We start from the raw sequence: 55,688 nt of genomic DNA, 5'->3' as shown, positions 1-55,688 counted from the left end.
GGCTCGCGCACCTCGAAGGCCATCCCCAGTGACACCAGCCAGAACGCCAGCTCGTCCAGCGAGTTGGAGCCGCTGGTCAGCAGGCAACCGCCCCCGTCGAGCGGCTCCACGGCGGCCACCGACGGCGGCATGCGCGCCACGACCGCCTCCGCCGGCGCGTGCACGATGACCTGGCACCGGTAACGGTACGGCGCGCTGGAGATCCTGTGTGAGGTGTAGGCCGCCAGGTCGTCGGCAGGCGGCTCCCGAGGCGTGAACCGCGGCCCGTTCGGCGTGCGCAGCCGCAGCCGGTCGACCCGGAACACCCGCCAGTCGTCCCGCCCGGGGTCGAACGCCACCAGATACCAGCGCCGTCCTGACACCACCAGCCGGTGCGGCTCCACCAGCCGCTCCGTGACCGTCCCGTCCCCGGCCCGGTAGTCGAAGCGCAGGCCCTCGTGGTCGCGGCAGGCGGCCGCGATGGCCGACAGCGTGCCCGCCTCGACCGCGGGCGCGCCGCCGGTCAGCGGCACGGTCATCGACTGCAGCGCGTTCACCCGGTGGCGCAGCCGCGACGGCAGCACCCGCTCCAGCTTGGCCAGCGCCCGCACCGAGGTCTCCTCGATGCCCGCCACGCCGCCCTGCGCGGCCGTGCGCAGCCCGACGGCCACCGCCACCGCCTCCTCGTCGTCGAGCAGCAGCGGCGGCAGGTCGCTGCCCGCGCCGAGCCGGTAACCGGGCACCCCGGCCGACGCGTGCACCTGGTAGCCCAGCTCCCGCAGCCGCTCCACGTCGCGGCGCACCGTACGGGCCGAGACGCCGAGCCGCCCGGCCAGCTCCGCGCCGGGCCAGTCGCGCCGCGTCTGCAGCAGGGACAGCAGTTTCAGCAGTCGAGCCGAGGTCTCCAGCACACCTAGGACCGTACCTGTCCTAACCGGCTTCTAGCGTGGGCGTCATGGACAACGACATCAGGCCCTTCCGCATCGACGTCCCGCAGGCCGACCTGGACGACCTGCGCGAGCGCCTCGCCCGTACCCGCTGGCCCGACGAGCTGGACGGCGCCGGCTGGTCGTACGGGGTGCCTGTCCCGTACGCGCGAGCACTCGCCGAGTACTGGCGCACCGGCTACGACTGGCGCGCGCACGAGGCGGCGCTCAACGCGTTCCCGCAGTTCACCACCGAGATCAACGGGCAGAACGTGCACTTCCTGCACGTGCGCTCACCCGAGCGGGACGCGCTGCCCCTGCTGGTCACGCACGGCTGGCCGGGGTCGGTGGCCGAGTTCATGAAGGTCGTCGGCCCGCTCACCGACCCCCGCGCGCACGGCGGCGACCCGGCCGACGCGTTCCACGTCGTCGCCCCGTCCCTCCCCGGCTTCGGCTTCTCCGGGCCCACCCGCGAGCGCGGCTGGGACATGGCCAGGGTCGCGGCGGCGTGGAAGGAACTGATGCGCCGGCTCGGCTACGGGCGGTACGGCGCGCACGGCGGCGACACCGGCGCCGTCATCTCCCCGATGGTCGGCAGGCTCGACCCGGAACGGGTCGTCGGGGTGCACGTCAACGGCGGGCTCGGGTTCCCGAGCGGGGATCCGGCCGAGCTGGAGGGCCTGACCGAGGCCGAGCGGGCCCGTCTGGCCGTCTACGGCGACCAGGACGGCTCCGGCTACGCGATGATCCAGTCCACCCGGCCGCAGACGCTCGCGTACGGCCTGCACGACTCCCCGGCAGGGCAGCTCGCCTGGATCGCCGAGAAGTTCAAGGAGTGGACCGACCCGGCCCGCGAGCTGCCCGAGGACGCGGTGGACCGCGACCAGCTCCTCACCAACATCAGCATTTACTGGCTCACCGGGACCGCGGGCTCCTCGGCCCGGCTGTACAAGGAGAGCGCCGCGTCCTGGGGCCGCGGGCAGGAGCCGTCGGCGCTCCCGCACGGGGTGGCCGTCTTCCCCGGCGACCCCGGGGTCCGCCGCGTCGCCGAACGCGAGCACAAGATCGTGCACTGGTCGGAGTTCGACCGCGGCGGGCACTTCGCCGCGATGGAGGCGCCCGGCCTGCTGGTGGGGGACGTCCGGGCGTTCTTCGGGCTGGTCCGCTGAGTCAGCGGCCGCGCCACTCGTCCTCGATCGCGGCGTGGATCACCGAGTCGCGCCAGCCGTCGGGGGCGGCCACGTGGTGACGCAGGCGACCCTCCTCGACCATGCCCGCCGTCAGCATGGCCAGCTGGGCGGGCAGGTTGGCGGGGGCCCGCGCGCCCCAGATGCGGTGCAGGCCGAGCTGCTTGAAGCCGAAGGTCAGCAGCAGCCGCACCAGGTCGGTGCCCATGCCCCGGCCCCAGTGGTCGGGGCGCAGGCCGAGGCCGATCTCGGCGCAGTGCGGGCGTTCGGCGTCGATGTGCAGCCGGGCCACGCCGATCACGCTCCGGTCGTGGGCGTCGAGCACGGCCAGCGCGTACAGGCGACGCGGCTTCTCGGCGGCGGCCGCCACCGCCTCCCGCACGACCTCGGCCACCTGCCCGACCGTGCGGGGCGGGAACGGCATGTGCTGGGTGGCCGCCGGATCTCCGTAGATCGCGTGCAGTGGCGCGGCATCCGACTCGGTGACCTCACGAAGCCACAAACGCTCACCTTTGCACACGACCTCGCACATGGGCCGACGGTAACGCTACTTGAGTGATCTCTACAAGCCCTTGTCAAGTGGCCAGTTGACTGCCGTAAGCGCGGGCGACAAGTTCGGCGATCATGCTGTGCGCGCCGATCGGCTCCGCGTGGCCGGCGCCGATCGCCTCCGCCGCGCGTCGCCCCAGGTCAGCCGGGGCCTCGTGGCCGATCACACACGGCGAGAGCGCCAGCCGCTGGGCGCCGGCCGCGCGCAGCCGGTCCGCGGCCACGGCGACTCCGGGCTCGCTGTCAAGCGAGGCGGCCACCACCGGGAGCGTCAGGCGGGAGGCCAGCAGCACCGCGGTCGCCTGTGCCGCGTGCACGGCCTGCTCGCCGCCGGTCGTGCCGAGGATGACCGCGTCGACGGGGCTGTGGACGTTGAGCAGGCGCACCCGGTCGGCCCTGGCCAGGCCGCGTTCGGCCAGCTTGATGTGGAGCGCCTCGGCCAGCAGCGGGTGCGGGCCGAGCGCGCCCGTCACGACGGCGCCCGAGCCGCTGTCGGCGACGGCCCGGCCGATCTGGCCGAGGACGGCCGGATCGTCCCAGGTGAGCAGGGGCACCACGATCGCGTCCCGGCCCTCCGGCAGCGCCGGGGCCAGCTCGTCCACGGTGGTGAGCCGTACCTCGATCTGGGGGTTGTCGACGCGCACCACGGCGGCGATGTCCGCCGCCACGCCGGTGGCGCTGCCGGGCGCGGCGAGCACGAGTACGGGCGCGTCCGGCGGGAGGGACGTGGGGACCGGCCGCCGGTGCCGGCCGCCGCCCGGGCGGGGGGAACGTTCACGTACAGGGAGGCTCACAGGCGCGCAGTTTATGCGTAAACGGTCGATCAGGTTCTGGGAATCGGCGGCGATTGCGTTACAACGTGCGAAATGGTGACCGAGATCACATCGTGACGCTCGTGAGCGTTGACTTGCGCGCGTTCACCAGCAAACTGTGGATCTACTAGAAACGCGTTCTAGAGCGACCCTTTGTCCCGCTCGTGCCCCGGAGGTTGGGGATGAAGCCGTTCTACGTCCGCGAGCTCAGCGTCTATCCCGTCGGCGCCCGCCGCGTCCGCCTGCTCGCCATCGCGGTGCTCGCCAGCCTGGTGGCCAACTTCGAGACCACGATCGCCACCATCCTGCCGCTGCTGATGACCGACCTCGGCATGTCACTGGAGGAGTACGGGCTCATCGCGGCGCTCTCGGTGCTGGTGGGGGGGTGTCCGCCGGGTTCGGCGGCATCCTGTCGGACCGGTGGGGACGGGTCGCCATCCTGGTGCCCACGCTCACCGTCACCGCCGCCTGCAACTTCCTGCTCGCCACCGTCGGCTCGGTGAGCGGGCTGCTCGCGGTCCGCTGCCTGATGCTGTTCATCGAGGGCGCGGGCATCACCATCACCGCCTCGCTGGTGCGCGACTTCTCGCCCCGGATGGGACGGGCGCAGGCGTTCGCGTTCTGGACCTGGGGCCCGGTCGGCGCCTCGTTCCTGGCCTCCGCGCTGGCGAGCCTGACGCTGCCGCTGTTCGGCAACGCCTGGCAGTCGCAGGCCATCCTCATGGGCGTCGTCTCGCTCACCCTCTGCGCGATCATCATCTGGCAGATCGCCGAGCCGTCCGCCGCGCTGCGGGCCCAGGTCATGGACGCCGAGGCGGAGGTGAGCGCCGCGGAGAAGATCGACCCGGGCAAGCTGAGAGAGCTGTTCCGGCACCCGCACCTGTGGGCGCACGTGCTCGGCAACACCGGCTGGCAGGTGCTCTACTGGACCTTCGCCATCTTCGGCCAGACGATCCTGGTCACCGCGTTCGGCATGGCCGCGGCGGCCGCCAACGGCGTGGTCGCGCTCGGCATCGTGCTCAACGCGCTGGCCGTCATCGCGGTCGGCCGGATCTCCGACCGGCTGCGGCTGCGCAAGCCGTTCACCGCCGCCGGGACCGTGCTGACCATCGCCGCGCTGGCCTACTTCATCGGCCTGGTCGGCGCCGGCGCCTCGGCCACCCACGTGGTGGTCGTGTACGCGCTGCTGTTCCTGGCCCTGGGCATCGCGTACGTGCCGTGGATGGCCAACTTCTCCGAGAACGCCGAGGACGTGGACGCCCGCCTGCAGGGCTCCGCGCTCGGGCTGTGGGGGATGGTCGTCCGCGTCATGATCGTGGCGATGCTGGTGGTCTCGCCGCAGGTCGTCGCCGCGGCCGGCTGGGAGACGTGGCTGATGGTCGGGCTGGGCGGCCAGGTGCTGTTCCTGCTGACCCTGGCCGCCTTCAAGGGCCCGTGGCTCACCCGTGCCCCTGTTCCGGGCGAGCCCCGGGCCTAGCGGGTGGGCACGACGACCGCGTCCTGGTTCCCCGGGGCGTAGACGGTGATGCCCTGGGGGAGTGACTTCAGCTTGTCGATCTCGGCGCAGGCGGGGCACTTGTCGTAGCCGTCCTGCCTGGCCTGGTTGGCCCTGGCCTCCGCCTCGGCCTGCGCGACTCTCGCCTGCGCCTCGGAGACGGCGGCGCCGGCCGCCAGCGAGCGGTCCACCGACTTCTGCACCTCGGCCGGGAGCGTGATCCGCGACAGTGAGAAGGTCATGCCGGTGAAGAACGCGCCGCCGAGCGTGCGCGGCAGGTCGCGGGCGAGCGCGGCGTTCACCCCGTCCTGCACCGCCCTGATGTTCGTGTTGCTGTCGCGCGGCTTCAGCGCCGAGCTCTCCAGCAGCGCGCACGACGGCACCAGCTCGGCGCAGCGCCGGGCGCCCACCTCGGTGCGCAGCGCGTTGTCGATCACCGGCCGGACCGCCTGGCCGAAGAACGCGGTCCACCCCTCGTCGCCCTCCCACGCGTACAGGAAGGAGTCGTCCTGGCCGCGGAAGGTACGGGTGCCGTACTTGTCGTCGAAGGTCTTCAGCGTCGCCGGGTCCAGGTTGAGCGTGAAGTACAGGGTGCCCTCGACGCCCAGGTTCACGCCGTCGCCGCTGGGCACCGTCACCACGTCGACGCCCAGCGTGGTGGCGCGCCTGGCGTCCGCGGTGATCGTGTAGAAGCGCTGCTGTGCCGGGTACGGGTGCACCGACGACCACAGGCCGGCCCAGGTCAGGCCGGAGCCGGGCGGGATGACCGCGCGCACCTGGTTGTCGTCGAACCAGCCGCCGTCGCGGACCACGGCCACCTCGCCGGCGTCGGTCCTCTCCAGGCCCCCGACGAGTCCGACGAGCGTCGGCACGCAGATCAGCGCGGCGATCACGAGCAGGGCGGTTCGCATGGTCGTCCTTCCCTCCGCGGGCGGCGGTGGCAGCCGCCGCCCGCGGCTCTCGCGGCAACTCCAGGAGGGGCGGTCTCAGGTGCGCTGCGGCATCGGCTCGGCGGCCAGGTCCAGGTCCCGCGTCTCCGGCGCGATGGCCAGGCCCAGGGCGGTGATCGCCAGCGCGATCACCACGTACACCGACACCGCGAGCGTGGTGCCGAACGTGTCGACGAGCTTGATCGCGATGACCGGGGCGAGCGCGCCGCCCGCGATGCCGGCCACCTGGTAGCCCATCGAGGCCCCGCTGTAGCGCAGCCGGGTGCTGAACAGCTCGGCGATGAACGCCGCCTGCGGCCCGTACATCGCCGCGTGGGTGACGAGCGCGACCACGGCGGCCACGATGATCAGGAACGTGGACCGGGTCTCCAGCAGCGGGAAGAACGCGAACACCCAGACCGCGGCGCCCACGACGCCGGCGAAGTACACGGGGCGCCTCCCGTACCGGTCCGAGAGCGAGCCGAACAGCGGGATCAGCCCGAGCTGCAGCGCCGAGGCGATCAGCACCGCGTTCAGCCCCACCTGCCGGTCCAGCCCCAGCGGGCCGGTCAGGTAGACCAGGATGTACGCGGTGAAGGTGTAGAAGGCGACGTCCACGCCGATCCGGGCGGTGAAGGCCGACAGCAGCGCGCGCGGGTGCGTGCGCAGCACCTCCAGCAGTGGCATCCGCGCCTTGGCGCCCTTCTGCTCGACCTCGGCGAACAGCGGCGACTCGGTGATCTTCAGGCGCACCCACAGGCCGACGAGGACCAGCAGCCCCGACAGCAGGAACGGCACCCGCCAGCCCCATGACATGAACGCGGCGTCGGGGAGCGTGAACGACAGGATCGCGAGCAGGCCGGTGGCCAGCACGTATCCCGCCGGGACGCCGACCTGGGGCCAGCTCGCGTTGAATCCGCGGCGGCGCGGGTCGCCGTGCTCCAGCGACATGATCACGGCGCCGCCCCACTCGCCGCCGAGCCCGAGCCCCTGCACGAACCGGAGCGTGGCGAGCAAGACAGGAGCCAGCACGCCCAGCGTGTCGTATCCGGGCAGCACGCCGATGAGGAACGTCGAGACGCCCATCACGAGCAGCGTCACGACCAGGACCGTCTTGCGCCCGGTGCGGTCGCCGAAGTGGCCGAACACGATCCCGCCCAGCGGCCGGGCGACGAACGCCACCGCGTTCGTGGTCAGGGCCAGCAGGGTCGCGTTCAGCGGGTCGAAGGTAGGGAAGAACAGCTTGCCGAAGACCAGCGTGGCGGCGGTCGTGTACAGGAAGAAGTCGTACCACTCCAGCGATGTGCCGATCAGGCTGGCGAGGATCACCCGCCGGGATTGGGGGGTGGAGCCGGACATCGATCGCTCCTTCGTTCAGAGGGTCACCGTTTCAACGTAAGGATCGTTGAACGATTCGACAAGAGGTTTGTTCGATGATTTCCTGTTGCCTGTGGACGACGCAGTAGCCGGCCTCGCACAAGACCGATCCCGCCTCGGGCGCAGCAGCACCGCCGAGCGGGTCGCCGACATCCTGCGCGACCGGATCATCGAAGGCCTCTTCATGCCCGGCCAGCGCCTGTCGGAGGAGTCGATCTGCGAGGCCCTCGGCGTCTCGCGCAACACGCTGCGCGAGGCGTTCCGGCTGCTCAGCCACGAACGGCTGCTCGACCACCGGCTCAACAGGGGCGTGTTCGTCCGCGTGCTGTCGGCCGAGGACGTCTCCGACCTCTACCGCGTGCGCCGGGTGCTCGAAGGCGCGGCCGTCCGCCGCCCCCCGACGCCGCAGGCGCTGGCGCAGATCAGCGAGGCGATGACCGACGCCGAGCGGGCCGCCGAGGCCGGCGACTGGCGGGCCGTCGGCACCGCCAACATCCGTTACCACCAGGCCCTCGTCACCCTCAACCAGAGCCCCAGGCTCGACGAGGCGATGCGCCAGCTCCTGGCCGAGCTGCGCCTGGTCTTCCACGTGATGGAGAACCCGCGCGACTTCCACGAGCCGTTCCTCGACCGCAACCGCGAGCTGCTCAAGCTCATCGAGGCCGGCGAGCCCGACCGCGCCGCCGCCTATCTCGACGGCTATCTCGACCACGCCGAGCAGCTCCTGCTCCGCGCCTACGAGCCGAACCGCTAACGTTCCCGGCTATGGACAGGCTCTTCTCCGTCGCCGAGGCGCGCTCGCTGATGCCGCGGATCCTCGCCGAGGCCCGCGAGCTCATCGCCGCCCGCGCCGACCTCGCCGAGATCACCTACGACCGCGACACCGGCGGCGTCTCCCCGCTCGGCGGGCTGCCCGAGATCAAGGGCATCGAGGCGGGCATGCAGGAGATCCTGTCCCGCTGGGCCGGCCTGGGCCTGGAGGTGAAGGGCATCGCGCCCGTGCTGCTCGACTTCCCCGCCGTGCTCGACGGCGCGTCCGTACGGCTGTGCTGGATCGAGGGCGAGCCGGAGCTGGGCTGGTACCACCGCTCGGAGCTCGGTTTCCCCGGCCGCCGGCCGTTGCCCCGAACGTGACGCATCCGTGATCCGCGGGTACGGCCCGCCGGTTGTCCAAGTGAGCATGAGAATCTGCTCGGCGACCGCCGCCCTCCTGGCGTCCGCGGTCCTCGGCGGGGTCGCCTGGGCGCCCGCCGCGCACGCCAGGCCCGCTCAGGTGGGCCTGGCGTGGATCCCCACCTGTACGGAGAGATCCGGCATCACGGTCCCGTGTCCCACCTGGCGGCTGCTCGCCCCCGGCGGCGGCGTGACCACCAGCTCCGCCGTCGCCGGGGTCAGCGTCGACCGGCGCGGCAGGAGCACCGGCGAGGCCGCCCCGCTCGCCGTCAGCGCCGACGGCCGGTCCGTCGCCCACCAGCGGTCCGGCGACCACCGCCTGGTCGTGTGGCACCTGCCCAGCGGCCGCCGCACCGCGCTGCCCAGGTCGCTGCTGCCCAAGGGCGCCGGCACCGACCTGGTCTCGCTCACCCTGTCGCCCGCCGGCGACCGGGTGCTGGTCGACTACCTCGACCAGGCCGAGCGGGTGCCCACCAAGCTCTACACCCTCGCCACCCGCCGGACCGCCGAGCTGCGCGGGGGAGACACCCCGATCGGCTTCAGCCCCGGCGGCGACCGGGTGCTCACCGAGCGCGTCACCGCCGACAACACCACCGCGCTCGTCGTGCACGAGCCCGACGGCACCTCCGTCAGGCGCACGCCGCCGCAGGTCGTGGCCAACGCGCCGGTCAAGGCGCTGGCCCGCGACGGGCGGACCGTCGCGGTCGTCGTCTCCGGCCACCCCGAACGCGGCAAACCGCCCAGGCTGCGCCTGTACGACCTGGCGACCGGCAAGCTGACCGAGGGCGTGGACCTCGCGCTCGCCCCCGGCGACACCCCGTTCACCGCCCGGTGGGGCGAGGGCGGCAAGCTCACGGTCGCCGTGCCCGGGAGAGGGAAGGGCGGCACGGCGGTGGTCCGGGTGCTCACCGCCGACCCCGCGACCGGCGCCGTCAAGCAGACCGAGCGCTACACGACCGGCAAGGACCCCTACTTCTACACCGTCGCGGGAGAGTGACATGAAGGTCATCCTGCTGGCCGCCGCCTTGCTGGCCGTGTCCCTGACCGCGCCCGCCCAGGCCGGGCCGCACCACGACGCCGTCCGCTACGCCTCCATCAAGGGCTGCGACAGGGGCGACGACGGCCGGCTGCCCTGCGGCCCGTGGCGGCTGGTCATGCACAGCGGCGAGCAGCGCGTCCTGGCCGACGCGCAGACCGTCGCGCTCAAGGCCGACGGCAAGCCCTACAAGTACCTCCCCGCGCCCGTCGCGGTCAGCGGCGACGGCACGAAGGTCGCGTACTTCGCGAAGAACTCCCGCCGCCTCGCCGTCCGCACCCTCGGCGGCGGCGTCACCCTGCTGCCGGCCGGCGCGGTGCCCCGGGTGCCGCAGTACGAGGTCGGGCTCGTCCTGTCCGACGACGGCGGCCGGCTCGCCGTCACGATCGGCACCGGCCAGGTGCGGATCTTCGACACCTCCGACGGCGCCCGCCTCGGCACGCTCCCGCGCGGCGAGACCCTGGTGGACTTCAGCGGCGACGGCGGCGAGGTCCTCACCACCGTCGACGCCGACGAGTCCGTGACAGACGTCGTGGTCCGCGCCGACACCGGCGAGCTCGTCTCCCGCGCCACCCCGCCGCAGCTCGTCTCCGCCAACATGCCGCTCGCCCTGGCCGCCGACGGGCGCACCGCCGCCGCGTTCGTCGCCGGCAAGTCCCAGCTCGTGCTGTACGACGTCGAGACCGACCAGGTGCTCGGCCGGGTCCCGGTCAAGCTGCCCAAGGGCGACCTCAACGCCATCGACTGGACCGGCGACCGGCAGGTCACGCTCCACCTCACCACCCAGGCCGGCCGGATGAACGTCGTCCAGATCGACACCGAGACCGGCGCGGTCAGGCTCAGGGACCGCTACACGGTGCTGAAGGACTCGCTCGTGGTCGCCGCCTGCGGCGGCTGACCCTCTACGCTCGGGAACGTGGAGGATCACTCGACCAAGGCGATCGCGGCCAGGGCCGTCGACCTGTGCACGGTCCTGCTGTACGAGGACGCGACGGCGGAGTCGGTGGCCCGGGTGCTGCGCGCCCACGGGGAGCGGGGGCCGCTCGACCTCACCGGGGCCGACGTGCGGGCGATGCGGGAGGCGGCCGGGCGGCTCGTCGAGGTCCTAGCCGCGCCCGGCCCCGGCGCGGCGGCGGCCCTGCTCAACGGCCTCCTGGCGACCGCCGCCGGGCCGCCCCGCCTGACCAGCCACGACGGCACGACCGGCTGGCACGTGCACGTCGACAGCCACGACGACGCGCCCTGGGGCGAATGGTTCCAGGCGTCCTCGGCGATGGCCTTCGCCGTCCTCCTGGCCGACCACCAGCGCGTCCCCGGCGGCCTGTGCGCGTCGGCGACCTGCCGCCGCCCCTTCCTGCACGCGGGCGGCGGCAGCCCCCGCCGCTACTGCACACCACGCTGCGCCACCCGCGAACGCGTAGCCGCCTACCGCTCCACCCGCCCAGCCTGATCACCTTGCCTGCACCCAGCCCGATCGCCCGGCCTTATCGCCCCTTGCCTGCATCCGCTCATGTCGCCCGGCCTGATCACCCCGCCTGTGCCTCTTCGCCCGCGGCTTCGTCAGGACCGTACGGCGTAGGTCCTTCCAGGGCCGACCGGGGGAGCGAGAGCAGACCGTACGCCGCCACGGCCAGAAGCTGGACGCCCGCCCCCGCGAGCAGCGCGGCTCCCGGGGACAAGGCCACCAGCGGCCCCGCCAGCGCCGAACCCGCCGCGAACGAGGTGATCTTCAAGCTGGCCCCGGTCGTGAACACCTGGCCGCGCACCCGTTCAGGCGCCTCCCGATGCCGCACCGCGAACAGCGCCGTAAGCTGCGGCCCCTCACCCACGCCCACCACCACAGCGGCCAAGACCGCCACCGCGAACGACCCCGCCACCGCCGCCACCAGCGTCCCCACCCCGATCAACAGGGTGGACACGACCATCACCGTGTCCCACCCCATCCCCGCCCGCGCGACCCCGGCACTGCCTTGCCGTCCCGCCCGGAGAGGCCGCCACCGTAACCTCGCCCGCGCGTCCACGGCACCGGCTTGTCGTCCCGCCCGGAGAGGCCGCCACCGCACCCCCGCCCTCGCGACGCCAGCTTGCCGTCCCGTGCGGAGAGATTGCCATCGCACCCCGACCCGTGCGATCACGGCGTTGGCCGCGAGGGCCGCTCCCGCCGTCACCGCCAGCAGGAGCGCCCCGTACCCGGCGTCGCCCGCGAGCCGCAGCCCCAGCAGCGGCGCGGCCACGATCAGCATGGCCAGACCCGCCATCGACACCATGGACGTCACGGTCGCCCGCCGCAGCGCCCGGTTCCCCGCGATGGCGCGGAACCCGGCCGCGAGCTCCTCCCGGACCGCCCCTGGCTTCCCGAGCCTCTCCTCCCGCGCCGGCAGCACCCGGGCCGCGGGCATGGCCGCCACCAGCAGCACCACGCCGGCCACGACGGCCGCCTCTCCTCCGGTGGCGGTCGCGATCACCCCCACCAGCGCAGGCCCGGCCAGCGCGGCCACGTTGTAGCTCATCGCGTCCAGCGCGTTCGCCCGCGGCAGCCGCCCGGCCCCGACGACCGACGGCAGCTGCGCCGTCCACCCGCCGTTCAGCGAAGGCCCCAGCAACCCCGTCAGCACCGCCACCCCGATCAGCGCCGCGTCCGGCAGCCGCCCCAGCCCGGCCAGCACCACGAGCAGCCCCGCGCCGTAACCCACCAGGCACCACCCGAGCACCCGCCCCGGCCTGCGGGTACGGTCGAGCATCACGCCCAGCAGCGGCCCCCCGGCCGCCGCCGACACGGTCAGCCCCGCCAGCAGCGACGACGCCAGCACCGGCGACCCCGTGACAGCCAGCCCGGCGACCAGCAGCGCGGGCCCGGACATCTCGTCGCCGGTACGGGAGGCGAGGGCGCCGAGCATGTAACGTGTCAACACCCCGAAGACGTTACACCGGCGCGCTCAGGCCGTGCTGGTGATCACCGCGAACCGCGCCCCGTGCGGATCGGACAGGTACGCGATCCGCCCCACCCCCGGCACGTCGTCCACCGGCGTGCGCACCGTGCCGCCGAGCTCCTGGCACCTGGCCACCACCCCGTCGCAGTCGGGCACCTCGAAGAACGGCACCCAGTGGGCCCGGTCACCCGGCGGCAGCCCCACCAGCCCCGCCATCGACGAGTCGGCGCCGCCCTCGGCCGGCGAGACCACCGGGTAGGTCAGATCTCCCATGTCGACGTCGTCGAACCGCCAGCCGAACACCGACCGGTAGAAGCCGCGGATGCCGTCGGTGTCGGGCACGAACAGCTCGGCCCAGGCGAACGACCCCGGATCGGTCACCACGTCGAGGCCGCGCGTGCCACCCGGCTGCCAGGCCGCGAACTCCGCCCCCGCGGGGTCGGTGAACTGCGCCATCCGCCCCTGCCCCTCGATGTCGAACGGCTGGGCGCGGACCAGCCCGCCGGCCAGCTCGACCGCCTTGGCGGTGGCGTCGCAGTCGGGCGTCTGGAAGTAGACCATCCAGGACGCGGCGGCCCCTTCCTCCATCACCGACCCGGCCGCGGCGACCGTCTTGCCGTCGGCCTGCCAGAAGCCGTATCCCTCCATCGCCGGCTGGAACCGCCAGCCGAACAGGTCGCTGTAGAAGCCGGCGGTCGCCTCGATGTCGGGGCTGCCGACATCGACCCAGCACGGGCTGCCCGGCAGGAACTCAGTGGTGAGCATGACGTGCTCCTCGATCGGATGTGGCGGCCCCGCTGCGGCCCGGGACGACGCCACGCGATTCTTCTCGTCCTTCATGCCCCGCCCGCGGGATCCGGCACAGTCGAAGACATGTTTGAACGATCACCTACACTCGGTGGTATGGCGGCTGTTTACCAAGCATCTCTGCTGAGCCTGAACGAGGAACTCGCCGTGGGGCCGCTCGGCTCGACGGTCCGCCGCGTCCCTCTCGACCGGGGCGCCTGGGTCGACGTGCGGCCGGGCTGGCTGTCGGGAGCCGACGAGCTGTTCGAGCGGCTGGCGGAGTCGGTGCCGTGGCGGGCCGAGCGGCGCAAGATGTACGACCGCGTCGTCGACGTGCCGCGGCTGCTGAAGTTCTACGACGAGGGCGAGACGCTGCCGCACCCGGTGCTCGCCGACGCCAGGCGCGTCCTCGACGAGCACTACCGCGAGGAGCTGGGCGAGCCGTTCGCCACGGCCGGCCTGTGCTACTACCGCGACGGCCGCGACAGCGTGGCCTGGCACGGCGACACCATCGGCCGCGGCGCCGCCCACGACACCATGGTGGCGATCCTGTCCGTGGGCTACGCGCGCCCCCTGCTGCTCCGCCCGCGCGGCGGCGGCTCGTCACTCCGCTACGACCTGGGTCACGGCGACCTCATCGTGATGGGCGGCAGCTGCCAGCGCACGTGGGAACACGCCGTCCCCAAGACCACCCGCCCGGCGGGGCCGCGCATCAGCATCCAGTTCCGCCCCCGCGGCGTCCGCTGACGGCCCGGGTCACCGGCCCGCCTTAGCCGCGCGGCCGCGGCCCACTCGCCCGCCATGAGGGCATGCCCGGCCGAACCCGTCGTCACGCGACGGCCGCCGCGTAGATGAGTGCGCCGTCGCGGGTGAAGGGCACCTGCGTGCCGTTGAGGACCACTTCGGTGGCGTGCGATGCGTCGATCGCGATGGCTCGCGCCCGGTCGGTGCTCGCGGTCAGGCCCGTGCCGTCGATGCGGACGGTTCCGTCCGCGCCGATGCGCACGGCGAGGTCGGCCACTTCGGCCGGGGACTCGACCAGGGTCTGGCCGTCACGTTCGACGGAGGTGCCGCGGACCATGACGATGGTCCGGCCGGTGGAGCCGTTCTCCGCGTAGAACATCTTCCCGTCGTAGGTGTAGGGCCCGAACGAGCGCGAGGGCTGGCTGGACCACGACTTGTAGTAGACCGCGTCGCCCCGCGCGCCGAGGTCCAGGCTCAGCGCGGTCGCCCGGTACGGCGAGGTGCCGCTGACCGGGAGCCGCTCCACCGCCGCCGCCGGGTCCGCCGCTCCTCTGGAGGGCAGCAGGAGGGTGTCGAAGGTCGTCCCGCCCTTGGCCGTCTTGACGTACGACGCGTACGTGGCGTTCTCCACCCGGTACATGTACGGCGCGTGGTGGCCGTCCCGCAGCGAGGCGCTGATCTGGCCCGGGTCGGCGGGTACGACGCTGATGTTCGGACCCGTGCCGTCGAAGGCCGTGGTCGCGGCCTTCGATCCGGATCGGAGAGCGGGGCCGGCCTCCGCGCCGAAGTGCCAGTTCTGCTCGTAGCGGTGTGCCGCGCCGTCGGTGGGCTTCAGCCGGTCGGAGACGAGCCAGAGGCCCGAGTGCAGGGCCAGGACGGATCGCTCGTGGCGCGCGCCGCCTGAGGCTTCGGTGTGGGCGCCGATCCGGTCGAAGACCGGGTTGGTGACCAGGTGAGTGATCGCTCCCGGAGCCTTCGAATCCTGTGCCTGGTTGTCGATCTCGATGGTGTTGTGCGCCTCTGTGCTGAACCGCAGCCATTGCGCGCGCAGGTCAGAACTGTAGGTGTATGTCCCCATGTCGGGCAGCAGAGCCCTGCCGTACGCGTAGGCGGTGACCGCCAGTTCGTCCGTGTGGCTGTGGTTGCCCCGGTCGATGTTGAGCCGCAGGTGGGAGTCGTCGCGGCTCCAGCCGGACCTGGACACCGCCACCCGGGTGTCGGGATACAGCGACGAGGTGTGCGCGGGCTTCCGCCCCGAGGCGCCGGAGGTGCCGACGTAGATCAGCTCCTGGTCGCCGAGCAGTTCGCCCAGCCGTCTCAGCGTCGAGCGGATGTCCCTGCTCTCGCCGTCGCCGTACCCGGGCCCGTAGCCGTTCGGGTAGGTCTGATCCATCAGGAAACGGCCCAGCTTGCGCAGCTTGGCCTTGGTGGCGTCGCTGAACTCGATCCCGTGCGGCCGCATGAACAGGGCGATGTCCACGTACTGCGAGGCGTAGGAGCGGGCGTAGCCGTCTGTCGCCTCCCAGTAGCCGCCGTCGGGGTAGGTCGAGTCGTCGAGTTGCGACCCCAGGAAGTCGACCGCGTTGCCGCGCCACCCCGTGGCCGCGCGGAACTCCGGGAAGTACACCGCGGCGTGCAGCAACGTGACCTTCTGCGTCTGCTTCCAGTTCGGCGCGCCCTGGACGCTCTCTTGCAGGTGCATGCCCGCCCGGTTGAACGCCTTGAGGATTTCGGCGTTGGCCTCGGCCGTCAGCGACGGGCTCTTGCGCAGGATCTCGTACGCCGGAATCCAGTTCTGGACGCGGCGGGCCACGGAGAGGCTGTTCGGGTACGAGCCCGCGCCCTCGTCGGAGTCGTAGGTGTCGGCGTCCTCGATGAAGTCGGTCATCAGGCCGATGAGGGCGCGGGCGTGCTTCTCGTCACCGGTCCGCTGATAGGCGGTGGCGAGCGGCCCGGCGAAGAAGAAGCGGGGGAGCTGGACGTGGTACTCCTCGTCGGCGCCGGCCGGCTTTTTCCAGTCGAAGCCGCCCGGGTCACCCTCCCAGGAGTACGTGTACTGCACGGTGTTGGACCAGGTGCGGGTGTCCTCGTCGAAGGATTCGCCGTTGCCGAACAGCATGACCTGCTTACTGGCGTCCGCCCTGGCGGTCAGCGTCAGCTCGGCCTTCTTCACCTCGGGCAGGCCGTCGAGGTCGAACTGCAGGTAGGCCTTGCGGGTGGCGGCCGTGAACGGGCCCGCGCCCTGGTCGCTGACCTGCAGCAGGTACTTGTCGCCGTACACGTTGCCGGGATGGCCCGCCCAGATGTGGGTGTCGTCCGTCGGGTGGAGGCTCTTGGTCGAGCCGTCGGCGAAGGTCAGGCGCAGGGTGGGTTTGCCGGAGCCTTTGCTCCTGCTGTGGACGTGCGCGACGACCGGGTCCTTGTACCGGCTCATCAGGAAGAATCCGCTCCGGCCACCGGTGACGCTGCTCGTCACGTCGGTCGTCACCGTCGTCTCCGCCGTGCCGATCGTCAGGGTCCTGATGTAGACCTCGCCGCCGTCAAGCGTCCAGATGTGGTCCGGAGTAAGCTCCACGGCTCCCGGCCAGTCCGGGTGGGAGAAGCTGCCCGCCGATATCGCTGGACGTGTCCGGAAATAGTCGAGCAACCGCTGTTTTGCCAGGCCGTAGTCACCCGCCTTGACCGCGTTCTGCATGTCCGTCAGGCCCGGATGGCTGTAGGACAACCGCGATCCGATGTCCCAGGCGCCATCCCGCCATCGTCCGAAGAAGCCTACGTCCGACAGGGCCTTCGCCCCGGCCTGCGGACCTGTCACGAGCATGGGAGCAGCCAGGATCAGGAGGGCGAGACCTCTGATCCAGCGATCGTTGCGAGACACCCGCGCAAGCTTAGGAACGCCCGGTATGTCTACGGTATGCCGAGGCGATCACCTGGAACGGCGAAGCGCTGGACGCATGCCGAACCCGCGACTTCGTGGAGATGGTGGACGATACTGGGATTGAACCAGTGACCTCTTCCGTGTCAGGGAAGCGCTCTCCCGCTGAGCTAATCGTCCGTCGAGGTGGAGACGGGATTTGAACCCGCGTGCACGGCTTTGCAGGCCGCTGCCTCGCCTCTCGGCCACTCCACCGGGCAACCTGTCCGAGCGGAAGACGGGATTCGAACCCGCGACCCTCACCTTGGCAAGGTGATGCTCTACCACTGAGCCACTTCCGCGTTGCCCGACTACTCTAGCGAATTTCCCGCCGCCCCGCCTCACCCGTGCGAATACCGCTTCCCGCCGGACCTGCGCTACAACTTCAAGGATGAAGATTGGGCCGATCGAGGTGTGGCCGCCGGTGGTGCTGGCGCCGATGGCGGGCATCACGAACGCGCCGTTCCGGGTGCTCTGCCGCGAGCAGGGCGGCGGGCTGTTCGTGTGCGAGATGATCACCTCCCGCGCCCTGGTGGAGCGGAACGCCAAGACCATGAAGATGATCCGCTTCGCCGAGCCGGAGCGGCCCAGGAGCCTCCAGCTGTACGGGGTCGACCCGGTGACGGTGGGCCGGGCGGTCAAGATGGTCGCCGAGGAAGACCTGGCCGACCACGTCGACCTCAACTTCGGCTGCCCCGTACCCAAGGTCACCAGGCGTGGCGGCGGCTCCGCGCTCCCGTACAAGCGCAACCTGCTGCGGCGGATCCTGCGTGCGGCGGTGGCCAACGCGGGCCCGCTGCCCGTCACCATGAAGATGCGGACCGGCATCGACGACGACCACCTCACCTACCTCGACGCCGGCCGCATCGCGGCCGAGGAGGGCGTCGCGGCGGTGGCGCTGCACGCGCGCACCGCGCTCCAGCACTACGGCGGCACGGCCGACTGGGACGCCATCGCCCGGCTCAAGGAGGCGGTGCCCGACATCCCGGTGCTGGGCAACGGCGACATCTGGTCCGCCGACGACGCGCTGCGGATGGTCGCCCGTACGGGATGCGACGGCGTGGTCGTGGGCCGCGGCTGCCTCGGCAGGCCGTGGCTGTTCAGGGATCTGCGGAGTGCGTTCGACGGCAGCGCCGAGCGGGCCAGGCCGTCGCTCGGCGAGGTCGCGCGGACGATGGCTAGGCACGCCACGATGATGGTCGAGGCGTTCGACACCGAGCGCTACGCCATCGCCGACTTCCGCAAGCACATCGGCTGGTATCTCAAGGGCTTCACCGTGGGCGCCGAGGCGCGGCGGCGGGTGACGACGGCGGACTCGCTCGACGAGCTGCGCGCAGGGCTGGCCGAGCTGGACCCTGACCAGCCGTGGCCGCCGCACACCGACACGCCGCGCGGCAAGTCCGGCGAGCGGACCAAGGTCCACCTGCCTGAAGGCTGGCTCGACGACGCCTGGGACACCGTCGTCCCCGAGGACGCCGAGTCCGACATCTCCGGCGGCTGAGCAAGCGGGCTGCAAGAATCCCTGCATCGGCGGCTCGTACCATCGGGGACCATGATCTCCATACTCCTGTTAGCCGCAGCGGTCGCCATTCCCGACGGTTTCATGCTGTACGAGAAGGCCGCCGCCAAGAAGGATGACAACCCCGAGCACAGCTGGGCGGTGAGCGGTCGGACCGCCGCGCGGCTCGTCGTCAACCCGTGTGACAGGGCGACGCTCGCCCGGTCCGGCCGGAAGGCCGCCAAGACCCTCATCTACACGGCCGTGCCCGACTACTCGAAGTCCGAGCAGGTGATCCTCTACACCTCGAAGGCCGGGGCCAAGAAGGCGATGCGGGACATCCGTTCCGCGGTCTCCGCCTGCGGCACCAAGAGCTACCGGTTCACGGGCAAGCGGGTGAAGCTCGGCGACGAGTCGATCGCCGTCACCGGCCAGGCCTACAGCGGCAGGCGGGTGGCCATCGGCGGCGAGCGCGGCATCGTGACGCGGCGGGCGAACGCGCTGGTGATCTACACAGTCGCGGGGGAGTGGAGCAAGCCCGCCACCTCGGACTTCAAGATGCAGATCAAGGACAGCAAGAAGATGCTGGGCAAGATCTGCAGGATTGCCGCCTGCTGAGAGGCCCGGAAGGCCGAAATGTCACGATCTTGGGACATTGTCATGACGAGACGCCGAACATCGTGAAGCGATTATGAATTAACAGGCGTGTGCCGGAATGCCCTTGCCAGTCCATTCCGGCACACGGCTTTTTCTTTCCCCGCCGGGAGCCGGGGCTGCTCTTCGCGGGGGCCAGCCCAGGACCCCGGGGAGAGAGTCTCCCTCCGTGAAAACGCCGAAACATCCCCTTAACGCGGGAGATGTACCGTCAATCGGCGAGCGGAGGGGGCGGCAAAAATGGAGATCGTGGTCGACGACCTCACCGGCGACGAGATCGCCAAATTCCTGGACGAGCACGTCAGAGAGATGTTGTCCACCACGCCGCCCGAGAGCAAACACGCCCTCGACCTCGACGGCCTGCGCCGCCCCGAGATCACGTTCTGGTCCGTGTGGGACGACGGCACGCTGGTCGGCTGCGGCGCGATCAAGCGGCTCGACCCCGGACACGCCGAGCTCAAGTCCATGCGCACGGCCACCGCCCGCAAGCGCGGTGGCGTGGCGTCCTTCCTGCTCGCCCACATCATCGCCGAGGCGGAGCGGATGGGGATCCGGCGGCTGAGCCTCGAGACCGGCTCCGCCGAGTTCTACCTGCCGGCGCGGCGGCTGTACGAGAAATTCGGCTTCACCTTCTGCGAGCCGTTCGCGGACTACCGCCCCGACCCCAACAGCGTGTTCATGACGAGGGCGCTGACTTCCTAGAGCCGGTTGAGCCCCTGCACGTGGATGACGGCGTGGCCCTCCTCGTCGGACGCCGTCAGGTCGACCTGGGCGTCGATGCCCCAGTCGCCGTCGCCCGCGGGGTCCTTCACAGTCTGGCGGACCTTCCAGACGCCGGGCTCCTCCTCGATGCGCAGCAGCGCCGGCCCGCGGGCGTCGGCGTCGGTGAGGATCTCCTCGTGCTCGTCGTAGTAGGCGTCGAGCGCGGCGCCCCAGTCGACGTCGGGAGCGAGCTCCTCCAGCTCCGCCTCCTTCTCCAGCGCGCACAGCTCGGCGAGCCTGAACATGGCGTTGCGCACCAGCACCCGGAACGCCCGCGGGTTGCCGGTGACCGGGCGCACCTTGGTCTCCAGCTGGTCGCGCCGCTCCAGCGCCTCGCCGGGGTTGGCGAGCTTCTCCCACTCGTCGATCAGGCTGGAGTCGACCTGGCGCACCAGCTCGCCGAGCCACTCGATCAGGTCGACGAACTCCTCGGTCTTCAGGTGCTCGGGGACGGTACGCGAGAGCGTGCGGTAGGCGTCGGCCAGGTAGCGCAGCACGGTGCCCTCGGAGCGGGCCAGCTCGTAGAACTGGATGTACTCGCTGAACGTCATCGCCCGCTCGTACAGGTCGCGGACCACGGACTTGGGGCTGACGGTGTAGTCGCCGACCCACGGGTGGCCGCGCCGGTAGGTCTCGTACGCGCCGAGCAGCAGGTCCTCCAGCGGCATCGGGTACATGATCTCGGCGAGCGCCTCCATGCGCTCCTCGTACTCGACGCCGTCGGCCTTCATCTCGGCGACGGCCTCGCCGCGCGCCTTCTTCAGCTGGGCCGACAGGATCTGGCGCGGGTCGTCCAGGATGGACTCGACGATCGACACCATGTCGAGGGCGTAGCCGGGCGACTCGCGGTCGAGCAGCTCGAAGGCGGCCAGCGCGAACGTCGACAGCGCCTGGTTGAGCGCGAAGTCCTCCTGCAGCTCGATGGTCAGCCGGGCGCGGCGGCCCTGCTCGTCGGGCTCGCGGAGCTGCTCGACGACGCCGCCGGCCAGCAGCGACCGGTAGATCGCGATGGCCTGGCTGATGTGCCGCCGCTGCCACTTGCGGTCTTCGTGGTTGTCGGTGAGCAGGTGCTTCATCGCCTGGAAGCAGTCGCCGGGCCGGTTGATGACGGCCAGCAGCATCGCGTTGCTCACCTTGAACCGGGACTGGAGCGGCTCGGGCTCGGCCTGCTGGAGCTTCTGGAACGTCTCCTCGCTCCAGCCGACGAACCCCTCCGGCGGCTTCTTGCGGGCGTAGCCGCGCCGCCGCTTCGGGTCGTCGCCGATCTTGGCCAGCGCGCGGGCGTTCTCGATGTCGTGCTCGGGGGCCTGGCAGGCGACGTAACCGATGGTGTCGAACCCGGCGCGGCCCGCCCGGCCGGCGATCTGGTGGAACTCGCGGGCGCGCAGCCGCCGCACCTTGTTGCCGTCGTACTTGGACAGCGCGGTGAACAGCACCGTGCGGATCGGCACGTTGACGCCCACGCCGAGCGTGTCGGTGCCGCAGATGACCTTGAGCAGCCCGGCCTGGGCCAGCCGCTCGACCAGCCGCCGGTACTTGGGCAGCATGCCCGCGTGGTGGACGCCGATGCCGTGGCGGACCAGCCTCGACAGGGCGCGGCCGAAGCGCGTGGTGAACCGGAAGCCGCCGATCATGGTGGCGATCGCTTCCTTCTCGGCCTTGGTGCACATGTTGATGCTCATCAGCGACTGGGCGCGCTCCATGGCGGCCGCCTGCGTGAAGTGGACCACGTAGACGGGGGCCTGGGAGGTGGACAGCATCTCCTCGAGCGTCTCGTGCAGCGGCGTCATCCGGTAGGAGTAGACCAGCGGGACGGGCCGCTCGGCGTTCTTGACCACGGCCGTCGGGCGGCCGGTGCGCCGGGTTAGGTCGCGCTCGAACATGGACACGTCGCCGAGCGTCGCCGACATCAGGACGAACTGCACGTGCGGCAGCTCCAGCAGCGGCACCTGCCAGGCCCAGCCGCGGTCGGGCTCGGCGTAGAAGTGGAACTCGTCCATCACCACCTGGCCGATGTCGGCCCTGGCGCCGTCGCGCAGCGCCACGTTGGCCAGGATCTCGGCGGTGCAGCAGATGATCGGCGCGCCCGGGTTGACGCTGGCGTCGCCGGTCATCATGCCGACGTTCTCGGTGCCGAAGACGGCGCACAGGTCGAAGAACTTCTCCGACACCAGCGCCTTGATCGGCGCGGTGTAGAAGGTCCGCTGGTCGCGGGTCAGGGCGGTGAAGTGGGCGCCGGCGGCGACCAGGCTCTTGCCGGAGCCGGTGGGGGTGGCCAGGATCAGGTTGCTGCCCGAGACCACCTCGATCAGCGCCTCCTCCTGGGCGGGATAGAGCGTGAGCCCCCTCTCGGCGTTCCAGGAGGCGAACGCTTCGTAGATGGTGTCGGGATCGGCGTCGATCTCGTCGGGCAGGCGGTCGATGAGAAGGCTCACACCTCTATCCTGCCGAAGTCTGCGGGATGCTAGGACCCCAGGCCGAGTTGGAGCAGCGTGGTGTCGATCCAGCGGCCGTGTTTGAACCCCACCCGGCGCAGCCGTCCCGCCTCCACGAACCCGAAGGCGGCGTGCAGGTTGAGCGACGCCGTCTCCTCGCCGCTGCCCGCGACGACCGCGACGAGCTGGTGGGCGCCGGCCTGCCGGGCGGCGGCGATCAGCTCGGCCAGCAGCATCCCGCCGAGCCCGCGCCCGGTCGCCCCGGGCGCGAGGTAGACGGTGTCCTCCAGCGTGTGCCGGTAGGCGGGCTTGGGCCGGTAGCGGGCGGCGTAGGCGAACCCGAGCACCTCGCCGTCCTCCTCGGCCACCAGGAACGGCAGCCCCGCCCCGGTGATCGCCGCCGCCTTCGCCCGCCACTCGTCCACGGTCGGCGGCGTCTCGTCGAAGGTGGCGACGGTCTCGGTGACGTAGTGGGCGTAGACCGCGGCGACGGCGGGCAGATCGGACTCGACCGGCGGGCGGATGGTCGTCATGGCGTGTCATTCTGCCCCGGCGAGATGACGGGCGCGTTTCGGCGCGCTCACCCTCGTCAGCCACAGCCCGCCCGCGATCGCCGCGACCGCCGCCACCGGCGCCGCCCCAGGCGCGAACCCCGCGACGGTCAGCGTCAGCAGCCCGCCGCCTATCAGCGCGGCCGCCGCCAGCGCGATGCCCCAGCCGGCGATCCCGTACGCGAACGCGGGCGGCTCCTCGTACCGGGCGAACCACCGCATCAGCGGCCACAGCACCAGGCACAGCAGCCCGAACCAGAGCGGCCACCCCGCGAACCAGTCCCCGCCGCCGGGTTCGGGCGTGGGCACGCCCAGCCCCACCACGACCACGCCCGTCACCGCGAACAGCGCCGGCATGTGCCACAGGTACGCGGTCATCATCCGCGGCCCCGCCCAGGCGAGCAGGCGGCGCAGAGGCAGCCGCAGGATCCGCTCCCGCAGCAGGACGGCCAGCCCCACCTGCCCGAACCCGACGGCCATGATCGCCAGCGTGGGCGGCGCCATGTTCGAGGTCTCGGCGCCGGGCAGCCCGATCATGCTGCCCGGGTACGGGCCGAACGCGACCAGCAGCGCCGCCGCCCCGTACCCGCAGGCCGCCATCAGGCCCGGCCGCGCCAGCCGCCCGTCCGCGTACAGGAATCCGAGCTGGTGCACCGCCAGCCACACGAAGACCACGTTCAGGTAGCCGGCCGCGTCGATCCCGGACGCGAACCGGGCCACGTCCGTCAGCACCGCCCCGGCGGCCAGCGCCATCGGCACGCGCGCACCGTACCGCTCGTGCAGGCCCAGCAGGTACGGGGTCGCGACCACGGCGATCAGGTAGACGGCGAGGAACCACAGCAACTGGCCCGTCAGCCGCGCCCCCACCTCCAGCGGCTGCTCGGGCACGCCCAGCGCGAGCAGCAGGTGCGGCAGCGGGATCCAGACCGCGGCGAGCGGCAGCAGCGGCCAGGCCAGCCGCCGCAGCCGGCCCGTCAGCCAGCGCGGCCCGCCGGCGGCGGAGCGGCGGAAGCTGATCGCGTTCGCCGCCCCGCCCGCGAAGAACACCAGCGGCATCACCTGGCTGATCCACGTCACCACCCACACGCCCGGCGTGGCCAGCGCGTTGCCGGTGGTCAGCCGGGCGCCGTCGTAGCCGAGCACCGGGATGGTCCAGTGCTGCAGCACCACCAGCGCCATGCCGAGCACCCGCAGGACGTCGATGAACGGATCGCGTGCGGCGGGCTGCGCGGTGCGCGGCCGCTCCAGCAGGACGGTCATCGGGGATGCCTCGATTCATCGGGGGAACGATGGGTTCAAGGCTTCCGTGCACGGCTCCCGGGCACACTGACGCGCGCCACCGTCTTCCGGGCAGGCCGGCAGGACCGCCGGGGGTAGGGCTGTCCCCACCCCCTGACACTGGCAGACCGGGTCGAAAAGGGCACGCGGGGGCCTTAGCGTTTGGGGCATGCGCTCCCTGACAAGGCGGGTTCTGCTGGACACCCGCTACACGCTCGTGGGGTTCCCCGCGACGGCGCTCGCCTTCGTGATCTCGATCGCCGGGCTGGCCGCGGGCCTCGGCGGCATGGTCGTGTGGATCGGCGTGCCGGTGCTGGCCGGGACGATGCTGGCCGCCCGCCTGTTCGCCGACGCGGAGCGCGGCTGGCTCTCCGACGTGCTCAAGCGCCCGCCCGTACGCCCCCGCTACAAGGCGCCGCCGCCGGGCGCCGGCCGCTTCCGCCGGATCATCAACCCGCTCACCAGCGGCCAGTCCTGGCTCGACCTGCTGCACGCCATCGTGAACTTCCCGCTCGCGCTGGTGTCGTTCGTGCTCACCACGGTCTTCTGGGCGGTGCCCCTGGCCGGCCTGACCTATCCGATCTACGGCCTGGTCACCTCGCGCATCCCGGGCAACGTCGAGCTGCCCGAGCTGCTCGGCCTGGGCGACGGCTACCTGGTCAACCTGGTCTTCTACGTGACGCTGGGGTTCCTGTTCCTGCTGATCATGCCGTTCGTGGTGCGCGGCTCCTCGCTGCTGCGCGCCGGTCTCGGCCGCGTGCTGCTCACCGGCGTGGCCGAGCTGCAGGAGCGCATCGACGACCTGGCCGAGGGGCGTGCCGCCGCGGTCTCCGCCGAGGCCAACGCGTTGCGCAAGCTGGAGCGCGACATCCACGACGGCCCCCAGCAGCGGCTGGTGTCGCTGGCCATGGAGCTGTCGCGGGCGCAGCGGCAGCTCGACAAGGACCCCGAGGCCGCCCAGGCGACGATCAGGTCCGCGATCACCTCGACCCGCGAGACGCTCGACGAGCTGCGCGCCCTGTCGCGCGGCATCGCCCCGCCCGTCCTGTCCGACCGCGGGCTCGCGCCCGCCCTGGCCGCCCTCGCCGGCCGCTGCACCGTCCCCGTCGACCTGGACGTGCGGGCCACCGGCCGGTACGACGCCGCGGTCGAGAACGCGGTCTACTTCGTCGTCGCCGAGTCGCTCACCAACGTGGCCAAGCACAGCCGGGCATCCCATTGCACCATCCGGCTGGTGCACACCGGTGATCGCCTGGTGCTGAGCATCGGGGATGATGGGGTCGGCGGCGCGCACGTCGCCAAGGGACACGGTCTCGCCGGGCTGGCCGACCGGCTCCGCGCCGTCGACGGGGAGCTCGCGGTGAGCTCGCCGGAAGGCGGGCCGACGGTGATCGTAGCGGAGGTGCCGTGCGTGTAGTCGTGGCCGATGACGCCGTGCTGATCAGGGAGGGCCTGGTCAGGCTGCTCGAGGAGTTCGGCTGCGAGGTGGTTGCGACCGTCGGCGACGGTGACGCCCTCGTCGAGGCCGTCGCCGCCCACCGGCCGGACGTGTCGGTGGTGGACGTGCGGATGCCGCCGAGCTTCACCGACGAGGGGCTGCGCGCCGCCGTGCGGGCCAGGGAGCTGGTGCCGGGGGCGCCGGTGCTCATCCTGTCGCAGTACGTCGAGGTGTCGTACGCCGACGACCTGCTCGCCGACGCCAGGGGCGCGGTGGGTTACCTGCTGAAGGACCGGGTCGTCGACGTGGAGGAGTTCCTGGAGGGCCTGCGGCGGGTCGCCGCGGGCGGGACCGTGTTCGACCCGCAGGTGGTGTCGCAGTTGATGGTGCGCAGGCGCAGGGACGACCCGCTCGCCTCGCTCACCCCGCGCGAGCGCGAGGTGCTGGGCCTGATGGCGGAGGGGAAGTCCAACCCCGCCATCGGCAGGCAGCTCGTCATCAGCGACGGGGCCGTGGAGAAGCACATCAGGAGCATCTTCAGCAAGCTCGGCCTCTACGCCGACGACAGCGACCAGCATCGCCGGGTCCTGGCCGTCCTGGCCTATCTGCGGTCCTGAGCGCGCTGTGATGATGACGCGCGCCTGAGCGCGTCGCTCTGCCGCGCGGCTCCTGAGCGCGTGTCATCCCCGCGGCGCGACCCGGGGCCGCCCTGGGCGGTGGTCGTGCCGGTGCGGCGGGCGGCCGTGCCGACCGCCGGGCCTGCCCCGGCGAGGGCCGGAGCAGCTGGCGTGCCCGTTGGTCGCGCCAGCCGGAACCGGGCCCGCCTCGGGGCGGTGACATCCGCCCGTCAGCCCCCACTCGGCCCGGTCATCCCCTTCGTGCGACGGCCGGCATCCCTCGGCGCCGGCCGATCCCGGTGTCGCCGGCCGGTCCGCGCGGGCATCGCGCGGACCTGGCCGCCCGGTGGTCAGCCGAGCGCTTCGACCAGCTTCTTGCGCTGCTGGGCGCCCAGGCCGCCGAGGCGGCGCTTCTCGTCGACGCCGGCCTCCTCCATCAGAGCGGTGGCCTTGGCCGGGCCGACGCCCTTCACGGCGCGCAGGGCCTGCGACACCTTGATCTTCTTGGCGATGTCGTCGTCGCGCTCGAGCAGCTGCGAGAACGACAGCTCGCCCGCCTTGACCTTCGCCAGCAGGGCGGTGCGGGCGGCACGGGCCTCCGCGGCCTTCTCCAGCGCCGCCTTGCGCTGCTCGGGGGTGAGAGTAGGAAGTGCCATCAGTAGTTCTCCTCGGGGAGTTAACGATCGGGGATTCTGTTACCCGTAGTGCAGTGGCTAATCATGGCGGATACCAGCGGTTCGTGTAGCGGAAAGCGCCGCTCAACGTGTCCGCGGGGCCGTGGCGGCCGCTCCGCCGCACGGCGTCTCCCACCCGGGCGCGCCGCCGCGGACGACCGCGCCGCCGGCCACGCTTTACGTCTCACCGTAGCCCCGATGTGCCGGGATGCGGCGTCAGATGGTGCCGAAAGGGCCTTTGACCAGGCATGACGCCCTCGGATTCGGACTCCCGGCGGAGGCTCGCGCGGGTGCCGCCCGCCGGTCCGGGACGCCCGCTCTCCGATGATCGTCCCGCTCGGCCCGCGCACCCGGTGCGTCATGCCCCCGAGGCCCGGTTTTGCCCCTGAAGCGTGGTTTTCATCACACTTCTGTTTTCCGGGCGTGTCGCGCGTGATGGGATCGTGACTTGACCGGGGACGTGGCGGGCGGGTTACATGGCGCACACGCAGTAAACGTTTACAGTCTCTTTGCTGAAATCGTTTACGTACATGGAAGGGACAGCCTTGGCCGACGGACCCACGATCACCACGATCGCCGAGCGCGCCGGTGTCTCCATCGCCTCGGTGTCGCGGGTGCTCAACGGCCTGCCCACCCGGCAGGAGACCGTGCGGAAGGTGATGGCCGCCGCCGAGGAGCTCGGATATGTGCGCAACGCCGTCGCCCGCTCCCTGAAGTCCCGCCGCACCCACCAGGTCGCCTTCGCCATGGCCGACGTCGGCAACCCGGCCTACCTCGCCATGTTGCGCCAGATCCAGCCGGTGCTCAAGTCCGCCGGCTACCGCCTCGTCCTGCACTCCACGGACGCGGTGGTGGCCGACGAGATCGACGTGCTGCACAGCCTGGGGGAGCGGTACGTGGACGGGCTGATCATGAGCCCGCTGCGCGTCACCGAGCAGCACCTGGACATGCTGGCCGCGGCCCGCGCCCCGGTGGTGATCATCGGGTCGGTGCCGGAGGGCACGCCCGTGGACAACGTCAGGGCCGACTCGCGCACCGGCGTGAAGCTGGCCATCGACCACCTCTACCGGCTCGGCCGCCGCACGATCGGCATGGTCAACGGCCCGACCGACACGGTGCCCGGCGCCGCGCGCGGGGCCGCGTACCGGGAGGCGCTGGAGGACCTCGGGCTGCCGTACGACGAGGAGCTGGTCGAGATCGGCGACTTCTACCGCGCCGAGGGCGGCAGGGCCGTCGCGGCGCTGCTGGAGCGGCGGCCCGACGTCGACGCGCTGATGTGCGCCAACGACCTGATCGCGCTCGGCGCGCTGGACGTGCTGCGCGCGGCCGGGCGGCGGGTGCCGGACGACGTGGCGGTGGCCGGCATGGACGACACCGACCTGGCGGCGGCCTCATGGCCGTCGCTCACCAGCGTCTCGCTGGGGTCGGCCGAACGTGGCAAGGCCGCCGCCGAGCTGCTGGTCGACCGGCTGAAGAACGGCGACAGGGAGCCCCGCAGGGTGACCGTGCCGCCGCGCCTCGCGGTACGGGCTTCGACGACGGGGGAGGAGCCCGCACCGTACCAGGCACCCGGCGCGGAGAGGGGGACGCCGTGACGGCCACGGCGACGCGGCCCGCCCCGCCCGCCGGTCGCCGGCGGAGCGGGCGCGGGCCGCGCCAGAACCGCGAGATGTGGGTGCTCCTGCTGCCCGCGCTGGTGCCGGTGCTGATCTTCAGCGTCGGGCCGCTGCTGTACGGGATCTCGCTGGCGTTCACCGACGCCGAGTCCGGCAGGAACCACGTCACCAGCTTCGCCGGCCTGGACAACTTCGCCGCGCTGCTCGGCGACGACGACTTCTGGCAGTCCATGCAGGTCGGGATGATCTGGGCGGTCTCGGTGACCGCGCTGCAGTTCCTCGCCTCGCTGGGGCTGGCCCTGCTGCTCAACGAGCGGCTGGCGCTGCGCGGCGTGGCCCGGGTGCTGGCCATGGTGCCGTGGGCGATGCCGCCCGTGGTGATCGGCCTGATGTGGCGGCTGGTCTACCACCCGGACGCCGGCATCGTGAACAGCACGCTCGGCACCGACATCAACTGGCTGGCCGACTTCACCTGGGCGCTGCCCGCCGTCATCGTCATGGGCGTCTGGAGCGGTATGCCGCAGACCACGGTGGTGCTGCTGGCGGGCCTGCAGACCGTCCCGAGGGAGCTGTACGAGGCGGGCGCGATGGACGGGGCGGGCACCTGGCGCCGGTTCTGGAACATCACGCTGCCCCAGCTCCGCCCGGTCATCGTGGCCATCACCTCGCTCGACTTCGTGTGGAACTTCAACCAGTTCAGCCTGGTCTACGTGCTCACCCAGGGCGGGCCCGGCGGGCGGACGAGGCTGCCGATGCTGTTCGCGTACGAGGAGGCGTTCCGCTACGGCTTCTTCGGCTATGCGGCCGCGCTCGGCGTCGCCATCGTGGTCGTCGTGCTCGCCCTGCTCGGCGTCTACCTGTGGCGGCAGCTGAGGGAGGCGTCATGAGAAGGATCCCCCAGTACGCGGCGCTGCTGGTCTACCTGGTCTTCCTGGGCTTCCCGCTGGTCTGGCTGCTGTCGACGGCGCTGAAGACGCCGCAGGAGATGGCCAGCCTGGACCCCGCCTGGATACCCCGGGAGCCGACGCTGGCCAACTTCGCCGCCGCGTTCGGCGAGCAGGACCTGGTCGGGGCCGGGCTGCGCAGCCTCGTCGTGGCGCTGGCCAGCGCGTTCCTGACGGTGGCGGTCGCGCTGCCCGCCGCGTACGCGCTCGCCCGCTACCAGGGCGTGCTGAAGCGGATCGCGCTCGGGTGGGTGCTGGTCAGCCAGGTGTTCCCGTTCATCCTGATCATCATCCCGCTGTTCATGGTCATGCGGGAGCTCGACCTGGTCAACACGCTGGCCGGGCTGGTGGCGGTGCATGTGACGTTCACGCTGCCGTTCGCGCTGTGGATGCTCCAGGGGTACGTGCGCTCCGTGCCGCGCGAGCTGGAGGAGGCCGCGGCGGTGGACGGCGCGGGCCGGATGCGGGCGATCGTCAAGGTGGTCGCCCCGCTGCTGGCGCCGGGCGTGGTGGCGACGCTGCTGTTCTCGTTCATCTCGTCGTGGAACGAGTTCCTGTTCGCGCTCGTGGTTCTGAAGGACCCGGACGTGATGACGCTCCCGCTGACGCTGGTGCGGTTCACCGGCCCCGAGGGAGTGGCAAGGCTCGGCCCGCTGGCCGCGGCGTCGCTGATGGCGACGATCCCGAGCTTGATCTTTTTCGCAATCATCCAGCGACGGCTCAGGTCCGGCCTGATGGCCGGCGCTGTGAAGGGCTAGGAGGCTCAGATGCGTATCAAATCCGCGTTGGCGGCGGTGGCGGTCGTCGCGCTGGCCGCCGCGTGCGGCAGCGGCGGCGGGGACACCGGCGACTCCTCGGGCGGGTCGGGCGAACCGGTCAAGCTGGACTTCCTCAGCCTCGCCTGGCAGAAGGAGTCGGTGGAGGCCAACAAGGCGATCGTCGAGGAGTGGAACAAGGCCAACCCGGAGATCCAGGTCACCTACGTCCAGGGCAGCTGGGACAACGTCAACGACCAGCTCGTCACCTCGTTCGAGGGCGGTGACGCGCCGGACGTCTTCCACGACGACTCGCCCGCGCTGGCCGGCTTCGCGTCCAAGGGCTACCTGCTCGACCTGAAGGACAAGCTGCCCGCCTCCCTGCAGAACGACATCCCGCAGGCCGCCTGGGACACCGTCACCTTCGACGACGGCAGCGGCAACCAGGGCGTGTTCGGCGTGCCGTTCCTCCAGGAGTCGCAGGTCATCATCGCCAACAAGAAGCTGCTCACCGAGGCCGGGGTGCGCATGCCCACGCCCGCGGAGCCGTGGACGTGGAACGAGTTCGCCGACGCGAGCAAGAAGCTCACCAAGGGCGACACGTACGGCGTCGCCTGGCCGATGAAGTCGCCGGTCAACAAGGTGCTCAACCTGGCGCTGAACTTCGACGGCACCTTCTTCCAGACCGCCGGCGGCAAGACCACCGTCAAGGTCGGCCCCGAGGAGAAGGCGGTCCTGCAGCGCATCCACGACCAGCTCTACAAGGACAAGACGGCCGACCCGGCGGCGCTCGGCATGGGCACCGCCGACCCGCTGCCCGGCTTCTTCGCCGACAAGTACGCGATGCTCCCGGTCGGCGTCTACCTGCGCCAGCAGGTGGCCGAGCAGGCCCCCGACGGCTTCGAGTGGGTGACGCTGCCGCCGCTCAAGGGCACCACCTCCAACCAGGGCGCGGTGTCGCAGACCCTGTCGGTGTCGGCCGACAGCCAGCACCAGGAGCAGGCCATCCAGTTCATGTCGTTCTTCCTGAACGGCAAGAACCAGGCCCGCCTCGCCAAGGGCGACTGGCTGCTGCCGACCTCGCAGGAGGCCGCCTCCGACCCGTCGATCACCGGCCAGGAGGACGGCTGGGACGTCGCCACCGCCTCCGCCAAGGACCTCGTGGTGGCGCCGTTCCTCAAGGTGAACGGCTACGACGAGTGGAAGAGCAAGGTGGCGACGCCGGTGCTGCAGGAGTTCTTCGCCAACAAGGTCACCCTGGACGAGGCGGCCAAGCGGCTCGTCGAGGAGGGCAACGACGTGCTGGAGCGGTATCAGCGGTGACGTATCGCGACAGGGCCCGGGGGTGTCTGCTCGGCCTGGCGGCCGGCGACGCCCTCGGGGCGCCCGCCGAGAACCTCACGCCGGAGGAGATCCGCCGCCGCTGGGGGCGGCTCACCGAGATCGAGGGCGGCGGCACCGACGACACCGAGTACGCGATCTTCGCCGCCGGGCTGCTGGCCGAGCACGGGCACGGGCTGACGTCCGCGCTGGTCGCGGCCGCGTACCGGGAGCGGGTGATCCCGGCCGTGACCGGGCCGATGCGCGGGGCCGGGTTCTCCGAGCTGGGGACCGTCCAGGCGCTGCGGCGCGGGCTGGAGCCGCCGCTGACCGGGCTGGTCCACCAGCACGGGTGGTCCGACGGGCTCGCCATGCGGGCCGCCCCGTACGGGGTGTTCTGCCCGGGGGACCCGGCGGAGGCGGCCCGGCTCGTGACCGAGGACGGGCGGGTCAGCCAGTCGGGCGAAGGCATACTCGGCGGCCGCGCGGTCGCCGCGGCCGTCGCCGCCGCGATGGCCGGGGCCGATCCGTCCGACGCGGTGGAGGCGGCGCTGTCGGCGGTGCCGGCCGACTCGTGGACGGCCAGGAACATCATCCGCGCCCGCGCCGCCCTCGGCGCCGCCGACCCGGCCGTGGCGCTGCACGAGGCCGTCGTGGTCAGGCACTACCCGTGGACCGACGTCGCCCCCGAGGCCGTGGCGCTGGCTCTGGCCGCCTACCTGTACGGCGCGGGCGACGTGGAGGAGTCCGTCACGTTCGGGGTGAGCCTGGGCAGGGACGCCGACACCATCGGCGCCATCGCGGGCGCCGTCGCGGGCGCGTCGCGGGGCGAGCGCGGCGTGCCCGCGCGCTGGGCGGCCAGGATCGGCCCCGCCACCGGAAAGTGCCTGCCGGTCGTCGCCGGCATACACGTCCTGGACGCCGCCGACGCCCTGACCGCCAGCATCCGCCCGGCGGCGGGACCGGTCGTCGCCGGTGAGCCGGCGGGGTCGTCGGATGTGGGGAGGGAACCGGTGGCTGGGCCGGTGGTCGGTGATGAGCGGGTGGAAGGGCTGTAGGTAGATGTCGGGGGACAGGATCGCGGGAGCCGTCGTCGGGCTCGCCGTGGGAGACGCCGCGGGCTGGCCCGCGGCCAGGCATCGGGCCGCGCTGCACGCGCCGTGGAGCCGCAGGCTGCACCGGGAGCTGGACGCCTTCGCCGAGGAGCACCGGCTCACCACGCTGCCGGTGCCGTTCGCGCTGAACCAGCCGACCGCGCCGCTGGCCGTCGGCCCGTCCGACGACGCGGAATGGCTCGCCTGGACGCTGCTCACCATGGGCACACCGCGCGCCGACGCGTTCCGGACGCTCGTCGGCCGCGACGACATCAGGGCCCGCGTCTCGGTCGCCACCGCGCTGGACAACCTGGCCAGAGGCGTCGAGCCGCCCGCCAGCGGCCACGACAACCCGCACCACTTCGACGACGCCGCCGCCGTGAGAGCCGTCGCCTACGGTCTGCGCGGCGCGGCACCGGACGAGGACGCCCAGGTCACCAACGCCGGAGACGGCCTGCTCGGGGCCCGCGCCGTCGCCGCCGCCGTGGCCGAGGCCGTCGCCACCGGCTCGGCGGCCGAGGCCGTCGGCGCCGCGCTCGCCGTACTGCCGGAGGACACCGCCATCGGGCACAACGCCCGCCTGGCACTGGCCGCCGCCCGCGCGGCGGGCGACCCGTTCGGCGCGGTGCCCGCGCTGGACGCGGCCCTGCTCGACCACGTCTACAGCTACGGGGTGGGCGCCGCGCTGACCGTGCCCGCCGCGCTCGCCCTGACCGAGGCGTCGGACGGCGAGCTCGGCCGGGCCGTGCCCGCCGCCGCGTGCCTGGCGGCGCTGGCCGACTCGGCCCCCGCGCTCACGGGCGCGCTCACGGGGGCCTGCGGGGGGTACGGTGCGATCCCGGAGGGGTGGATCACACCAGCCCGCACGCTCGCCGGCTGTTGCCTGCCGGAGCTGGCGGGCAAAGATCTCATCGAACTTCTGAAAGGACTCTCATGACGCCGCTTGAAGACAGGGCGACTGGCTGCGTGGCGGGGGCGGCGGTCGGTGACGCGCTGGGCGGCGCGACCGAGGGCTGGACCCCCGAGCAGATCGTGGAACGCTACGGCGGCCGGGTCGAGGGCATCGTGCCGCCGTTCAACGACGACTGGCGCAACGCCCGCCCCATCGCCCCGTACCACAAGGGCGACGGCCACATCACCGACGACACGCTCATGACGCACGCGCTCATCCGCGTGTACGAGAAGGCGCGCGGCCACCTCGACGCGTACGCGATGGCCGAGCACATGGTGCCCGAGCTGATGGCCGAGCGTCAGTGGATCCCCGAGCTGGAGGCCGAGGCGCTGCCGCTGCAGCGGATCTTCCTGGCCGAGAAGTGGATCGTCGCCCGCCTCCACTACGGCCACGCCGACCCGCGCGAGGCCGGCACCGGCAACATCGTCAACTGCGGCGCCGCCATGTACGTGGCCCCCGTCGGCGTCGTCAACGCGGGCGACCCCGACGCCGCCTACGCCGAGGCCGTCGACCTGACCGGCGCGCACCAGTCCAGCTACGGCCGCGAGGCCGCAGGGGTGATGGCGGCGGCGGTGGCCGAGGCGATGCGGCCGGGCGCCACCGCCGACTCGGTCGTCGCCTCCTGTATCCGGCTGGCCAAGGACGGCACCCGCGCCGCCATCGAGGCCGTGTGCGAGACGGCTCGCGGGCTCGGCCACTGGGACGGCTCGTTCGAGGCGCTCCGCGCCGCCGTGCGGCCCTACGACACGGTCGCCGACACCTACCGCGACCAGGGCCTCGGCGCCCGCAGGCCGAGCCGCGTGCACAGCATCGAAGAGCTGCCGCTGGCCCTGGCCTTCCTGGTGATCGCCAAGGGCGACTACCGGGAGACGGTGCTGGGCGGCGTCAACTACGGCCGCGACGCCGACTCCATCGCCTCCATGGGCGGCGCCATCGCGGGCGCGCTGGGCGGCCTCGGCGCGGTCCCGCAGGAGTGGATCGAGCGGGTGGGCATCGCCAGCCGCACCGACCTGGTGGCGCCCGGCCGTGCCCTCGCCGCCGTCGCCCGCCGCGTGCACGCCGGCGACGTGGCCCGGCGCCGCGCCCACGAGGCCGCGTTCGCCGCGCTCCTGGAGGATCGATGATCCGGCTCACCTGGGTCCAGCCCGAGGACCTGGTCGGCCACGAGCTGAGGCAGGCCGCCGAGGACGGCAGGGACGCCACGCTGGTCGCCAAGCGCTGGCACGCCGCCGGCGGGCACGACGCCCCGCCCCGCGCCGGCGCGTCCGAGCCCGGCGCGCGGGCGCTGCGCCCGCTCGCCGAGGAGCTCCTGGACGAGCTGGCCGCCCTCCCTTCGCCGCTCGACGAGCCCGGCGACCTGCTCACGATCATCGCCGCCTGCCCCGGCTGGCCGCGGCCCGCGCGCGGCGTCGTCGCGGCCCACGACCGGGTGCTGGGCGCCTGGCAGGGCCGCGCCGCCGGGTGCGTGCTCGGCAAGCCGGTCGAGAAGATCCCGCGTACGGGCATCAGGGAGATCGCCGAGGCCACCGGCAACTGGCCGATCCGCGGCTGGTTCACCGCCGAGGGCCTGCCGGACGAGGTGGCCGAGCGGTGGCCGTGGAACCGGCGCAGCGCCGTCAACTCCCTGGCCGAGAACATCGACGGCATCCCCGAGGACGACGACCTCAACTACCCGCTGCTCGCCCTGTCCGTGCTCGAACGGCACGGCCGCGGGTTCTCCACCGACGACGTGGCCAGGCTCTGGCTCGACGAGCTGCCCGCCGGGCGCACGTTCACCGCCGAGCGCGTCGCGTACCGCAACCTCCTCGACGGCGTCGAGCCCCCGCGGACCGCCACCCGCCGCAACCCGTTCAGGGAGTGGATCGGCGCGCTGATCAGGGCGGACGTGTACGGGTGGGTCAACCCTGGCGATCCCGGCACCGCCGCCGAGTACGCCTGGCGGGACGCCCGGCTCACCCACACCGCCAACGGCCTCTACGGCGCCATGTTCGCGGCCGCCATGTGCGCCTCCTCGATGGTCGCCGGCTCCGCCGAGGAGGTCGTCGAGGCGGGGCTGTCGGTGGTGCCGCCCCGATCCCGGCTGCACCGGGCGGTCCGGCAGGCGGCCGAGGACGCCGCCCGCGAGGACGACTTCGAGCGCGTCGTCGACCTGCTGCACGAGCGGCACGGGGACCTGCACTGGGTGCACACGATCAACAACGCCGCCCTCATCGCCGCCGCCCTCGTGCACGGCCGCGGCGACTTCACCGCCACCGTCGCCGGAGCCGTCGCCGGAGGCTGGGACACCGACTCCGCCGGCGCCACCGCGGGCTCCATCGCCGGCGCGCTGAACGGCGGCGTCCCCAGCCAGTGGGCGCTGCGCGACAGCCTGGCCAGCAGCCTGACCGGCTTCGACGGCATCGGCCTGGAACAGCTGGCCCGCCGCACCCAGGAGTTGATGCACCCGTGATCACCGTCTTCGGCAGCGCCAACATGGACCTGGCCGCCTACGTCGGCCGTGCGCCCAAGCTGGGCGAGACCGTGACCGGGCGCGACTTCCGCACCGTGCCCGGCGGCAAGGGCGCCAACCAGGCCATCGCCGCCGCCCGCGCGGGCGCCCCGGTGACGTTCCTGGGCGCGGTCGGCGACGACGCCTTCGGCGCCGAGATGCGCGACACCCTCGCCGGGGCGGGCGTCGACGTCGGGCTGCTCCGCCGGGCGCCCGGCGTGAGCGGCATCGCGCACATCGTGGTCGACGACGAGGGCGGCAACTCGATCATCGTCGTCCCCGGCGCGAACGGCACCGTCACCGGCCCCACCGCCGCCGAGCGCGACGTCATCGCCGCCTCACAGGCGCTGCTGCTCCAGCTGGAGCTGCCGATGCCGGCCGTCACCGCCGCCGCCCGCGCCGCCCGCGAGGCCGGCGTGCCCGTCATCCTCACCCCCGCCCCCGCCCAGCCGCTGCCCGGCGCCCTGCTGGACGCGGTCACCCTGCTGCTGCCCAACGAGCACGAGGCCGCCGGCATCACCGGCGCCGCCGACCCCGGCGCCGCCCTGGACAAGCTGCTCGAACGGGTCGAGGAGGCGGTCATCACGCTCGGCTCCCAGGGCGCGCTGTACGGGTCGCGCGCGGGGGAGCGGCTCCACGTGCCCGCCGTACCCGTCAAGGCGGTCGACACCACGGCGGCGGGCGACACGTTCGCCGGGGCGCTCGCGGTGGCCCGCGCCGAGGGGCGTCCGGCGGCGGACGCCCTCCGGTTCGCCGCGGCGGCGGCGGCGCTTTCCGTGCGGCGCGAGGGGGCGTCCACCTCGATGCCGCTCCGCGCCGAGATCGACGCCGAGATCGGGTGACCCGGCCCCATCGGATCCGGGCCCGCCCGCATCGAACCATGAGGTGAGGGCACGGGGAAGGTATGAGCGAGAACCCCGGCGACACGTCCCCTGCGGCGGACGGCCTCGGCGCGGAGAGCGACGTGGTCGCGGAGCGCTCCGGCGCGAGCACCGAGAAGTCCCGCCGCCCCATCCCCGCGGACCCTCCCGAGGCCCGCGACGAGCCGGAGTGGCCCGACGAGGACCGCCCCGAGGAGCGAGACCACGCCGAGGGTGAGGAGGAACGCCCCGACATCGGTCCCACCGGCTGAAAGCAAGGTCATGCGGGCGCCCTCGACATCGGCCTCATCGGCTGAGCGCAAGGCGATGTCCGGGGGAGACGAGCGCACCTACGTCGGCCTCGTCAGTCGGTGAGGTTGAGTGGTGTGGTGATGACCAGCTCCCAGCCGGGTTCCGGGGCGGCGTCGTAGTCCAGCCACACGATCACCGGCCTGCCCTCGCTGTCCAGGGTCATCGCGAGGGTTTCGCCGGCGCCGCCGCGGATCCTGGCCACAGGAGTGCTCGTGCAACGGCCCCCGGTGCACGTCGTCAGCATGATCCGGGTCCCCTCGGCGTTCTGGAAGGCGACCAGGGTCCGGCCCGCCCGGTCCAGGACCAGCGCCGGGGTGGCCAGGTCCGTGTCGCCGGCGTCCAGGGTGACGACGTCCGCCCGCGCGCAGTCCGGGGTGCGGCAGTCCAGCAGCTTGGCCGCACGGTCGCGTACGTCCCGGTACGCGATCACCGGACGGCCGTCCGCCCGCACCGCCAGCGTGAGCCCGGTCTCCTGGCGCAGCCCGGCGTCGTCCCGCGCCGGATACGGCGGCACCGGCCTGGCCACGCGCGGTCGCCGGCAGCCCGCGTCCGCGCACGAGATGACGTGGACCTGGCCGGTGACGATGTCGAACCGGGCGGCCACCGGCCGGTCACCGGGCCCCACCGCGACCGCCAGGACGGGCGGGCCGTTCAGATACGCGGCCGGGGCCAGCCGCGCGGCCTCGCTCGGCTCCGGCCGGGAACAGGCCGCGTCCGCACAGGAGACGAGGGTGACGAGGTCGTCGCCGCCGTCCGCCCGCTCCCTGTCGGCGAAGGCCACGACCAGCCCGCCGTCCCGTCGTACCGCCATCGCCACCCCCGCGTGGAACGGCCGGTCGCGCGCCTCCGCGACGACCGCCCCGCCCGGGGCCGCCGCGCAGGCGAAGGTCCCGCAGTGTGACACCCTGAGTCGCGGCCCCGACCAGGTGGTCACCGCCATCCTGCCGTCCGGCAGCCGCGCGGCGGCGTACCCGTTCCTCGCCTTGTCTGAGAGAGCCGTCACGTCGTCCGCCCACGCGAGGCCGGCCCGCTCGCACGAGGGGTCGCCGCACGTCAGCACGCCCGCGGCGGTGTACAACCCGTCCACCACCACCTTCAGCTCGCCGTCGTGACCGGCGTGCGCGCTCCGCAGCTCCCACGGCCGGAACGACAGCGTCCCGGCTCCCGATCCCCGGGCCTCGGAATCCTCGCCTCCGGTCACTACCGTCTCGGTGACCTCCGTCCACCCGAACGGGTTGACCAGCACGATCCCGCCGAACAGCAGCCCCGGCGCCAGCACCACCGGCCACAGCGCCGCCCTGACCGGCCGCGCCGTCCCGGTCGGCACGCCGTGCTCCAGATCCTCGTCATGCGTCTCGGTACGCCAGGCCACGCAGTGCAGGAACTGCCGCGCCACCACGGCCGCCTGGACCGGCGTAACGGCCAGCGCCAGGACCGTCCCGGCCACCGCCCACCCCGCCGTGGACAGCGGCCCCGGCAGCGGCGCCAGGGCATGTTCCGCCGCCCGCGCCACCGCCACGGGCACCACGACCACCCCGAGAGCCAGCGTGCAGGCCGTCGGCAGTTCCCGGTAGCGGACCAACCGGTAGGCGCGGACGATCGCGCCCGGCGCCGTGCACCCGTGCAGCATGACCGACGGCACGGCCAGCAGACCCGGCATCGCCACCAGCCCCAGCACCACCATGACCACCGTGGCCGGCCATTCCCGGCCGGTCACCACCAGCACGCCGGACCCGGCGGCCACGATCGCCGCGTAGGCCACGAAGGCCAGCACGACCAGGAGGAACATGGCCGGGAACCGCCGCGCGGCCATCCGCAGCGCCACCACCGGCGGAACCCGCCGGCCTACCAGCAGCCCCGCCGCGAGCACCACCGTCGCCGGGAACACCACCGCCTGCGCGAGCACCACCAGCGCCGCCAGTGTCACCGTCCAGGCGAGCAGTTCCCCGCCGGACGCCCCGATCAGGTCCAGCCGCCCGTCGACCACCGCCGCCGACCCCCCCGCCCACACCACCATCAGCAACAGGACGAACCCGGACAGAGGCGCGTGCACGAGCGCGCCGGGCACCGCGAGCGGCACCAGCCGCCGGACCCCGTCCAGACAGCCCCGCCACAGCACCCCGGAGCCGCGCATCCGCTCCACCAGCTCGATGCGTGTCATGGGGGAACGGTGACAGAGGGCCGCCTCCGTCCACGTCTCATGTGTCACGAACGGTCTGATACCGCCCGACAAGCTCGCACCGTACAGGCGGTGATATCCGCACCGGTATGAAAGCCAGTCCGATATCACTATTGGACGGACCCGGCCGGTTTCTGATCTTCTTCTCGGCATGACACGACTGCGACTAGGGGTCCTGACATCGGCCGTCGCCGTGCTGCTGGGCGGCCTCGCGCCCGGGGCGGGCGCCGCCACCGGCTCCGAACTGGACAAGACGCTGCGGGAACTCGAGAAGACCTACGACGGGCGTATCGGCGCGGTCGGCATCGACCTGGCGACCGGCAAGACTGTTGGTTATCGGGCCGGCGAGCGCTTCCCGTTCAACTCCGGCTTCAAGGTGTTCGCGTGCGCGGCGGTGCTGCACAAGGCGCGCACCAGCGCCCCCGGGCTGATGGACAAGGTGATCCGCTGGAAGCCCGCCGACATGGCCGAACTGACCGGGAACTCCCCGGAGACCACCGAATACACCGACACCGGGATGACACCCGCACAGCTGTGCCGCGCCGGGATCACCAAATCGGACGGCTTCGCGGGCAACACCCTGCTGAAGCAGATCGGCGGGCCGCCCGGCCTCACCCGGTTCTTCCGCGCCACCGGTGACCGGACCAGCCGCCTCGACCGTACGGAGCCCACGCTCACCCACTGGGCGCCCGGCGAGAAGCGCGACACCACCACCCCCGCCGCGGCCGCCCGGACCTTCGCCGAGCTGACCACCGGCAAGACCCTCCACGCCCAGGACCGGGCACGGCTGGTCGGCTGGCTGAAGGCGAGTCTCACCGGCGCCAACCGGATCAAGGCGGGACTTCCCAAGGACTGGACGGTCGGCGACAAGACCGGCACCGGCGGCGCGAGCAACCACGGCACGGCCGGCGACCTCGCGATCGTCTGGACCCCCGGATCGAGCGCGCCGATCATCCTGTCGGTCTTCACCAATCGCAACGACGACGACACTCCGCACGACGACAAGGTGATCGCCTCCGCCGCGACCGCCCTGGCCAAGGCCCTCGGCAAGCTGTAACCGGCCACCGGGCCGCCGCGACGCCGCCCCTGTCAGGGGGGCGCGGTCCGTGCGGCAGCCCTTCGGCGAGACGTACGCGGGACAACCGGTCACGCGCAGCCGGGGCCAAGCTGGCCGGGCACGACTCGCCCATGCTGCACCGCGGCGTCACCTGGACGACGGCCTGTTGATCGGTCCGCTTTCCACGCCTCGGAGCTGTGGAGCGGCGGCAGGGACGTGTGGCAGCAGCCCCGGACGCCGGGTCAGCCCGGACGGGACCGGGTCCAGGAATGATCGGGGATCGTCTCATCGGGGGCGACAGCCGCCGGGCGGAGCCCGGCACAGCAGGACGTCCGAGCGTCAGCGAGGGCCTTTGTGGACGGGTGGGCTGACGGGGTCAAGGGATGCTCGGGGCAAGGGGTGGGTGCGGGTCAGGGGGTCAGGTAGTGGGCGCACTCGTCGCGGTAGCGTTCCGTACGGGCCCGTAGGCCGGTCTGGTCCGCCAGCAGGGACCGGGAGGCCGACGGCAGCACCGCGTGCCGTACGGACGCGAACAAGCGTCCGACGTCGGCCGGAGTCGCTCCCTGGGCGCCCAGCCCCGGCGCCAGGATCGGGCCGTTGAGGCGGTCGAGCGGGTAGCCGGGGTCGGTGACCGTCGCGCCCACCACCACGCCCACCGAGCCGAGCGGGTCGCGACCGGCGTTCGCGGCCCGTACCCCCTCGTAGATCTCCCCGGCCACCGCCTCCTGCAGGCGCGCGCCCTCGGGGTTGGAGGTGCGGGCGAGGACGAACACGCCCGCGTCGGCGGCCAGCGCCGAGGTGATCGCGCCCGCCAGACTGCCGAACCCGAGATAGGGGCTGAGCGTGACCGCGTCGGCCGCCAGCGGGCTGCCCCGGTCGAGGTAGGCCTCGGCGTAGGCGGCCATGGTGGCGCCGACGTCGCCGCGCTTGACGTCGAGCAGCACCAGCGGGCCGGCGTCGCGCAGGTCGGCGACGGTGCGCTCCAGCACCGCGACGCCCCGGCTGCCCCAGCGCTCGTAGAAGGCCGACTGCGGCTTGACCACGGCGGCGAGGTCGCTCACCGCGTCGACCACACCCCGGCTGAAGTGCTCCAGACCGGCGGGGGAGTCGTCCAGCCCCCACGCGTGCAGCAGCTCGGGACTGGGGTCCAGCCCCACGCAGAGCGGTCCGTACTTGTCGATCCTGGCTCGTAACCGTGTTCCGAACGACTCGGTCATCACACGCCCCCTTCGTGAAGTCGCATGGGCAGTCTTCCCGAGCGGGCGCTCCGGGTAAAGCGACGAACATGTACGAGATCGCTCGCCGCACGCTGACGTTGCGCACCGAGCCCCCTCGGGAGGTGGTCGCCGCCATCGGCATGCCGTACGCGGAGGCCGGGGGAGACTGGTCCTGCCCGTACCGGATCGACGGGCTGGCGGGCTGGGAGCACGAGCGGAAGGCCACGGGCGCCGGATCCATGCAGGCAGTGGAGCTGGCGATGGCGATGGTGCGGGCGGCGCTGGCTGGCTCGCACGAATCCAGGGAGGGTCTGCTCGCCTCGGAGGAGGAGCCGGGCGGCAGACGCCCCTGCACCGTCTACACCAGCTGGGACCGCTACCACAACATCGCCTATATATCGATGAAGCATGAGATCGTGGCGGGCGAGGCGGCGCGGCAGGTGGTCGCCGACGGCGTGGTGCTCGACTTCGGCGGCGGCGGCGAACTGCTGGGGGTGGAGCTGTCCGACGCCGAGACCCTGATGCCGGCGCAGATGCGGCTGTAGGTCGGCACCGCACTCTTGCTAATACGAATTAGTTCTTGACCTCGTAGCGTGCGCGGTCGCACAATGTCGCACTAATGCGCATTAGCAACGGAACGGGTGACGGACTGTGACGAGTTCGGGGCGGCGTCTGACGCAGCAGGACATCGCGCGGATGGCCGGGGTGAGCCAGACCACGGTGTCCCTGGTGCTCAACGGAAAGGCCGAGAGCGAGGTGCGGATCTCGCCCGAGACCCGCGACCGGGTGCTCCAGGTGATCCGCGACACCGGCTACGTGGCCGACCCGGCGGCGCGCCGGCTGGCCGAGCGGCGCAACCGCATCTACGGCGTGTTCACCTACGAGGCGGTCTTCCCCGCCGAGAGCGCCGACTTCTACCACCCGTTCCTGGTCGGCATCGAGGAGTGCGCCGAGGAGGCGGGCTGCGACCTGCTGCTGTTCACCAGCGCCAAGGCGGCGCAGGGGGAGCGGCGGCGGATCTTCAGCGCGGAGAGCCGGATCCGGCTGGCCGACGGCTGCGTGCTGCTCGGCCGCACCGTCGACCGCGACGACCTGGCCAGGCTGCTGGCCGAGCGCATCCCGTTCGTCTCGGTCGGCCGCCGCGACGACGCGGGCGGGCCCGTGCCGTACGTGGGCGCGGACTATCCGCCGGCGGTGCGCGCACTGGTCGCGCGCGCCGCCGCCCTCGGGCACCGGCGGATGGCCTACGTCGGCGTGGGCCGGGGCGCGGAGTCGTACGCCGACCGGCTGCGCGGCTTCACCGCGGGCGTCGCGGAGACCGGGGCGGAGGGCCTGCACCTGGCCAGCACCGCCGGGCTGTTCGAGTCCGGCGCGACCGTGGTGTTCGCCGAGGAGCTGGCCGACGGCGCGGCCATCGCCGAAGCGGCCCTGGCCCGGGGCCTGGACGTGCCGCGCGACCTGTCGATCGTCGCGCTCGGCGCGCCCACCAGGCCGGTCTCCACCGACATCGACTTCACCGGGTTCCGCATCCCCCGGCGCGAGATGGGCCGCAGGGCCGTCGAACTGCTCACCCGGGTGCTGGAACGCGGCGGCAACCCGCAGGAACTGCTGGCGTGCGAGCTCGTCGACGGATCGACGCTGGCGCCCGTCCCCGACGAAAGGTGATCCCCCACGTGGTTGAGATATCGGCAGACGCGCTCGTCGTGGGCGGCGGGCTGGGCGGCGTGGCCGCCGCCCTCGCCCTGCTGCGGGCGGGCCGCTCGGTGGTGCTCACCGAGGAGTACGACTGGCTGGGCGGCCAGCTCACCAGCCAGGCGGTGCCGCCGGACGAGCACACCTGGGTGGAGCGGTTCGGCGTCACCGCCAGCTACCGGGCGCTGCGCGACGGCATCCGCCGCTACTACCGCGACCACTACCCGCTGACCGAGCGGGCGCGGGCGTGGGGCGAGCTGAACCCCGGCGCCGGCCACGTCAGCAGGCTCTGCCACGAGCCCAGGGTCGCGGTCGCGGTCATCGAGGCCATGCTCGCCCCGTACCGCGGGTCGGGCAGGCTGCGCGTGCTGCAGCCGTACCGCCCGGTGGCGGCCGAGACCGACGGCGACCGCGTGACGGCGGTGCGGCTCGCGCACCGCGACGGCGGCGGCGAGATCACCGCGACCGCCGCGTACGTGCTGGACGCCACCGAGACCGGCGAGCTGCTGCCGCTGGCCGGGGTCGAGTACGTCACCGGGTTCGAGTCGCAGGCCGAGACGGGCGAGCCGAGCGCGCCGCAGGAGGCCCAGCCGCTCAACATGCAGGCCGTGTCCGTGTGCTTCGCGATGGACCACGTGGACGGCGACCACACCGTCGACAGGCCGGCCTCGTACGACTTCTGGCGGTCCTACCAGCCGTCGTTCTGGGGCGACAAGCTGCTGTCGTGGCGCTGCCCCAGCCCGCGCACGCTGGAGATCGTGGAGCGTTCCTTCACCCCCAACCCCGGCGACGACCCCCGGCTGGTGGAGGCCGACCAGCGGGTCAACCCCGGCGACGCCAACCTGTGGACCTTCCGCAGGATCGCCGCCCGCGACAACTTCCTGCCCGGCGCGTACGAGAGCGACATCACGCTGGTCAACTGGCCGATGATCGACTATCTCGAAGGCCCCGTCATCGACGTGCCGGACGCCGGCCGGCACCTGGCGGCGGCCCGCGAGCTGTCCCTGTCGGTGCTCTACTGGCTGCAGACCGAGGCGCCCCGCCACGACGGCGGCACCGGCTACCCCGGCCTGCGCCCGCGCGGCGACGTCACCGGCGGCGCCGACGGCCTGGCCATGGCCCCCTACATCCGCGAGTCCCGGCGCATCCGGGCCCTCACCACCGTCACCGAGCAGGACCTGTCCGCGGCGGTGCGCGGCGACAAGGGCGCCGTCTCCTACCCCGACTCGGTGGGCGTCGGCATGTACCGCATCGACCTGCACCCCTCGACCGGCGGCGACAACTACATCGACGTCGCCTGCTCCCCGTTCGAGATCCCCCTCGGCGCGCTCATCCCGCGGCGGACGGTCAACCTGCTGCCCGCCTGCAAGAACATCGGCACCACGCACATCACCAACGGCGCCTACCGCCTGCACCCGGTGGAGTGGAACGTCGGCGAGGCCGCCGGCGCGCTCGCCGCGTTCTGCCTGGACCACGCCACCACCCCGCACGCCGTGCGGGAGGACGAGCGGCTCCTGGCCGACTACCAGCACCGCCTCACCCGCGACGGGGTGGAGCTGCGCTGGCCCGACGTCACCGGATACTGACGAAGGAGAACCCCCCATGAAGACGAAGCTGGCCGCCCTCACGCTGAGCGCCCTGCTCACGGTCACCGCCTGCGGCGGCGGAGGCGGCGACGCGCCGGCCGCGCAGGGCCCGCAGCCGCTCCGGATGACGATCTGGACCTCGAACGAGGCCCACCTCAAGCTGTTCAAGGAGATCGCCGACGACTACCGCAAGACCCGCCCGGAGACCGGCGAGATCACCTTCGACCCGCTGCCGTTCGAGAACTACACGACCACGCTCACCACCCAGATCGCCGGCGGCAACCCGCCCGACCTGGCCTGGATCCTGGAGAACTCGGCCCCCGACTTCGTCGGCTCCGGCGCGCTCGTCCCGCTCAAGAGCAAGATCCAGAACCCGGGCGAGCTGGTCCCCGCCGCGACCAAGCTGTGGGAGAAGGACGGCGAGCTGTTCGCCTACCCGTTCTCCACCTCGCCGTTCGGCGTGTTCGTCAACACCGACCTGGTCAAGGCCGCGGGCCAGAAGACGCCCCAGGAGCTGATCAAGGCGGGCCAGTGGGACTGGGAGCACGCCAACGAGATCAACAAGGCGGTGGCCGCCAAGGGCAAGCACGGCCTGACCATCTGGGACTTCGACTACAAGGGCTGGGACAACCTGGCCACCATCTGGCGCGGCTGGGGCGCCACCGCCTACAGCGAGGACGGCACCGCCTGCCGGTTCAACAGCCCCGAGATGGTCGAGGCGATGACGTTCCTGCACACGATGATCTTCAAGGACAAGGCCATGCCCGCCCCCGGCACCGTCGCCGACTTCTTCGCCGGCGACGCCGCCATGGTCGTCGCGCAGATCTCGCGCGCCGCCATGCTGGAGGACGGCGAGTTCGGCTGGGACCTGGTGCCGCTGCCCGCAGGGCCCAAGGGCGAGTACGCGGTCATCGGGCAGGCCGGGATCGGCGTGCTGAAGAAGTCGCCCAACGCCGAAGCGGCCGCCGACTTCCTCGCCTTCTTCACCGACGAGGCGAACTCCGCCAAGCTCGCCGCCTACTTCCCGCCCGCCCGCGACTCCCTGCTCACCGCCGAGACCATGGCCAAGACCAGCCCGCTGCTCAAGCCCGAGCAGCTCCAGGAGGTCGTGATCGACGGCATCGAGACCGGCGTCGTCAAGCCGGGCCACACCGGCCAGGCCGAGCTGGCGCAGACCGTCCGGGCCTCGCTCGACGCGCTGTGGGTGGCCGACGCCGACGTCAAGACCGTGCTGGACGGCGTGTGCGCGAAGATCCAGCCCATGCTCGGCGCGTGACATGACCGCGACGGACATCGGCGACCGGGTAGCGGGTCGCGCCGCCGCCCGGCGCCGCCCCTTCTGGACCATCCCGCGCCGCGACGCCCTCGTCGGCTACCTGCTCGTCTCGCCGCAGCTCGCCGGCAGTGTCCTGTTCGTGCTGCTGCCGCTCGGCCTCGTCGTCTGGTACAGCCTCCAGGAGTGGAACGTGCTGGCCGGGACGTTCGAGTTCGTCGGCGGCCGGAACTACGAGAAGCTGCTCGCCGACCCCAACATGGGCGCGGTCCTGACCAGCACCGCGCTGTTCTCAGTAGGCCTGGTCGTGCTCAACCTCGCCCTCGCGCTCACCCTGGCCATCCTGCTCAACCAGAAGCTCGCCGGCACCACGTTCTTCCGCACCCTGTTCTTCTCGCCGGTGCTGGTGTCGCTGGTCGCCTGGACCATCGTCTGGCAGTTCCTGCTCCAGGGCGAGGGCGGCGTCAACGGGCTGCTCGCCGTCGCCGGCGTCGACGGGCCCAACTGGCTGCGCGGCGAGGGCACCGCGCTGCTGTCGGTCGTCGTCGTCCAGGTGATCAAGAACGTCGGCCTCAACATGGTGCTCTTCCTGGCCGCGCTGCAGGGCGTGCCCCGGCAGCTCTACGAGGCCGCGCACCTCGACGGGGCCGGCGCGTGGACCCGCTTCCGCCGCGTCACGGTGCCGCTGATCAGCCCCACCATCCTGCTCACCTCGATCATCACCGTGGTCGGGTCGCTGCAGGTGTTCGCCCAGATCGCGGTGCTCACCCAGGGCGGGCCCGGCATGTCGACCACGGTCCTCGTCTACTACCTCTACCAGCAGGCCTTCCAGTTCCGGCACTTCGGGTACGGGGCGACGCTGTCGGTCCTGCTGTTCCTGATCGTCGCCGTGCTGACGCTGGTGCAGTGGCGGATGCGCCGGAAGTGGGTCTTCCATGAGTCGTAGGGTCAAGCTCGCGTTGTACGGGGCGCTGTGCGCGCTGTGCGTGCCGTTCGTCTTCCCGACCTGGTGGATGGTCACCTCGTCGGTCAAGCCGATCAGCGACATCTTCTCCTTCCCGCCGTCGCTGCTGCCCGGCCGGTGGGACTTCTCCTCGTACGGGCGGGTGTTCGAGCTGCAGCCGTTCGCCCAGCAGTACTGGAACAGCCTCTACATCGCGGCCGTCGTCACCGTGGGCACGATGGCGGTCGCCGCCATGGCCGGCTACGCCTTCGCCCGCATCCGCTTCCCCGGGCAGAACGCGTTGTTCGTGGTCGTGCTCGTCGGGCTGCTGATCCCGAGCGAGGTGACGATCGTCCCGTTGTTCCAGATGTTCCACACCGCCGGTCTGACCGACACGCACTGGCCGCTGATCCTGGTGCCCATCCTGGGCGCGCCGAGCGTGCTGGCCACGTTCATCATGCGGCAGTTCTTCATCGCGCTGCCGGGCGAGCTGGAGGAGGCGGCCCGCGTCGACGGGCTCGGCCGGTTCGGCACCTTCGCCAGGGTCGCGCTGCCGCTGGCCCGGCCCGCGCTCGGCGCCGTCGCCATCTTCACCTTCCTGCACTCGTGGAACCTCTACCTCGAACCCATCGTCTACCTGTCCACGCCCGCCAACTTCACGCTCCCGCAGGCGCTCACCCAGTTCGTCGACGCCTACGGCGGGCCCATGTGGAACGTGCAGCTCGCCGCGGCCAGCATGACGGCGCTGCCCGTCCTGGTGGTGTTCGTGCTGGCGCAGCGCCAGTTCATCGAAGGACTGGCGCACACCGGACTGAAAGGCTGACCACGTCATGCGCCCGCCCTGTCCTGCGCCGCCATCACCTCCTCGGCGTGCTCGAACGCCCAGGCGCCGAGCGCGCCGATCGGCTCGACGAGGCTCCGGCCCAGGTCCGTCAGCTCGTACTCGACGCGGGGCGGCGCCTCGGCGTAGGCCCGGCGGTGGACCAGGCCGTTGAACTCCAGGCGGCGCAGCGTCTCGGTGAGCACTTTCTGGCTGATGCCGCCGATCTGGACGCGCAGGTCGGCCGGGCGGCGGGGGCCGTGGCGCAGCGACCACAGGACGACCGCGTTCCAGGTGTTGGCCAGCAGGTCGAACGCGAGTCTGGCCTGGCAGTCGGCGAGGAACAACGCGGCCTCCGTAAGGCACCAGATGGTGCGTATCGGGCTTTCTAGGGTCTCTCCTACATGTACCAGCACGTGGAGGAGTGACATGCGGATCGGGATCCTGGGAGCGGGGAACATGGCCGGCGCCCTCGGCGCCCAGTGGACGAGGGCCGGGCACGAGATCATGGTCAGCGGGCGCGACCCGGCCAGGGCGGCGGCCCTGGCCGCGACGACAGGCGCCCGGGCGGGCACGTTCCGGGAGGCGGCCGGGTTCGGGGACGTCGCCGCGGTGGCGGTCCTGGCCGAGGCGGTGCCCGCGGTGCTGGCCGAGGCCGGGGACGCGGCGCGGGGGAAGCCGGTGATCGACGTCACCAACGACGTGGGACCGCACGGTTTCCGGCCCGTCGCCCGCGAGATCGCCCGGCTGAGCGGCGGGCACGTGGTCAAGGCCTTCAACCTGTGTCACGTGGACGTGTGGCGGATGACGCCGCCCGTCTTCGGCGGGCGCCCGCTCGCCGTGCCGCTCTGCGGCGACGACCCGGACGCGCTCGCGCTCGCCCGCGGGCTGGCCGCGGACCTGGGGTGCGCACCGGTCGACGGCGGCGGGCTCGGCCGGGCCGAGCTGCTGGAGGCGACGGCCGCGTTCATGATCGGCCTCTGGTCCGGTGGCGCCGACGCCCAGGCGGTGCTGCCGCCCCTGGAACACTCCGGCGCCCACCCGCCCGCCTGACGGGCACCGGGTACGACTCCTGGTGTACATGCGATGACGACCGCCGGCGGATGCCCGCGAGGGCGGGGGCCGCGATCCTGGTGATCTCGTACGAGGTCGAAGGAGAAACCAGTGGTCACCCAGGTCGTGCAGCGCAGCGGATATCTGACGGCGTTCCGGGCGGCGGCGCTGCTCAACGCGGCGGCGGTGCTCTTCCAGGCCGTCACGGCCGGCCAGATGCTCGGCGGCGCGGGGCCGGGCATGCACGGGGCGGGCTCGGGGGCCGTCCACGTGCTCGGCCTGGTCCTGCTGGTCACGGCCGTCCTGTTGTGGCGGCCGGGGCGCGGCGCGGGCTGGCCGGCTCTGGTCAGCCTGGTGGCGCTGCTGCTGGGGTTCGTGCAGACGATGCTGGGCGGTTCCGGCCAGGTGCTGGTCCACGTCCCGCTCGGGGCGGCGCTGTTCGGGGTCAGCGTGTGGCTCGTGACCTGGTCGTGGCGGCCCTAGCGGCCGGGTCCCGATGCCTGGCCAGGTGGTCGGCCCTGCGGATCGGCTCGGGCAGCCGGTAGCGCGGCGTCAGGGCCAGCACCTGGCCGGTCGCCGTCTCCAGCGAGATGCGGTGCCCCTGCGACACGTACACCGGCTTGACGCCGTCACGGGTGCGCAGGGCGCGTCCGACCACGACGCCGTCCAGCTCGATGGGCGACCACGCGCCACGCTCCGGGGGCGGCGGCTCGTGCGCGCCCACGAAGGGGGTCTTGCCGACGCCCAGCGCCGGCAGGCCCGTCAGCACGCCCACATGGCAGGCCAGGCCGAAGCCGCGCGGATGCGCCAGCCCGTACCCGTCGCACACCAGCAGGTCCGGCGTGACGGTGAGCCGCTCCAGCGCCTCCACCAGCGCGGGCAGCTCGCGGAAGGCGAACAGGCCGGGCACGTAAGGGAAGGCCGCCTTGCCGTGCACCACCACCTGCTCCACCACGGACAGCGTGGCCGCGTCCAGCACCACCACGGCGGCGGACAGGTCGTCGTCGCCGTGGTAGTGCACGTCCAGGCCCGCGACCGTGGCGAACCGGTCCGGGCCGGTCAGCTCGACGCGCGGGCGGAGCAGCTCCTGGACGGCCTCCGCCTCGGCGACGCTCTCCGGCCAGGGATGAAGAAGATCGACACGCACCCCGTCAACCTACGCCGGGCCACTTCTATACCGATACAAGATTAAGCAAAGGCCCAGATGGTGAAACTTCTGTAGTGTCGGAAGTCATGAGCGATGTCCTGGTGCTGATCGGCCCTGGACTGGCCGCGGACGAGGCCCTCCTGGGCGAGATCGCCGAACGCGAGTTCGTTTCCCTGGGCGTGCGCGGGGTCATCACCCGCGTCCGCGACCCCGACGACGTCCGGGCCCGCACCCGCCGCCGCCATCCGGGCTGGGGCGGCGGGCAGGGGGAGCGGCACAACTCGGCCGGCCACGCGGTCGTCATCCTGCCGGGACCCGGCGAGCTCCGGACCCTGATGGCCGAGCCGCTAGGGCCCGTCACCTGGCTGGACATCTGGCGGGCGGACGGCGTGGAGGTGGCCGAGGACGCCACCCACCTCCACGGCCGCGGCCTCGCCGGCCTCCGGTGGGCCGTCCGCCACGCGGTCCACCGCATCAGACACCCCCACGTCCGCATCCCGTACGGCCCTCATCGAGACCAGTGGGGCCACCTCTACCTCCCGTCAGCGGGCGACGCGGGGCCCGCGCGTGCGGTTCCGGAGGGCGGCGCCCCTTCGGGGGCCGCACCCAAGGACGGGCCCGCGAGCGCGGCTGCGGAGCACGGCGCCCTTTCGGGGGTGGGTGCGGGGTCCACGCGCGCGGTTCCGGAGGGTGATGTCCCTTCGGGGGATCCCTCGCCGGCCGGCGACGTGGGGTCCGCGATCCCGGTCGCGGAAGGTGATGCCGCTTCGGGGGAGCATGGGGTCCCCCTGCTGCCCCGCAGGCGTGCCGCGGCGCCGGGGGTTCGTGCCGGGGAGGTGGCCGGGGGTCCGTCGCCGGTGGTGGTGCTGGTGCACGGCGGATACTGGCGGTCCGTCTGGGCGGCCGACCTCATGGAGGCGCTCTGCGCCGATCTGACCGCCCGCGGGTTCGCCGTCTGGAACCTCGAGTACCGCCGCCCCGACCTGCACGGCTGGGACGCCACCACCGCCGACGTGGCCGCCGGGATGGAGGCGCTCACCCGCCTGGACGCGCCGCTCGACCTGGGACGGCTGGCGGTCGCGGGACACTCGGCCGGGGGCCAGCTCGCGCTGCGGGCCGCCGCCGACGGCGCCGGGGTGGCGCTGGCCGTGTCCCTGGCCGGGGTGCTCGACCTGGTCGAGGGCGACCGGCGCTGGGTCGGCACGGGCGCGGTGGCCGCCGCGCTCGGCGTCACCACCTGGGACGACCTCCCCGAGCGGGAACGCTCCACCGCCGAACGCGTCTACGGCGGCGCGTCGCCGCTGGTACGGGTGCCGATCAAGGTGCGGCAGCTGATCGTGCAGGGCTCCGGCGACGACCTGGACCTGGTGGACTTCGGCCGGCGGTACGCGCGCGCCGCGGCGAACGCCGGAGACGAGGTGACCTATCTGGAAATGGTGGGTGACCACTTCGCCGTAATCGACCCCCGCACCCCCATCTGGGAAGCCACCGCCCACGCCATCGCCGAAGCGCTCCACTAGCTCTGGACATCACGCGGCCTCGCCCGTACGAAGGAGTGATGGAGGTCACGATCGTCGGCGCGGGGCTCGTCGGGTGCCTGCTCGCCTGCTTCCTCGCCCGCCGCGGACACGAGGTCACCCTGTACGAGCGACGCCCGGATCCGAGAAGGGCCGGGGCCGGCGGCGGCAGGTCCATCAACCTGGCGATCTCCGAGCGGGGCGTCGACGCGCTGCGCCGGCTGGGCCTGGACCGGGAGGTGCTCGGAGCCGCGATCCCGATGCCGGGCCGGATGATGCACGCCCTCGACGGCGAGCTCACCTTCCAGCCCTACAGCGCCGACCGCGGGCACGCGATCAACTCCATCGGCCGCGCCGAGCTCAACAGGATCCTGCTGGACGCGGCCACCGCCATGCCGGGGGTCAAAGTGCTGTTCGAGCACCGGCTGACCGGGCTGGACGAGCGGACCGGCAGGCTGGAGTTCGGCTCGGGCGCCACCGCCCGCGCGCGGGTGGTGATCGGCGCCGACGGCGCCCACAGCGCGGTCCGGGCCCGGTTGCAGGCCCTGCCGGGCGTCGACTTCAGGCAGGAGTACCTCGACTACGGCTATAAGGAGCTGACCATCCCGCCCAGGGACGGCGCGTACGCCATGGAGCCGGGGGCGCTGCACATCTGGCCGCGCGGCCGCGCCATGATGATCGCCCTGCCGAACCCCGACCGGTCGTTCACCTGCACCCTGTTCTGGCCGCACGACGACCTGGCCGCCCTCGACACCCCGCAACGGATCAGGGCGCGCTTCGCCGCTGAGTATCCGGACGCGTTCGAGCTGATGCCCGGCCTGGTCGAGCACTACCAGGCCAACCCCGTCGGCCACCTCGTCACCATGCGCTGCAGCCCCTGGCACGTGACCACCGGCGAGGTGACGGCGGGGCTGATCGGCGACGCCGCGCACGCCATCGTCCCCTTCTACGGCCAGGGCGCCAACTGCGGCTTCGAGGACTGCGTCGAGCTCGACCGGTGCCTCGACGAGACAGGCGACGACTTCGCCGCGGCGCTGGAGCTGTTCGAGCGGCGCAAGGCCGACACCGACGTGATCGCCAGGCTGGCGCTGGACAACTTCGTGGAGATGCGCGACAAGGTCGGGTCCCGCCTGTTCCTGGCCGGCAAGCGGCTGGAGCACGCGCTGGAGCGGGCGCTGCCCGGCCGGTACGCGTCCCGCTACGAGCTGGTGTCGTTCTCCACCACCCCGTACTCCGAGGTGGAGCGGCGCGTCACCCGCCAGCGCCGCTGGGCCGCCGCCACCGGACTGGCCGCCGCCCTCCTGGCGGCCGGACTCACCCGTACGGCGCGCCGCAGATGAGGCGATCCTGACAGCCCCGGCCACCGCGAGGGGACGGACGCCGCCTAGCATGTCCGGGTGATCGTGGGAGAGGTGCTCGGCCTGCTCGCCGTCGGCGCGTTCGCCGGCGTGGTCAGCACCGTGGTGAGCCTCGCCTCGATCGTGTCCTATCCGGCGCTGCTCGCGTTCGGGCTGCCGCCGCTCACCGCCAACGTCACCAACACGGTCGCGCTGCTGTTCACCGGCCTCGGCGCGGCCTTCGGCTCGCGGCCCGAGCTGGCCGGGCAGGGGCCGCGGGTGCTCAGGCTGGGCTGGCTGACCATGCTCGGCGGCGCGACGGGCGCCTTCCTGCTGCTGGTCACCCCGTCCGAGACGTTCGAGCAGATCGCCCCCTGGCTGATCGGCCTGGCCTCGCTGCTGCTGATCCGCCCGCCCCGGGGAGAGCTCAACAGCGAGCACGGGCCGCTCATGCGCTGCGCGCTGTTCGCCGTCGCGATCTACGTCGGCTACTTCGGGGCGGCGGGCGGCATCCTCATGCTGGCGGTCCTGTCGTCGATGCTGGAGGGCAGCCCGGCCAAGCTGAACGCGCTGAAGAACGTGCTGTCCGGGATGGCCAACGCGGTCGCCGCCACCGGCTTCGCGGTGTTCGGGCCGGTCGACTGGGGCGCGGCGGTCCCGCTGGCCCTGGGGTTCCTGCTCGGCGGCTGGTTCGGCCCCAAGATCGCCCGGCGCCTCCCCGGCCAGAGCCTCCGCTACCTCGCCGCCGCCTGCGGCCTGGCGGTCGCGGTGAAGCTCGGCTACGACGCGTACACGAGCTGACCGCCGTTCAGACGAGCCCGGCGAAGCGGAGGGCCACCTCCCGCCAGATCGGCGCGGAGACCGGCTCGTCCGCCACCGCCCGCGCGTACACCTCGTCCGGGTCGAACCCGTCGGCCCGCCACTCCCTGATCCTGCCCGGCGGCACCTCCGGGTGGAACTGCACCCCCCACGCCCGGCCGCCCACCCGGAACGCCTGGTACGGGCAGCGCGCGGTCTCCGCCAGCCACACCGCGCCGGGCGGCAGCGCGGTGATGGCGTCGACGTGGTGCTCGATGGCCGGCACCACGCCGGGCAGGTCGTGGAAGAGCGGGTCATCGGCGGCCTCCGGCCGGATGGTGACCGGCAGGCTGCCGTTCTCGGGGGCGCCCGCGTCGGCGGTCACCTCGCCGCCCGCCACCTCGGCGATCATCTGCCCGCCCAGGCAGATGCCGAACAGCGGCACCTCCGCCGCCAGCGCCTCGGCCACCAGCTTGCGGGTCGGCGCCAGCCACGGCGCCCGGTCGTCGTCGCCCGGCAGGTAGCCGCCGCCCAGCATGATCATGGCGTCGTGCCGCAGCCGGTCGGGCACCGGCTCGCCGTCGTAGGCGTGCACCACGTCCAGCCGCAGCCCCGCCTCCTCCAGCCAGCCGCCCCACCGGCCCGGGCCGCCGCTCCTGCTGTTCTGCACCACCAGGACGTCACGCATCGCGGGCCTCCGCCATCGAGCCGAGCATCAGTTCGTCCACGTCCCCGGCCCGGCCGGGCACGAAGCCGCCGGAATGACGGCTCACGGAAGGTTCGCCGCCCTCGCGGTGTGGCGCAGCAGCAGCGCCGTGGTCACCGGCCCCACGCCGCCCGGCACCGGGGTGAGGGCCCCGGCCCTGGCCGACACCGGCTCGAAGTCGACGTCGCCGGCCAGGCCGCCGTCGTCGGTGGGGTTGGTGCCGACGTCGATGACGACCGCGCCAGGGGCCACGTGATCGGCGCCGATCAGCCCCGCCCGGCCCACGGCCGCGACCAGCACGTCGGCGGTGGCGGTGACGGAGGCCAGGTCGCGGGTGCGCGAATGGCACACCGTCACCGTGGCGTGCCGGTCGAGCAGCAGGTGGGCCAGCGGCTTGCCGACCACCGTGGAGCGGCCCACCACCACCGCGCGCCTGCCCTTCAGCTCGACGCCGTAATGGTCGAGCAGCGCCATCACCGCCGCCGCCGTGGCGGGCGCGAACGCGGGCAGCCCGGCGGCCAGCCTGCCCAGCGAGAGCGGGTTGGCGCCGTCGACGTCCTTGCGCGGGTCGATGGCCCCGGCCAGCTCCTGCGCCGAGGCGCCCGGCGGCAGCGGCGTCTGCAGCATCAGGCCGTGCACGCCGCCGTCCCCGCTGAGCCTGACGAGGCTCTCGCGGATCTGCCCGGGGCTCGCGGCGGGGCCGAGGTCCACGATGTCGGCCGCGATGCCCACCCCGGCCGCCGCCTTGGCGATCGAGCGCACGTACCACAGGCTCGCCTCGTCGTCGGTCGCCACCACCACGGCCAGCCGCGGCTGCGGTCCGGCCGCCACCTCGGCGGCCGTCTGCGCCCTGATCGCCTGCGCCAGCTCCTTGCCGGTCAGCTTCCTCACGCGCCCGCCCTCTCGCCCGCCAGTGTCCTCAACTCCCGTCCGTTTCCCTGCGCCAGTCCTACGGCGCGAAGGGGTCGCTCACGTCTTCAGACCGGTGCGTACCTCGGCCGTCACCCGCTCGGCGCGGGCGGCGGCGGAGTCGACCTCGGCCAGGCGCGACAGCAGCGCGGCGCGGGTGCCCTCGTCGGTGATGCCGCCCAGGTTGACCTCGACGTTCACCCGGGCCGTGGTCAGCGCGGCACGCGCCGCCTCGGCCGCCGCCGCGACGTCGGTGAGCAGGTTGCGGTTGCCGATCGGCAGCAGCGCCTCGCAGAGCTCCACCAGCCGGTACGCCGTCTCGGCCACCCGCGCGGGCGGCTCGGCCGCGCCGGCCAGCGCGCGGGCGAT

Annotated in this window: 55 protein-coding genes and 3 tRNA genes (2 of these 58 running past the window's edge); 36 read left to right on the top strand and 22 right to left on the bottom strand. The window is 72.6% G+C overall.

The window, feature by feature from the left end; translation table 11 throughout:
* Positions 1 to 890 carry the 5' portion of a helix-turn-helix transcriptional regulator gene (locus ABD999_RS12815; protein ID WP_271280355.1) on the bottom strand. Its footprint begins 64 nt before the window's first position, so the window shows 890 of its 954 coding nt (coding positions 1–890); it begins with the start codon at positions 888 to 890; its stop codon lies beyond the left edge, outside the window.
* Positions 891 to 934: 44 nt separating this feature from the next.
* Between ABD999_RS12815 and ABD999_RS12810 the strand changes: the two genes are divergently transcribed.
* Positions 935 to 2,074, top strand: coding sequence for an epoxide hydrolase family protein (locus ABD999_RS12810; RefSeq protein WP_271280356.1), 1,140 nt, complete (start codon positions 935 to 937; stop codon positions 2,072 to 2,074).
* Position 2,075: 1 nt separating this feature from the next.
* Here the strand turns inward: ABD999_RS12810 and ABD999_RS12805 are convergent, their stop codons facing one another.
* Together ABD999_RS12805 and ABD999_RS12800 are read right to left on the bottom strand one after the other, a co-directional pair.
* Complete coding sequence (locus ABD999_RS12805; protein WP_271280357.1) at positions 2,076 to 2,594, bottom strand: GNAT family N-acetyltransferase; 519 nt, start codon at positions 2,592 to 2,594, stop codon at positions 2,076 to 2,078.
* Positions 2,595 to 2,667: 73 nt separating this feature from the next.
* Entirely contained in the window at positions 2,668 to 3,435 is a 768-nt protein-coding gene (locus ABD999_RS12800; protein ID WP_148030703.1) for a sirohydrochlorin chelatase, read from the bottom strand.
* A 200-nt stretch (positions 3,436 to 3,635) separates the two neighbouring features.
* Here ABD999_RS12800 and ABD999_RS12795 point away from each other — a divergent pair, with 200 nt between their 5' ends.
* Both ABD999_RS12795 and ABD999_RS12790 read left to right on the top strand, forming a co-directional pair.
* Positions 3,636 to 3,956 (top strand): hypothetical protein, encoded by a 321-nt coding sequence (locus ABD999_RS12795; RefSeq protein ID WP_271280358.1) that lies wholly within the window; start codon positions 3,636 to 3,638, stop codon positions 3,954 to 3,956.
* Positions 3,839 to 4,930, top strand: a complete 1,092-nt coding sequence (locus ABD999_RS12790) for an MFS transporter (protein ID WP_271280359.1) — start codon at positions 3,839 to 3,841, stop codon at positions 4,928 to 4,930. Before ABD999_RS12795 ends, ABD999_RS12790 begins: the two co-directional genes overlap by 118 nt.
* Here the strand turns inward: ABD999_RS12790 and ABD999_RS12785 are convergent.
* Both ABD999_RS12785 and ABD999_RS12780 read right to left on the bottom strand, forming a co-directional pair.
* A complete protein-coding gene (locus ABD999_RS12785; protein WP_148030705.1) occupies positions 4,927 to 5,859 on the bottom strand; it encodes an SPFH domain-containing protein in 933 nt (310 codons plus the stop codon). The genes ABD999_RS12790 and ABD999_RS12785 overlap by 4 nt on opposite strands.
* A 75-nt stretch (positions 5,860 to 5,934) precedes the next feature.
* A complete protein-coding gene (locus ABD999_RS12780; RefSeq protein ID WP_271279269.1) occupies positions 5,935 to 7,236 on the bottom strand; it encodes an MFS transporter in 1,302 nt (433 codons plus the stop codon).
* A 91-nt stretch (positions 7,237 to 7,327) separates the two neighbouring features.
* Here ABD999_RS12780 and ABD999_RS12775 point away from each other — a divergent pair, with 91 nt between their 5' ends.
* Genes ABD999_RS12775 through ABD999_RS12755 form a run of 5 tightly spaced genes read left to right on the top strand, consistent with a single transcriptional unit; the run spans position 7,328 to position 10,913 of the window.
* Entirely contained in the window at positions 7,328 to 8,008 is a 681-nt protein-coding gene (locus ABD999_RS12775) for a GntR family transcriptional regulator (RefSeq protein WP_315970604.1), read from the top strand.
* 11 nt (positions 8,009 to 8,019) lie between these two features.
* Complete coding sequence (locus ABD999_RS12770) at positions 8,020 to 8,388, top strand: DUF2203 domain-containing protein (RefSeq protein ID WP_219548285.1); 369 nt, start codon at positions 8,020 to 8,022, stop codon at positions 8,386 to 8,388.
* Between the two features lie 46 nt (positions 8,389 to 8,434).
* Positions 8,435 to 9,424: a WD40 repeat domain-containing protein gene (locus tag ABD999_RS12765; RefSeq protein ID WP_271279270.1), complete on the top strand. Its 990-nt coding sequence runs from the start codon at positions 8,435 to 8,437 to the stop codon at positions 9,422 to 9,424.
* A 1-nt stretch (position 9,425) separates the two neighbouring features.
* A complete protein-coding gene (locus ABD999_RS12760; RefSeq protein WP_271279271.1) occupies positions 9,426 to 10,361 on the top strand; it encodes a WD40 repeat domain-containing protein in 936 nt (311 codons plus the stop codon).
* Positions 10,362 to 10,379: 18 nt separating this feature from the next.
* Entirely contained in the window at positions 10,380 to 10,913 is a 534-nt protein-coding gene (locus ABD999_RS12755) for a CGNR zinc finger domain-containing protein (protein WP_271279272.1), read from the top strand.
* A 76-nt stretch (positions 10,914 to 10,989) separates the two neighbouring features.
* Here ABD999_RS12755 and ABD999_RS12750 read toward each other — a convergent pair whose 3' ends face one another.
* Positions 10,990 to 12,375 carry an MFS transporter gene (locus tag ABD999_RS12750; protein WP_271279273.1) on the bottom strand — a complete coding sequence of 462 codons (1,386 nt, stop codon included), beginning with the start codon at positions 12,373 to 12,375 and terminating at the stop codon, positions 10,990 to 10,992.
* A 24-nt stretch (positions 12,376 to 12,399) separates the two neighbouring features.
* A complete protein-coding gene (locus ABD999_RS12745; protein ID WP_148030712.1) occupies positions 12,400 to 13,158 on the bottom strand; it encodes a VOC family protein in 759 nt (252 codons plus the stop codon).
* A gap of 138 nt (positions 13,159 to 13,296) precedes the next feature.
* Here ABD999_RS12745 and ABD999_RS12740 point away from each other — a divergent pair, with 138 nt between their 5' ends.
* Positions 13,297 to 13,926: an alpha-ketoglutarate-dependent dioxygenase AlkB gene (locus ABD999_RS12740; RefSeq protein ID WP_148030713.1), complete on the top strand. Its 630-nt coding sequence runs from the start codon at positions 13,297 to 13,299 to the stop codon at positions 13,924 to 13,926.
* Between the two features lie 82 nt (positions 13,927 to 14,008).
* Here the strand turns inward: ABD999_RS12740 and ABD999_RS12735 are convergent, their stop codons facing one another.
* From ABD999_RS12735 to ABD999_RS12720, 4 genes are all read right to left on the bottom strand, one after another.
* Complete coding sequence (locus ABD999_RS12735) at positions 14,009 to 16,801, bottom strand: heparinase II/III family protein (RefSeq protein ID WP_271279274.1); 2,793 nt, start codon at positions 16,799 to 16,801, stop codon at positions 14,009 to 14,011.
* A gap of 102 nt (positions 16,802 to 16,903) precedes the next feature.
* A tRNA-Val gene (locus ABD999_RS12730) sits at positions 16,904 to 16,978 on the bottom strand.
* 4 nt (positions 16,979 to 16,982) lie between these two features.
* Positions 16,983 to 17,053 (bottom strand) — tRNA-Cys (locus tag ABD999_RS12725).
* Positions 17,054 to 17,067: 14 nt separating this feature from the next.
* Positions 17,068 to 17,139, bottom strand: a tRNA-Gly gene (locus tag ABD999_RS12720).
* Positions 17,140 to 17,228: 89 nt separating this feature from the next.
* Between ABD999_RS12720 and dusB the strand changes: the two genes are divergently transcribed.
* From dusB to ABD999_RS12705, 3 genes are all read left to right on the top strand, one after another.
* Positions 17,229 to 18,338: a tRNA dihydrouridine synthase DusB gene (dusB, locus tag ABD999_RS12715; RefSeq protein ID WP_271279275.1), complete on the top strand. Its 1,110-nt coding sequence runs from the start codon at positions 17,229 to 17,231 to the stop codon at positions 18,336 to 18,338.
* Between the two features lie 51 nt (positions 18,339 to 18,389).
* Positions 18,390 to 18,953 carry a hypothetical protein gene (locus tag ABD999_RS12710; protein ID WP_219548271.1) on the top strand — a complete coding sequence of 188 codons (564 nt, stop codon included), beginning with the start codon at positions 18,390 to 18,392 and terminating at the stop codon, positions 18,951 to 18,953.
* Between the two features lie 276 nt (positions 18,954 to 19,229).
* Positions 19,230 to 19,691 (top strand): GNAT family N-acetyltransferase, encoded by a 462-nt coding sequence (locus ABD999_RS12705; protein ID WP_148030717.1) that lies wholly within the window; start codon positions 19,230 to 19,232, stop codon positions 19,689 to 19,691.
* On the opposite strand, the gene ABD999_RS12700 is transcribed toward ABD999_RS12705, so the two are convergent.
* The 3 genes from ABD999_RS12700 to ABD999_RS12690 are packed head-to-tail and all read right to left on the bottom strand — an operon-like array spanning position 19,688 to position 23,997.
* Entirely contained in the window at positions 19,688 to 22,186 is a 2,499-nt protein-coding gene (locus ABD999_RS12700) for a DEAD/DEAH box helicase (protein WP_148030718.1), read from the bottom strand. The two genes, ABD999_RS12705 and ABD999_RS12700, sit on opposite strands and share 4 nt — an antisense overlap.
* Before the next feature lie 29 nt (positions 22,187 to 22,215).
* Positions 22,216 to 22,719, bottom strand: coding sequence for a GNAT family N-acetyltransferase (locus tag ABD999_RS12695; protein WP_271279276.1), 504 nt, complete (start codon positions 22,717 to 22,719; stop codon positions 22,216 to 22,218).
* A gap of 6 nt (positions 22,720 to 22,725) precedes the next feature.
* Complete coding sequence (locus tag ABD999_RS12690) at positions 22,726 to 23,997, bottom strand: acyltransferase family protein (protein WP_271279277.1); 1,272 nt, start codon at positions 23,995 to 23,997, stop codon at positions 22,726 to 22,728.
* 187 nt (positions 23,998 to 24,184) lie between these two features.
* Between ABD999_RS12690 and ABD999_RS12685 the strand changes: the two genes are divergently transcribed.
* Both ABD999_RS12685 and ABD999_RS12680 read left to right on the top strand, forming a co-directional pair.
* Positions 24,185 to 25,432 carry a sensor histidine kinase gene (locus tag ABD999_RS12685; RefSeq protein ID WP_148030721.1) on the top strand — a complete coding sequence of 416 codons (1,248 nt, stop codon included), beginning with the start codon at positions 24,185 to 24,187 and terminating at the stop codon, positions 25,430 to 25,432.
* The gene (locus tag ABD999_RS12680) at positions 25,423 to 26,070 is read left to right on the top strand and encodes a response regulator transcription factor (RefSeq protein ID WP_148030722.1); all 648 of its coding nucleotides are present in this window, start codon (positions 25,423 to 25,425) and stop codon (positions 26,068 to 26,070) included. The genes ABD999_RS12685 and ABD999_RS12680 overlap by 10 nt, the downstream gene beginning before the upstream one ends.
* A 350-nt stretch (positions 26,071 to 26,420) precedes the next feature.
* On the opposite strand, the gene mihF is transcribed toward ABD999_RS12680, so the two are convergent.
* Positions 26,421 to 26,726, bottom strand: a complete 306-nt coding sequence (gene mihF, locus ABD999_RS12675; protein ID WP_101784984.1) for an integration host factor, actinobacterial type — start codon at positions 26,724 to 26,726, stop codon at positions 26,421 to 26,423.
* Between the two features lie 563 nt (positions 26,727 to 27,289).
* On the opposite strand from mihF, the gene ABD999_RS12670 reads away from it, so the two are divergent.
* The 10 genes from ABD999_RS12670 (at position 27,290) to ABD999_RS12625 (ending at position 37,045) form a co-directional block, all read left to right on the top strand.
* Complete coding sequence (locus ABD999_RS12670) at positions 27,290 to 28,339, top strand: LacI family DNA-binding transcriptional regulator (RefSeq protein ID WP_148030723.1); 1,050 nt, start codon at positions 27,290 to 27,292, stop codon at positions 28,337 to 28,339.
* Positions 28,336 to 29,247, top strand: a complete 912-nt coding sequence (locus tag ABD999_RS12665; RefSeq protein WP_271280433.1) for a carbohydrate ABC transporter permease — start codon at positions 28,336 to 28,338, stop codon at positions 29,245 to 29,247. Before ABD999_RS12670 ends, ABD999_RS12665 begins: the two co-directional genes overlap by 4 nt.
* On the top strand, positions 29,244 to 30,062 hold the full coding sequence (locus ABD999_RS12660; protein ID WP_148030724.1) for a carbohydrate ABC transporter permease: 819 nt from the start codon (positions 29,244 to 29,246) through the stop codon (positions 30,060 to 30,062). Before ABD999_RS12665 ends, ABD999_RS12660 begins: the two co-directional genes overlap by 4 nt.
* Positions 30,063 to 30,071: 9 nt before the next feature.
* On the top strand, positions 30,072 to 31,382 hold the full coding sequence (locus ABD999_RS12655) for an ABC transporter substrate-binding protein (RefSeq protein WP_271280432.1): 1,311 nt from the start codon (positions 30,072 to 30,074) through the stop codon (positions 31,380 to 31,382).
* Complete coding sequence (locus ABD999_RS12650) at positions 31,379 to 32,437, top strand: ADP-ribosylglycohydrolase family protein (RefSeq protein ID WP_345482697.1); 1,059 nt, start codon at positions 31,379 to 31,381, stop codon at positions 32,435 to 32,437. Before ABD999_RS12655 ends, ABD999_RS12650 begins: the two co-directional genes overlap by 4 nt.
* 4 nt (positions 32,438 to 32,441) lie before the next feature.
* Positions 32,442 to 33,410, top strand: a complete 969-nt coding sequence (locus ABD999_RS12645; RefSeq protein WP_345482696.1) for an ADP-ribosylglycohydrolase family protein — start codon at positions 32,442 to 32,444, stop codon at positions 33,408 to 33,410.
* Complete coding sequence (locus tag ABD999_RS12640) at positions 33,407 to 34,549, top strand: ADP-ribosylglycohydrolase family protein (RefSeq protein WP_345482695.1); 1,143 nt, start codon at positions 33,407 to 33,409, stop codon at positions 34,547 to 34,549. The genes ABD999_RS12645 and ABD999_RS12640 overlap by 4 nt, the downstream gene beginning before the upstream one ends.
* Positions 34,546 to 35,874: an ADP-ribosylglycohydrolase family protein gene (locus ABD999_RS12635; protein WP_345482694.1), complete on the top strand. Its 1,329-nt coding sequence runs from the start codon at positions 34,546 to 34,548 to the stop codon at positions 35,872 to 35,874. The genes ABD999_RS12640 and ABD999_RS12635 overlap by 4 nt, the downstream gene beginning before the upstream one ends.
* On the top strand, positions 35,871 to 36,755 hold the full coding sequence (gene rbsK, locus ABD999_RS12630; protein WP_271279801.1) for a ribokinase: 885 nt from the start codon (positions 35,871 to 35,873) through the stop codon (positions 36,753 to 36,755). Before ABD999_RS12635 ends, rbsK begins: the two co-directional genes overlap by 4 nt.
* A 62-nt stretch (positions 36,756 to 36,817) precedes the next feature.
* On the top strand, positions 36,818 to 37,045 hold the full coding sequence (locus tag ABD999_RS12625) for a hypothetical protein (RefSeq protein WP_271279800.1): 228 nt from the start codon (positions 36,818 to 36,820) through the stop codon (positions 37,043 to 37,045).
* 92 nt (positions 37,046 to 37,137) lie between these two features.
* On the opposite strand, the gene ABD999_RS12620 is transcribed toward ABD999_RS12625, so the two are convergent.
* Positions 37,138 to 39,246 (bottom strand): hypothetical protein, encoded by a 2,109-nt coding sequence (locus tag ABD999_RS12620; protein ID WP_271279799.1) that lies wholly within the window; start codon positions 39,244 to 39,246, stop codon positions 37,138 to 37,140.
* A 169-nt stretch (positions 39,247 to 39,415) separates the two neighbouring features.
* Here ABD999_RS12620 and bla point away from each other — a divergent pair, with 169 nt between their 5' ends.
* Positions 39,416 to 40,321, top strand: a complete 906-nt coding sequence (gene bla / locus ABD999_RS12615; protein WP_271279798.1) for a class A beta-lactamase — start codon at positions 39,416 to 39,418, stop codon at positions 40,319 to 40,321.
* Positions 40,322 to 40,731: 410 nt separating this feature from the next.
* On the opposite strand, the gene pyrF is transcribed toward bla, so the two are convergent.
* Positions 40,732 to 41,538 (bottom strand): orotidine-5'-phosphate decarboxylase, encoded by an 807-nt coding sequence (gene pyrF / locus ABD999_RS12610; protein ID WP_271279797.1) that lies wholly within the window; start codon positions 41,536 to 41,538, stop codon positions 40,732 to 40,734.
* Between the two features lie 68 nt (positions 41,539 to 41,606).
* Here pyrF and ABD999_RS12605 point away from each other — a divergent pair, with 68 nt between their 5' ends.
* The 6 genes from ABD999_RS12605 (at position 41,607) to ABD999_RS12580 (ending at position 47,855) form a co-directional block, all read left to right on the top strand.
* Complete coding sequence (locus ABD999_RS12605) at positions 41,607 to 42,083, top strand: DUF6968 family protein (RefSeq protein WP_271279796.1); 477 nt, start codon at positions 41,607 to 41,609, stop codon at positions 42,081 to 42,083.
* Positions 42,084 to 42,189: 106 nt separating this feature from the next.
* Entirely contained in the window at positions 42,190 to 43,203 is a 1,014-nt protein-coding gene (locus tag ABD999_RS12600) for a LacI family DNA-binding transcriptional regulator (protein WP_271279795.1), read from the top strand.
* An 8-nt stretch (positions 43,204 to 43,211) separates the two neighbouring features.
* Positions 43,212 to 44,816: an FAD-dependent oxidoreductase gene (locus ABD999_RS12595; RefSeq protein ID WP_271279794.1), complete on the top strand. Its 1,605-nt coding sequence runs from the start codon at positions 43,212 to 43,214 to the stop codon at positions 44,814 to 44,816.
* Positions 44,817 to 44,832: 16 nt separating this feature from the next.
* Positions 44,833 to 46,092, top strand: coding sequence for an ABC transporter substrate-binding protein (locus ABD999_RS12590; RefSeq protein WP_271279793.1), 1,260 nt, complete (start codon positions 44,833 to 44,835; stop codon positions 46,090 to 46,092).
* Position 46,093: 1 nt separating this feature from the next.
* A complete protein-coding gene (locus ABD999_RS12585) occupies positions 46,094 to 47,035 on the top strand; it encodes a carbohydrate ABC transporter permease (protein ID WP_271279792.1) in 942 nt (313 codons plus the stop codon).
* Positions 47,025 to 47,855 carry a carbohydrate ABC transporter permease gene (locus tag ABD999_RS12580; protein ID WP_148030740.1) on the top strand — a complete coding sequence of 277 codons (831 nt, stop codon included), beginning with the start codon at positions 47,025 to 47,027 and terminating at the stop codon, positions 47,853 to 47,855. Before ABD999_RS12585 ends, ABD999_RS12580 begins: the two co-directional genes overlap by 11 nt.
* A 5-nt stretch (positions 47,856 to 47,860) precedes the next feature.
* Here the strand turns inward: ABD999_RS12580 and ABD999_RS12575 are convergent, their stop codons facing one another.
* Positions 47,861 to 48,199 carry a winged helix-turn-helix transcriptional regulator gene (locus tag ABD999_RS12575; protein WP_246640733.1) on the bottom strand — a complete coding sequence of 113 codons (339 nt, stop codon included), beginning with the start codon at positions 48,197 to 48,199 and terminating at the stop codon, positions 47,861 to 47,863.
* Positions 48,200 to 48,281: 82 nt separating this feature from the next.
* On the opposite strand from ABD999_RS12575, the gene ABD999_RS12570 reads away from it, so the two are divergent.
* Both ABD999_RS12570 and ABD999_RS12565 read left to right on the top strand, forming a co-directional pair.
* Positions 48,282 to 48,905 (top strand): NADPH-dependent F420 reductase, encoded by a 624-nt coding sequence (locus tag ABD999_RS12570; RefSeq protein WP_345482692.1) that lies wholly within the window; start codon positions 48,282 to 48,284, stop codon positions 48,903 to 48,905.
* A gap of 111 nt (positions 48,906 to 49,016) precedes the next feature.
* Positions 49,017 to 49,388, top strand: coding sequence for a hypothetical protein (locus tag ABD999_RS12565; protein WP_148030743.1), 372 nt, complete (start codon positions 49,017 to 49,019; stop codon positions 49,386 to 49,388).
* Here the strand turns inward: ABD999_RS12565 and ABD999_RS12560 are convergent.
* Positions 49,351 to 50,052, bottom strand: coding sequence for an endonuclease V (locus ABD999_RS12560; protein ID WP_271279367.1), 702 nt, complete (start codon positions 50,050 to 50,052; stop codon positions 49,351 to 49,353). The two genes, ABD999_RS12565 and ABD999_RS12560, sit on opposite strands and share 38 nt — an antisense overlap.
* Positions 50,053 to 50,138: 86 nt before the next feature.
* On the opposite strand from ABD999_RS12560, the gene ABD999_RS12555 reads away from it, so the two are divergent.
* The 3 genes from ABD999_RS12555 to ABD999_RS12545 are packed head-to-tail and all read left to right on the top strand — an operon-like array spanning position 50,139 to position 53,707.
* On the top strand, positions 50,139 to 51,572 hold the full coding sequence (locus tag ABD999_RS12555) for an alpha/beta hydrolase (protein ID WP_271279366.1): 1,434 nt from the start codon (positions 50,139 to 50,141) through the stop codon (positions 51,570 to 51,572).
* A 38-nt stretch (positions 51,573 to 51,610) separates the two neighbouring features.
* Positions 51,611 to 52,909 carry an FAD-dependent oxidoreductase gene (locus ABD999_RS12550; protein ID WP_271279365.1) on the top strand — a complete coding sequence of 433 codons (1,299 nt, stop codon included), beginning with the start codon at positions 51,611 to 51,613 and terminating at the stop codon, positions 52,907 to 52,909.
* Between the two features lie 57 nt (positions 52,910 to 52,966).
* Complete coding sequence (locus ABD999_RS12545) at positions 52,967 to 53,707, top strand: sulfite exporter TauE/SafE family protein (RefSeq protein ID WP_271279364.1); 741 nt, start codon at positions 52,967 to 52,969, stop codon at positions 53,705 to 53,707.
* A 7-nt stretch (positions 53,708 to 53,714) separates the two neighbouring features.
* Here the strand turns inward: ABD999_RS12545 and ABD999_RS12540 are convergent, their stop codons facing one another.
* The 3 genes from ABD999_RS12540 to ABD999_RS12530 all read right to left on the bottom strand — a co-directional run.
* Positions 53,715 to 54,392, bottom strand: coding sequence for a type 1 glutamine amidotransferase (locus tag ABD999_RS12540; RefSeq protein ID WP_271279363.1), 678 nt, complete (start codon positions 54,390 to 54,392; stop codon positions 53,715 to 53,717).
* A gap of 81 nt (positions 54,393 to 54,473) precedes the next feature.
* Positions 54,474 to 55,301 carry a bifunctional 5,10-methylenetetrahydrofolate dehydrogenase/5,10-methenyltetrahydrofolate cyclohydrolase gene (locus ABD999_RS12535; protein ID WP_271279362.1) on the bottom strand — a complete coding sequence of 276 codons (828 nt, stop codon included), beginning with the start codon at positions 55,299 to 55,301 and terminating at the stop codon, positions 54,474 to 54,476.
* Positions 55,302 to 55,379: 78 nt separating this feature from the next.
* Positions 55,380 to 55,688, bottom strand: the 3' portion of a protein-coding gene (locus ABD999_RS12530) for a cyclodeaminase/cyclohydrolase family protein (protein WP_271279361.1). 297 nt of this gene lie beyond the right edge of the window; 309 of the gene's 606 nt are visible here — the last part of the coding sequence; its start codon lies beyond the right edge, outside the window; it ends in the stop codon at positions 55,380 to 55,382.

The organism is Nonomuraea ferruginea, assembly GCF_039540635.1.
In the GTDB taxonomy this organism is placed as follows: domain Bacteria; phylum Actinomycetota; class Actinomycetes; order Streptosporangiales; family Streptosporangiaceae; genus Nonomuraea; species Nonomuraea ferruginea.
This window is presented reverse-complemented; position numbering and strand designations above follow the sequence as displayed.

Coding starts and splice junctions, on each gene's coding strand:
- ABD999_RS12745 (WP_148030712.1), bottom strand. CDS start 13,158: ATGCTCACCACTGAGTTCCTGCCGGGCAGCCCGTGCTGGGTCGATGTC.
- ABD999_RS12765 (WP_271279270.1), top strand. CDS start 8,435: ATGAGAATCTGCTCGGCGACCGCCGCCCTCCTGGCGTCCGCGGTCCTC.
- ABD999_RS12605 (WP_271279796.1), top strand. CDS start 41,607: ATGTACGAGATCGCTCGCCGCACGCTGACGTTGCGCACCGAGCCCCCT.
- ABD999_RS12570 (WP_345482692.1), top strand. CDS start 48,282: ATGCGGATCGGGATCCTGGGAGCGGGGAACATGGCCGGCGCCCTCGGC.
- ABD999_RS12585 (WP_271279792.1), top strand. CDS start 46,094: ATGACCGCGACGGACATCGGCGACCGGGTAGCGGGTCGCGCCGCCGCC.
- ABD999_RS12770 (WP_219548285.1), top strand. CDS start 8,020: ATGGACAGGCTCTTCTCCGTCGCCGAGGCGCGCTCGCTGATGCCGCGG.
- ABD999_RS12695 (WP_271279276.1), bottom strand. CDS start 22,719: ATGACGACCATCCGCCCGCCGGTCGAGTCCGATCTGCCCGCCGTCGCC.
- ABD999_RS12810 (WP_271280356.1), top strand. CDS start 935: ATGGACAACGACATCAGGCCCTTCCGCATCGACGTCCCGCAGGCCGAC.
- ABD999_RS12655 (WP_271280432.1), top strand. CDS start 30,072: ATGCGTATCAAATCCGCGTTGGCGGCGGTGGCGGTCGTCGCGCTGGCC.
- ABD999_RS12740 (WP_148030713.1), top strand. CDS start 13,297: ATGGCGGCTGTTTACCAAGCATCTCTGCTGAGCCTGAACGAGGAACTC.
- pyrF (WP_271279797.1), bottom strand. CDS start 41,538: ATGACCGAGTCGTTCGGAACACGGTTACGAGCCAGGATCGACAAGTAC.
- bla (WP_271279798.1), top strand. CDS start 39,416: ATGACACGACTGCGACTAGGGGTCCTGACATCGGCCGTCGCCGTGCTG.
- ABD999_RS12555 (WP_271279366.1), top strand. CDS start 50,139: ATGAGCGATGTCCTGGTGCTGATCGGCCCTGGACTGGCCGCGGACGAG.
- ABD999_RS12635 (WP_345482694.1), top strand. CDS start 34,546: ATGATCCGGCTCACCTGGGTCCAGCCCGAGGACCTGGTCGGCCACGAG.
- ABD999_RS12795 (WP_271280358.1), top strand. CDS start 3,636: ATGAAGCCGTTCTACGTCCGCGAGCTCAGCGTCTATCCCGTCGGCGCC.
- ABD999_RS12640 (WP_345482695.1), top strand. CDS start 33,407: ATGACGCCGCTTGAAGACAGGGCGACTGGCTGCGTGGCGGGGGCGGCG.
- ABD999_RS12550 (WP_271279365.1), top strand. CDS start 51,611: ATGGAGGTCACGATCGTCGGCGCGGGGCTCGTCGGGTGCCTGCTCGCC.
- ABD999_RS12590 (WP_271279793.1), top strand. CDS start 44,833: ATGAAGACGAAGCTGGCCGCCCTCACGCTGAGCGCCCTGCTCACGGTC.
- ABD999_RS12540 (WP_271279363.1), bottom strand. CDS start 54,392: ATGCGTGACGTCCTGGTGGTGCAGAACAGCAGGAGCGGCGGCCCGGGC.
- ABD999_RS12780 (WP_271279269.1), bottom strand. CDS start 7,236: ATGTCCGGCTCCACCCCCCAATCCCGGCGGGTGATCCTCGCCAGCCTG.
- mihF (WP_101784984.1), bottom strand. CDS start 26,726: ATGGCACTTCCTACTCTCACCCCCGAGCAGCGCAAGGCGGCGCTGGAG.
- ABD999_RS12685 (WP_148030721.1), top strand. CDS start 24,185: ATGCGCTCCCTGACAAGGCGGGTTCTGCTGGACACCCGCTACACGCTC.
- ABD999_RS12760 (WP_271279271.1), top strand. CDS start 9,426: ATGAAGGTCATCCTGCTGGCCGCCGCCTTGCTGGCCGTGTCCCTGACC.
- dusB (WP_271279275.1), top strand. CDS start 17,229: ATGAAGATTGGGCCGATCGAGGTGTGGCCGCCGGTGGTGCTGGCGCCG.
- ABD999_RS12645 (WP_345482696.1), top strand. CDS start 32,442: ATGTCGGGGGACAGGATCGCGGGAGCCGTCGTCGGGCTCGCCGTGGGA.
- ABD999_RS12625 (WP_271279800.1), top strand. CDS start 36,818: ATGAGCGAGAACCCCGGCGACACGTCCCCTGCGGCGGACGGCCTCGGC.
- ABD999_RS12705 (WP_148030717.1), top strand. CDS start 19,230: ATGGAGATCGTGGTCGACGACCTCACCGGCGACGAGATCGCCAAATTC.
- ABD999_RS12710 (WP_219548271.1), top strand. CDS start 18,390: ATGATCTCCATACTCCTGTTAGCCGCAGCGGTCGCCATTCCCGACGGT.
- ABD999_RS12785 (WP_148030705.1), bottom strand. CDS start 5,859: ATGCGAACCGCCCTGCTCGTGATCGCCGCGCTGATCTGCGTGCCGACG.
- ABD999_RS12660 (WP_148030724.1), top strand. CDS start 29,244: ATGAGAAGGATCCCCCAGTACGCGGCGCTGCTGGTCTACCTGGTCTTC.
- ABD999_RS12580 (WP_148030740.1), top strand. CDS start 47,025: ATGAGTCGTAGGGTCAAGCTCGCGTTGTACGGGGCGCTGTGCGCGCTG.
- ABD999_RS12690 (WP_271279277.1), bottom strand. CDS start 23,997: ATGACCGTCCTGCTGGAGCGGCCGCGCACCGCGCAGCCCGCCGCACGC.
- ABD999_RS12620 (WP_271279799.1), bottom strand. CDS start 39,246: ATGACACGCATCGAGCTGGTGGAGCGGATGCGCGGCTCCGGGGTGCTG.